At 72.2% G+C, this 56327-nt stretch carries 51 protein-coding genes and 2 riboswitches; of the genes, 25 read left to right on the top strand and 26 right to left on the bottom strand.

Going from position 1 to position 56327, the window contains the following annotated elements; all coding sequences use genetic code 11:
• Nucleotides 1-184 precede the first annotated feature (184 nt).
• The 4 genes from ACFXAM_RS11450 (at nt 185) to ACFXAM_RS11435 (ending at nt 3636) form a co-directional block, all read left to right on the top strand.
• The gene (locus ACFXAM_RS11450; protein WP_380289846.1) at nt 185-1117 is read left to right on the top strand and encodes an ABC transporter substrate-binding protein; all 933 of its coding nucleotides are present in this window, start codon (nt 185-187) and stop codon (nt 1115-1117) included.
• A 59-nt stretch (nt 1118-1176) separates the two neighbouring features.
• Nucleotides 1177-2127 carry an amino acid ABC transporter permease gene (locus tag ACFXAM_RS11445; protein WP_380289844.1) on the top strand — a complete coding sequence of 317 codons (951 nt, stop codon included), beginning with the start codon at nt 1177-1179 and terminating at the stop codon, nt 2125-2127.
• A complete protein-coding gene (locus ACFXAM_RS11440) occupies nt 2124-2924 on the top strand; it encodes an amino acid ABC transporter ATP-binding protein (RefSeq protein WP_380289842.1) in 801 nt (266 codons plus the stop codon). The genes ACFXAM_RS11445 and ACFXAM_RS11440 overlap by 4 nt, the downstream gene beginning before the upstream one ends.
• Before the next feature lie 121 nt (nt 2925-3045).
• The gene (locus ACFXAM_RS11435) at nt 3046-3636 is read left to right on the top strand and encodes a CGNR zinc finger domain-containing protein (protein WP_380289840.1); all 591 of its coding nucleotides are present in this window, start codon (nt 3046-3048) and stop codon (nt 3634-3636) included.
• Nucleotides 3637-3639: 3 nt separating this feature from the next.
• Here ACFXAM_RS11435 and sodX read toward each other — a convergent pair whose 3' ends face one another.
• Nucleotides 3640-4014 carry a nickel-type superoxide dismutase maturation protease gene (gene sodX / locus ACFXAM_RS11430; RefSeq protein ID WP_380289863.1) on the bottom strand — a complete coding sequence of 125 codons (375 nt, stop codon included), beginning with the start codon at nt 4012-4014 and terminating at the stop codon, nt 3640-3642.
• Nucleotides 4015-4291: 277 nt separating this feature from the next.
• Here sodX and sodN point away from each other — a divergent pair, with 277 nt between their 5' ends.
• The 8 genes from sodN to ACFXAM_RS11390 all read left to right on the top strand — a co-directional run bounded on the left by sodN (nt 4292) and on the right by ACFXAM_RS11390 (nt 10828).
• Nucleotides 4292-4687 (top strand): superoxide dismutase, Ni, encoded by a 396-nt coding sequence (sodN, locus tag ACFXAM_RS11425; RefSeq protein ID WP_355363948.1) that lies wholly within the window; start codon nt 4292-4294, stop codon nt 4685-4687.
• 130 nt (nt 4688-4817) lie between these two features.
• Nucleotides 4818-4892: riboswitch (cobalamin riboswitch) on the top strand.
• A gap of 114 nt (nt 4893-5006) precedes the next feature.
• Nucleotides 5007-6095, top strand: a complete 1089-nt coding sequence (locus tag ACFXAM_RS11420) for a FecCD family ABC transporter permease (protein ID WP_380289838.1) — start codon at nt 5007-5009, stop codon at nt 6093-6095.
• A gap of 29 nt (nt 6096-6124) precedes the next feature.
• Nucleotides 6125-6895, top strand: coding sequence for an ABC transporter ATP-binding protein (locus ACFXAM_RS11415; protein ID WP_380289861.1), 771 nt, complete (start codon nt 6125-6127; stop codon nt 6893-6895).
• 43 nt (nt 6896-6938) lie between these two features.
• Nucleotides 6939-7934 (top strand): ABC transporter substrate-binding protein, encoded by a 996-nt coding sequence (locus ACFXAM_RS11410; protein ID WP_380289836.1) that lies wholly within the window; start codon nt 6939-6941, stop codon nt 7932-7934.
• Between the two features lie 102 nt (nt 7935-8036).
• A complete protein-coding gene (locus tag ACFXAM_RS11405) occupies nt 8037-8420 on the top strand; it encodes a nuclear transport factor 2 family protein (RefSeq protein ID WP_380289834.1) in 384 nt (127 codons plus the stop codon).
• 10 nt (nt 8421-8430) lie between these two features.
• Complete coding sequence (locus ACFXAM_RS11400; protein WP_380289832.1) at nt 8431-8907, top strand: GNAT family N-acetyltransferase; 477 nt, start codon at nt 8431-8433, stop codon at nt 8905-8907.
• Between the two features lie 278 nt (nt 8908-9185).
• Nucleotides 9186-9596 (top strand): anti-sigma regulatory factor, encoded by a 411-nt coding sequence (locus tag ACFXAM_RS11395; protein WP_376092079.1) that lies wholly within the window; start codon nt 9186-9188, stop codon nt 9594-9596.
• 164 nt (nt 9597-9760) lie between these two features.
• Nucleotides 9761-10828: an RNA polymerase sigma factor SigF gene (locus ACFXAM_RS11390; protein WP_380289830.1), complete on the top strand. Its 1068-nt coding sequence runs from the start codon at nt 9761-9763 to the stop codon at nt 10826-10828.
• 35 nt (nt 10829-10863) lie between these two features.
• On the opposite strand, the gene ACFXAM_RS11385 is transcribed toward ACFXAM_RS11390, so the two are convergent.
• Complete coding sequence (locus ACFXAM_RS11385; protein ID WP_380289828.1) at nt 10864-11292, bottom strand: hypothetical protein; 429 nt, start codon at nt 11290-11292, stop codon at nt 10864-10866.
• Between the two features lie 50 nt (nt 11293-11342).
• On the opposite strand from ACFXAM_RS11385, the gene ACFXAM_RS11380 reads away from it, so the two are divergent.
• The gene (locus ACFXAM_RS11380) at nt 11343-12314 is read left to right on the top strand and encodes a diacylglycerol/lipid kinase family protein (protein ID WP_380289826.1); all 972 of its coding nucleotides are present in this window, start codon (nt 11343-11345) and stop codon (nt 12312-12314) included.
• Between the two features lie 369 nt (nt 12315-12683).
• Nucleotides 12684-12935, top strand: coding sequence for a WhiB family transcriptional regulator (locus ACFXAM_RS11375; RefSeq protein WP_014138019.1), 252 nt, complete (start codon nt 12684-12686; stop codon nt 12933-12935).
• 394 nt (nt 12936-13329) lie between these two features.
• On the opposite strand, the gene ACFXAM_RS11370 is transcribed toward ACFXAM_RS11375, so the two are convergent.
• The 7 genes from ACFXAM_RS11370 to ACFXAM_RS11340 all read right to left on the bottom strand — a co-directional run bounded on the left by ACFXAM_RS11370 (nt 13330) and on the right by ACFXAM_RS11340 (nt 23108).
• Nucleotides 13330-14850: a sensor histidine kinase gene (locus ACFXAM_RS11370; protein ID WP_380289824.1), complete on the bottom strand. Its 1521-nt coding sequence runs from the start codon at nt 14848-14850 to the stop codon at nt 13330-13332.
• A gap of 427 nt (nt 14851-15277) precedes the next feature.
• Complete coding sequence (locus ACFXAM_RS11365; protein WP_380289822.1) at nt 15278-16330, bottom strand: SIS domain-containing protein; 1053 nt, start codon at nt 16328-16330, stop codon at nt 15278-15280.
• Between the two features lie 239 nt (nt 16331-16569).
• On the bottom strand, nt 16570-17865 hold the full coding sequence (locus ACFXAM_RS11360; RefSeq protein ID WP_380289859.1) for an extracellular solute-binding protein: 1296 nt from the start codon (nt 17863-17865) through the stop codon (nt 16570-16572).
• A 447-nt stretch (nt 17866-18312) separates the two neighbouring features.
• Nucleotides 18313-19866 carry a glycoside hydrolase family 3 protein gene (locus tag ACFXAM_RS11355; RefSeq protein WP_380289820.1) on the bottom strand — a complete coding sequence of 518 codons (1554 nt, stop codon included), beginning with the start codon at nt 19864-19866 and terminating at the stop codon, nt 18313-18315.
• A 6-nt stretch (nt 19867-19872) separates the two neighbouring features.
• The gene (locus ACFXAM_RS11350) at nt 19873-20706 is read right to left on the bottom strand and encodes a carbohydrate ABC transporter permease (protein ID WP_380289818.1); all 834 of its coding nucleotides are present in this window, start codon (nt 20704-20706) and stop codon (nt 19873-19875) included.
• Nucleotides 20703-21728, bottom strand: a complete 1026-nt coding sequence (locus ACFXAM_RS11345; protein ID WP_380289816.1) for a carbohydrate ABC transporter permease — start codon at nt 21726-21728, stop codon at nt 20703-20705. Before ACFXAM_RS11345 ends, ACFXAM_RS11350 begins: the two co-directional genes overlap by 4 nt.
• A 90-nt stretch (nt 21729-21818) precedes the next feature.
• Nucleotides 21819-23108 carry an extracellular solute-binding protein gene (locus tag ACFXAM_RS11340; protein WP_380289814.1) on the bottom strand — a complete coding sequence of 430 codons (1290 nt, stop codon included), beginning with the start codon at nt 23106-23108 and terminating at the stop codon, nt 21819-21821.
• A 336-nt stretch (nt 23109-23444) separates the two neighbouring features.
• Here ACFXAM_RS11340 and ACFXAM_RS11335 point away from each other — a divergent pair, with 336 nt between their 5' ends.
• The 4 genes from ACFXAM_RS11335 to ACFXAM_RS11320 all read left to right on the top strand — a co-directional run bounded on the left by ACFXAM_RS11335 (nt 23445) and on the right by ACFXAM_RS11320 (nt 27416).
• Nucleotides 23445-24236 carry a GntR family transcriptional regulator gene (locus ACFXAM_RS11335; RefSeq protein ID WP_380289812.1) on the top strand — a complete coding sequence of 264 codons (792 nt, stop codon included), beginning with the start codon at nt 23445-23447 and terminating at the stop codon, nt 24234-24236.
• A gap of 293 nt (nt 24237-24529) precedes the next feature.
• On the top strand, nt 24530-24814 hold the full coding sequence (locus tag ACFXAM_RS11330; protein WP_380289810.1) for a DUF3311 domain-containing protein: 285 nt from the start codon (nt 24530-24532) through the stop codon (nt 24812-24814).
• 59 nt (nt 24815-24873) lie between these two features.
• Nucleotides 24874-26424, top strand: coding sequence for a monocarboxylate uptake permease MctP (gene mctP, locus ACFXAM_RS11325; RefSeq protein ID WP_380289858.1), 1551 nt, complete (start codon nt 24874-24876; stop codon nt 26422-26424).
• A 167-nt stretch (nt 26425-26591) separates the two neighbouring features.
• Nucleotides 26592-27416: a histidine phosphatase family protein gene (locus ACFXAM_RS11320; protein ID WP_380289808.1), complete on the top strand. Its 825-nt coding sequence runs from the start codon at nt 26592-26594 to the stop codon at nt 27414-27416.
• 37 nt (nt 27417-27453) lie between these two features.
• Here the strand turns inward: ACFXAM_RS11320 and ACFXAM_RS11315 are convergent, their stop codons facing one another.
• Nucleotides 27454-28425 (bottom strand): helix-turn-helix domain-containing protein, encoded by a 972-nt coding sequence (locus tag ACFXAM_RS11315; RefSeq protein ID WP_380289806.1) that lies wholly within the window; start codon nt 28423-28425, stop codon nt 27454-27456.
• A gap of 93 nt (nt 28426-28518) precedes the next feature.
• On the opposite strand from ACFXAM_RS11315, the gene ACFXAM_RS11310 reads away from it, so the two are divergent.
• Both ACFXAM_RS11310 and ACFXAM_RS11305 read left to right on the top strand, forming a co-directional pair.
• Nucleotides 28519-28944, top strand: coding sequence for a hypothetical protein (locus tag ACFXAM_RS11310; RefSeq protein ID WP_380289804.1), 426 nt, complete (start codon nt 28519-28521; stop codon nt 28942-28944).
• Nucleotides 28887-29381, top strand: a complete 495-nt coding sequence (locus ACFXAM_RS11305; protein WP_380289802.1) for a GNAT family N-acetyltransferase — start codon at nt 28887-28889, stop codon at nt 29379-29381. Before ACFXAM_RS11310 ends, ACFXAM_RS11305 begins: the two co-directional genes overlap by 58 nt.
• Nucleotides 29382-29385: 4 nt before the next feature.
• On the opposite strand, the gene ACFXAM_RS11300 is transcribed toward ACFXAM_RS11305, so the two are convergent.
• The 5 genes from ACFXAM_RS11300 to ACFXAM_RS11280 form a co-directional block, all read right to left on the bottom strand.
• On the bottom strand, nt 29386-31077 hold the full coding sequence (locus ACFXAM_RS11300; RefSeq protein WP_380289800.1) for a glycosyltransferase family 39 protein: 1692 nt from the start codon (nt 31075-31077) through the stop codon (nt 29386-29388).
• Between the two features lie 2 nt (nt 31078-31079).
• A complete protein-coding gene (locus ACFXAM_RS11295) occupies nt 31080-32939 on the bottom strand; it encodes an ArnT family glycosyltransferase (RefSeq protein ID WP_380289798.1) in 1860 nt (619 codons plus the stop codon).
• A complete protein-coding gene (locus ACFXAM_RS11290) occupies nt 32939-34039 on the bottom strand; it encodes a glycoside hydrolase family 26 protein (protein ID WP_380289796.1) in 1101 nt (366 codons plus the stop codon). Before ACFXAM_RS11290 ends, ACFXAM_RS11295 begins: the two co-directional genes overlap by 1 nt.
• On the bottom strand, nt 34036-35472 hold the full coding sequence (locus tag ACFXAM_RS11285; RefSeq protein WP_380289856.1) for a glycosyltransferase family 2 protein: 1437 nt from the start codon (nt 35470-35472) through the stop codon (nt 34036-34038). The genes ACFXAM_RS11290 and ACFXAM_RS11285 overlap by 4 nt, the downstream gene beginning before the upstream one ends.
• 293 nt (nt 35473-35765) lie before the next feature.
• Nucleotides 35766-36698, bottom strand: a complete 933-nt coding sequence (locus ACFXAM_RS11280) for a hypothetical protein (RefSeq protein ID WP_380289794.1) — start codon at nt 36696-36698, stop codon at nt 35766-35768.
• 327 nt (nt 36699-37025) lie between these two features.
• A riboswitch (cobalamin riboswitch) is annotated at nt 37026-37166 on the top strand.
• Between the two features lie 180 nt (nt 37167-37346).
• Here ACFXAM_RS11280 and ACFXAM_RS11275 point away from each other — a divergent pair.
• Both ACFXAM_RS11275 and ACFXAM_RS11270 read left to right on the top strand, forming a co-directional pair.
• Nucleotides 37347-39752, top strand: coding sequence for a ribonucleoside-diphosphate reductase subunit alpha (locus tag ACFXAM_RS11275; RefSeq protein ID WP_380289854.1), 2406 nt, complete (start codon nt 37347-37349; stop codon nt 39750-39752).
• On the top strand, nt 39752-40768 hold the full coding sequence (locus ACFXAM_RS11270; RefSeq protein ID WP_380289792.1) for a ribonucleotide-diphosphate reductase subunit beta: 1017 nt from the start codon (nt 39752-39754) through the stop codon (nt 40766-40768). The genes ACFXAM_RS11275 and ACFXAM_RS11270 overlap by 1 nt, the downstream gene beginning before the upstream one ends.
• Before the next feature lie 49 nt (nt 40769-40817).
• On the opposite strand, the gene ACFXAM_RS11265 is transcribed toward ACFXAM_RS11270, so the two are convergent.
• From ACFXAM_RS11265 to ACFXAM_RS11255, 3 genes are all read right to left on the bottom strand, one after another.
• On the bottom strand, nt 40818-41894 hold the full coding sequence (locus ACFXAM_RS11265) for a protein-L-isoaspartate O-methyltransferase (protein ID WP_380289790.1): 1077 nt from the start codon (nt 41892-41894) through the stop codon (nt 40818-40820).
• Nucleotides 41895-42164: 270 nt separating this feature from the next.
• Entirely contained in the window at nt 42165-42368 is a 204-nt protein-coding gene (locus ACFXAM_RS11260; RefSeq protein ID WP_380289788.1) for a DUF397 domain-containing protein, read from the bottom strand.
• A gap of 3 nt (nt 42369-42371) precedes the next feature.
• Nucleotides 42372-43283: a helix-turn-helix domain-containing protein gene (locus tag ACFXAM_RS11255; RefSeq protein ID WP_380289786.1), complete on the bottom strand. Its 912-nt coding sequence runs from the start codon at nt 43281-43283 to the stop codon at nt 42372-42374.
• 175 nt (nt 43284-43458) lie between these two features.
• Between ACFXAM_RS11255 and ACFXAM_RS11250 the strand changes: the two genes are divergently transcribed.
• Together ACFXAM_RS11250 and ACFXAM_RS11245 are read left to right on the top strand one after the other, a co-directional pair.
• Nucleotides 43459-43893 carry an ATP-binding protein gene (locus tag ACFXAM_RS11250; RefSeq protein WP_380289784.1) on the top strand — a complete coding sequence of 145 codons (435 nt, stop codon included), beginning with the start codon at nt 43459-43461 and terminating at the stop codon, nt 43891-43893.
• Nucleotides 43894-44039: 146 nt separating this feature from the next.
• Nucleotides 44040-45098: a ferritin-like protein gene (locus tag ACFXAM_RS11245; protein ID WP_380289782.1), complete on the top strand. Its 1059-nt coding sequence runs from the start codon at nt 44040-44042 to the stop codon at nt 45096-45098.
• A 30-nt stretch (nt 45099-45128) separates the two neighbouring features.
• Here the strand turns inward: ACFXAM_RS11245 and ACFXAM_RS11240 are convergent, their stop codons facing one another.
• The 5 genes from ACFXAM_RS11240 to ACFXAM_RS11220 all read right to left on the bottom strand — a co-directional run bounded on the left by ACFXAM_RS11240 (nt 45129) and on the right by ACFXAM_RS11220 (nt 52179).
• Nucleotides 45129-45989, bottom strand: a complete 861-nt coding sequence (locus ACFXAM_RS11240; protein WP_380289780.1) for a sugar ABC transporter permease — start codon at nt 45987-45989, stop codon at nt 45129-45131.
• A complete protein-coding gene (locus ACFXAM_RS11235; RefSeq protein WP_380289778.1) occupies nt 45986-47590 on the bottom strand; it encodes an ABC transporter permease subunit in 1605 nt (534 codons plus the stop codon). The genes ACFXAM_RS11240 and ACFXAM_RS11235 overlap by 4 nt, the downstream gene beginning before the upstream one ends.
• A 48-nt stretch (nt 47591-47638) precedes the next feature.
• Nucleotides 47639-48958 (bottom strand): extracellular solute-binding protein, encoded by a 1320-nt coding sequence (locus ACFXAM_RS11230; protein ID WP_380289776.1) that lies wholly within the window; start codon nt 48956-48958, stop codon nt 47639-47641.
• Between the two features lie 69 nt (nt 48959-49027).
• A complete protein-coding gene (locus ACFXAM_RS11225; protein WP_380289774.1) occupies nt 49028-50371 on the bottom strand; it encodes an alpha/beta hydrolase-fold protein in 1344 nt (447 codons plus the stop codon).
• On the bottom strand, nt 50368-52179 hold the full coding sequence (locus ACFXAM_RS11220) for a glycoside hydrolase family 13 protein (protein WP_380289772.1): 1812 nt from the start codon (nt 52177-52179) through the stop codon (nt 50368-50370). Before ACFXAM_RS11220 ends, ACFXAM_RS11225 begins: the two co-directional genes overlap by 4 nt.
• A 183-nt stretch (nt 52180-52362) precedes the next feature.
• Here ACFXAM_RS11220 and ACFXAM_RS11215 point away from each other — a divergent pair, with 183 nt between their 5' ends.
• On the top strand, nt 52363-53376 hold the full coding sequence (locus ACFXAM_RS11215) for a LacI family DNA-binding transcriptional regulator (RefSeq protein ID WP_380289770.1): 1014 nt from the start codon (nt 52363-52365) through the stop codon (nt 53374-53376).
• A gap of 65 nt (nt 53377-53441) precedes the next feature.
• Here the strand turns inward: ACFXAM_RS11215 and def are convergent, their stop codons facing one another.
• The 3 genes from def to ACFXAM_RS11200 all read right to left on the bottom strand — a co-directional run.
• On the bottom strand, nt 53442-54053 hold the full coding sequence (gene def, locus ACFXAM_RS11210) for a peptide deformylase (RefSeq protein ID WP_380289768.1): 612 nt from the start codon (nt 54051-54053) through the stop codon (nt 53442-53444).
• 51 nt (nt 54054-54104) lie between these two features.
• Nucleotides 54105-55094, bottom strand: coding sequence for a tetratricopeptide repeat protein (locus ACFXAM_RS11205; protein ID WP_380289766.1), 990 nt, complete (start codon nt 55092-55094; stop codon nt 54105-54107).
• Between the two features lie 283 nt (nt 55095-55377).
• The coding region (locus ACFXAM_RS11200) for an HD-GYP domain-containing protein (protein WP_380289764.1) at nt 55378-56327 on the bottom strand (950 nt) is incomplete at its 5' end.

Here is a 56327-nt window from a genome sequence, read left to right as displayed (position 1 = left end):
CCCTGGTCGAGGCGGCCCGGTCAACGCCCACCTCGGCGGACGGTGGCGGAGAGCAGTACCCGTACCACCCTGCGCGCAGTTCTCCCTGCCCCACCCGTACAGCGCCGTACGGCACTTGCCGCCCCGGTGCGCCGCTCCCCCGTGGCGCGCCCCGCCCGACCTCTCCCTCAGGAGGAGATCCCCCATGATCGCCCGTACCCAGCGCACCCGCCTCCTCGCCACCGCGGCGGTGCTCGCGTCCGCGTCGCTCGTGCTGACCGCCTGCGGCAGCAGCAAGTCCTCCTCCACCAGCGCCGGCGGCACCAACCCCTCCGCCGCCCTGCCGACCGTCAGCGCCGACGCCAAGCTCGCCGCGCTCGTCCCGGCCGACGTCAAGAGCGCCGGCAAGCTGATCGTCGCCGCCGACGCCTCCTACGCCCCGAACGAGTTCCAGGACGCCGCCGGCAAGGTCATCGGCATGGACGTCGACCTGGCCACGCTCATCGGCCAGAAGCTCGGCCTCGCCGTCGAGGTCCAGAACTCGCCCTTCACCGCGATCATCCCGGGCATCAGCGCCAACAAGTTCCAGCTCGGCATGAGCTCCTTCACCGACACCAAGGAGCGCGAGGCCACCGTCGACATGGTGACCTACTTCCTGGCCGGCACCAGCGCCGCGGTCAAGAAGGGCAACCCGGACAAGATCGACCTCAAGGACCTCTGCGGCAAGAAGATCGCCGTCCAGACCGGCACCACCCAGGCCGACACCATCAAGGACACGATCACCCCGGACTGCGTCAAGGCGGGCAAGGCCGGCGTGCCGAACGACGGCGACAAGTTCGACCTCCAGACCGACGTCACCACCGCCATGGTCTCCGGCCGCGACCAGGTCATGCTCGCCGACTCCCCGGTCGTCGACTACGCCATCAAGCAGACCAACGGCCAGCTGGAGCAGCTCGGCGACGTCGAGGGCAAGGCCCCGTACGGCGTCGTGCTCGCCAAGGGCTCCGCGCTCGCCCCGGCCGTGCAGGGCGCGATCCAGTCGCTGATGGACGACGGCAGCTACAAGAAGGTCCTGGAGAAGTGGGGCGTCCAGGCCGGCGCGATCGACAAGTCCGTCATCAACGGCGCCACCAGCTGATCCCTCGTCACTCCTCTTCACCCGAGGCCACTGTGAACCATTCCGACCAGGGGGAGAAGGTGTCCGGCCGGCCTGAGTCCTTCAAGGCCGTCCCGGTGCGCCACCCCGGACGGTGGGCCGGAGCCGTCGTCGTCGCGGTGCTCGCCGCGATGCTGCTCCACGCCCTGATCTTCAATCCCGCCTTCCAGTGGGACGTCGTCAACACCTACCTCTTCGACTCCAGCATCCTGCACGGCCTCGGCGTCACCCTGGAGCTGACCGCGCTCTCGATGGTGATGGGCGTGGTCGGCGGCATCATCCTCGCGGTGATGCGGCTGTCGCCCAACCCGCTGCTGTCCGGCACCGCGTGGTTCTACATCTGGATCTTCCGCGGCACCCCCGTGCTGGTCCAGCTGGTGTTCTGGAACTTCCTGGGCGCCCTGTGGCCGACGCTGTCGATCGGCGTCCCGTTCGGCCCGGAGTTCTGGTCCGGCTCGACCAACACCCTGATCCCGGTCTTCACCGCGGCGCTGCTCGGCCTCGGCCTCAACGAGGCCGCCTACATGGCGGAGATCGTCCGCGGCGGCATCCAGTCGGTCGACGAGGGGCAGACCGAGGCCTCGCACGCGCTCGGCATGAGCCGCTTCACGACCATGCGCCGGATCGTCCTGCCGCAGGCCATGCGCGTGATCATCCCGCCCACCGGCAACGAGACCATCTCGATGCTCAAGACCACCTCGCTGGTCTCGGTCATCGCGCTGGAGGAACTGTTCCGGGCCGGGCAGAACATCTACTCGCGCACCTTCCAGACCATCCCGCTGCTGATCACCGTCAGCCTCTGGTACCTGTTCCTGACCTCCATCCTCACCATCGGCCAGTACTACGTCGAACGGCACTACGCCCGGGGCACCACCCGGACGCTGCCGCCCACGCCGCTCCAGCGGCTGCGGCTGCTGTTCGGGGGCAGGCCCCCGGCCCCGAAGGCCCAGCACGACGTCGTTCCGGGGCTTGAGGGAGGCACCCACCAATGACCGACCTGAGCAAGACGCCGGCCGCCGCCGGCACCGGCCACCCGATGGTCAGGGCCGAGGGCGTCCGCAAGTCCTACGGCGCCGTCGAGGTGCTCAAGGGCATCGACCTGGAGGTCCGGCGCAACGAGGTGTTCTGCCTGATCGGCCCCTCCGGCTCCGGCAAGTCGACCTTCCTGCGGTGCATCAACCACCTGGAGAAGATCAACGGCGGCCTGCTGTCCGTCGACGGCGAGCTGGTCGGCTACCGGCAGCAGGGCACCAAGCTGTACGAGCTCAAGGACAGCGAGGTCGCGCTCAAGCGCCGTGACATCGGCATGGTGTTCCAGCGCTTCAACCTGTTCCCGCACATGACCGCCCTTGAGAACATCATCGAGGCTCCGGTGCAGGTCAAGGGCGAGAGCAAGGCCTCCGCCAAGGAGCGCGGCATGGCCCTGCTGGAGCGGGTCGGGCTGGCCGACAAGGCCGGGAACTACCCCTCCCAGCTCTCCGGCGGCCAGCAGCAGCGGGTGGCCATCGCCCGGGCGCTGGCCATGAAGCCCAAGCTGATGCTCTTCGACGAGCCGACCTCGGCGCTCGACCCGGAGCTGGTCGGCGACGTCCTGGACGTCATGCGCGGGCTCGCCGAGGAGGGGATGACCATGATCGTGGTGACCCACGAGATGGGCTTCGCCCGCGAGGTGGGCGACGCGCTGGTGTTCATGGACGGCGGCGTGGTCGTCGAGTCCGGCAACCCCCGCGAGGTCCTCACCAACCCCCAGCACGAGCGGACCCGCGCGTTCCTCTCCAAGGTGCTCTGAGCACGGCGCACCGCGGCGCCCGGCAGGCCGGTCCTGCCGGGCGCCGCCGCTTTCCCGCTTTCGCCCCACGGGTAATAGGCTGGAGGCAGTCAGCCCGTTACCGATCTCTGGAAGGACCACCGTGGAGCTCGCCTCGTACGCCGATCTGGCGGTCCGGCTGGTGAACACCGAGGAGCCCGAACGCGGCACCGACTCGCTGACCTCGGTGGACGCGGTGCGCGGCCTCTTCTCGGACGCCGCCCGGGCCCGCGACCTCGCCGACGAGTCCGACCTGCCCCGGCTGCGGGCCGTCCGCACCCGGCTGCGCGGGGTCTTCGAGGCCGCCGCCGAGGGCGAGGAGGTCCGCAGCGTCGACCTGCTGAACAGCCTGCTGATGGAGTTCCCGGTCAGCCCGCTGGTCTCCGGCCACGACTACCTGGACGAGGCCGGACGCCCCCGCTGGCACCTGCACCTCGCCGACAACTCCCCCACCGCCACCGCCCACTTCAGCGCCGTCGCCTGCATGGGCCTGGCCGTCCACCTGACCGAACTGGGCGCCGACCGGCTCGGCATCTGCCAGGCCGCGCCGTGCCGCAACGCCTACCTGGACACCTCCACCAACCGGTCCCGCCGCTACTGCTCGGACCGCTGCGCGACCCGCGCCAACGTCGCCGCCTACCGCGCCCGCAAGCGCCTGGAGGCCGCCGCGGCCGCCGGGAGCCCCGAGGGTTAGGGCTCAGTTCCGCAGGCCCTCCGGGCGGACCCACACGCCGAGCCGGCGGGCCAGCCCGGGGACCCTGGCCAGCGGGCCGGAGAGCAGCAGCCGCTCCAGCCGCCGGCCGGGCGCCAGCCAGGCCGGCCTCGGCCGCAGCCGCAGCAGCACCCGGCCGAGCACCAGTTCGTCCGGCACCGCGCCGTAGCTGCGGCTGTCGCTGTCCACCGGCCGGTTGTCGGAGAGCAGCCACCAGCCCTTCGGCCGCCGCCCGTCGGCCCGTTTGACGATCAGCAGGTCCTGCTGGAACGGGTGGCGGAAGACCACCACCGCACCGGGCCGGATCCGCGCGCCGTACCGCACCAGCAGCTGGTCGCCGTCGCGCAGGGTCGGCACCATCGAGTCCCCCGCCACGTCGATCAGCCCGAACGGCGCGCCGCCCGCCGGGGGCCCGTCCTCCGGTTCCGCGCTCCGTGCCACGACTCCTCCTCCCGGCCCGCGTCCCGCCGCGTCCCTCGGTCGCACACCAGTCTGCCCCACGGTGCGCCGCCCGCCGATGTCCGGATTCACCCGGTTCCGGCTCCGCCTTTTGCCCTAGGCCCGCCGCCCGGCCGAGAAACGGCGGGGTCCGAAGGGTAATCTCGGGCGCGGGAAGACGATCTAAGGAAGGACTCCCATGCTCTCTCGTCTGTTTGCACCGCGCGCCACCGCCCACGCCCACTGCGACCTGCCCTGCGGCGTGTACGACCCGGCCCAGGCCCGCATCGAGGCCGAGTCCGTGAAGGCCACCCAGGAGAAGTACCAGGCCAACGAGGACCCGCACTTCCGCGCCCGCGCCATCATCATCAAGGAGCAGCGCGCCGAGACGGTCAAGCACCACATCTCGGTGCTGTGGAGCGACTACTTCAAGGCCCCGCACTTCGAGAAGTACCCGCAGCTCCACCAGCTCATCAACGACACCCTGAAGGCCGCCTCGGCCGCCAAGGCGTCCACCGACCCGGCCACCGGCCAGGCGCTGCTCGACCTCATCGCCGAGGTCGACAAGATCTTCTGGGAGACCAAGCAGGGCTGATCCCCGCTCGCCCCTCCTTCGAGCGCCCCCGTCCGCACGCCGGACCGGGGGCGTTCGTGTGTTCCCGCCCACACCGGGCCGGGTAAGGGTTGCCTGGCCTGTGCGCTTGTTATGCTGCCAGGGCGTCCAGAGGGGGAAGCCGGTGCGAATCCGGCGCTGACCCGCAACGGTAAACGGTGCCCCGTGCCCGTGAGCCCGATCGCCCGAGGATGCCGACCTCCCGACAACTCGCCGTGGACTGCGAGGGGATGGCGCCCCGGCACACCCGCGCCCGGGCGGGCCTCCCCGCGCCGTGCGCGGCCCGAGGCAAGGCGCACCAGTGAGCAGCACCGCGACCGCACCGGCCACCGCCGCGGCCCCACCGGGCCCGCGCCGAACACCCGCCGTCCCGCTGGCCGCGGCCCTCGCCGTCGCACTGCTGGTCTCCCTGGTCTGCGCCGTCGCCGTCGGCTCCTCCGGACTCGGCTGGGGCCAGGTCCTGCGGCTGCTGCGCGCCGGGCTGACCGGCGGGCAGCTGGAGGCCGACGAGGCCGCCGCCTACGCGATCGTCTGGGAGATCCGGCTGCCGCGCGCCGTGCTGGCCGCCGTGGTCGGCGCCGGACTCGCCGCCACCGGGGTCGCCGTCCAGGCGATGGTCCGCAACGCGCTCGCCGACCCGTTCGTGCTCGGCATCTCCTCCGGCGCCTCGGTCGGCGCCAACGCCGTGCTGATGCTGGGCGCCTTCGCCTCGCTCGGCGTCTGGGCGATCTCCGTCTCCGCCTTCACCGCCGCCCTGCTGGCCATGGTGCTGGTCTACCTGACGGCCCGTACCGCCCACGGGCTGACCCCGCTGCGGCTGGTGCTCACCGGCACCGCGATGTCCTACGGCTTCTCCGCGCTGACGGCGCTGATGGTCTTCGCCGCCGCCCGCGGCGAGGCCGCGCGCTCCGCCATGATGTGGCTGCTCGGCAGCCTCGGCGGCGCCACCTGGGGTTCGGTGCCGATCGCCGCCGTCACCGTGCTGGCCGGCCTGGCCTACCTGGCCTGCGCCGCCGGGCGGCTGGACGCGCTGGCCATGGGCGACGAGACGGCCGCCTCGCTCGGCGTGGACCCGGACCGGCTGCGCCGCGAACTGTTCGTGGTCACCGCCGCCGTCACCGGCACCGTGGTCGCCGTCAGCGGGGCGATCGGCTTCGTCGGACTGATGGTCCCGCACCTGGTGCGGATGCTGGTCGGCGCCGGCCACCGCCGGGTGCTGCTGGTCGCGCCGCTCGCCGGGGCGCTGCTGCTGGTCTGGGTGGACATCGTCTCCCGCACCCTGCTGGCGCCCGCCGAACTGCCGGTCGGCGTGGTCACCGCGGCCGTCGGGGTGCCCTGCTTCCTGCTGCTGATGCGCCGCCGCGGCTACTCCTTCGGCGGTGGCCGGTGACCGCCCCCGCGCCCGCGGCCTCCCGCGCCCTGGACCTCGCCGTCGACGGGGTCTCGGTCGACCTGGCCGGCGTCCGGCTGGTCCACGACGTCACGCTGAACGCCGCCGCCGGCCAGGTGGTCGGCCTGATCGGCCCGAACGGCAGCGGCAAGTCCACCCTCCTGCGCTGCGTCTACCGGGCGCTGCGGCCCGCCGCCGGCGCCGTCCTGGTCGGCGGCGACGACCTGCACGCGCTCGCCCCGCGCGAGTCCGCCCGGCGGGTGGCGGCGCTGCCGCAGGAGCACTCCGCCGAGTTCGACTTCACCGTGGCCGAGGTGGTCGGCATGGGCCGGCTGCCGCACCGGCGCGGCGCCCTGGCCGGGCCGTCGGCCGGGGGCGAGGAACACTGCGCCGGGGCGCTGCGCCGGGTCGGCGCCGCCCACCTGGCCGCCCGGGGCTTCCTGAGCCTGTCCGGCGGCGAGAAGCAGCGGGTGCTGATCGCCCGGGCGCTGGTCCAGGAGCCCCGGGTGCTGGTCCTGGACGAACCCACCAACCACCTGGACATCGCCCACCAGTTGGAGGTGCTGGCGCTGGTCCGGGAGGCCGGGCCGACGGTGCTCACCGCGCTGCACGACCTCAACCTGGCCGCCGGGCACTGCGATCTGCTCCACGTGCTCGCGGGCGGCCGGATCGTCGCCTCCGGGCCGCCCGCCGAGGTGCTCGAACCCGACCTGCTGGCCGAGGTGTTCAAGGTCCGCGCGACGCCCGTGCGGCACCCGGTCACCGGCGCCGTCCAGCTGCTCCTCGACCGACTGCCGTAGCCCGCCCCCCGCCCCGCCGAACCGCTCTTCCCGAGGACCCCCCATGCGCACCAAGGCCGTTGCCGCCGCCTCCCTGCTCGCCCTCGCGCTCACCGGCTGCGGCGCCGAGATCGCCCCGCGCGGCGACGGCGCCGCCGCCTCCGCCCACTACCCGGTCACCGTCGAGAACTGCGGCACCGCGGTCACCTTCACGGAGAAGCCGGCCCGCACCGTCACCAACGACGTCGGCATCACCGAGCTGATGTTCGCGCTCGGCCTGGAGGACCGGATGGCCGGCTACGTCATGCCCGACGACAAGGGCCGGGTGGACAAGGTCGCCTGGAAGGACGCCTACCAGCGGGCGCCCTGGCTGTCCAAGGAGCGGATCACCAAGGAGACCGTGCTGGAGGCCAGGGCCGACCTGGTGGTCGACGGCTGGCACTACGGCTTCGACGAGGGCCGGGGCTTCACCCCGCAGACCCTCTCCGGCCTGGGCATCGCCTCCTACGTGCTCACCGAGTCCTGCCGCAGCGGCAAGGGCCCGGAGCGCGGGGTGATGTCCCCGCTCGACGCGCTCTACACCGACCTGACCAACCTGGGCGAGATCTTCGACGTCCGGGACCGGGCCGACGAGCTGGTCGCCGGCTTCAAGGAGCAGATCGCCGCCGTCCCCGAGCCCGCGCACCGCCCGGGCGTCTTCCTGTACGACAGCGGCGAGGACAAGCCGTACACCTCCGGCCGCTTCGCCGCCCCGGAGGAGATCATCGCCAGGGCCGGCGGCCGGAACGTGATGGGCGACGTCGCCGACTCCTGGACCACCGTGGGCTGGGAGGGCGTGGTCCAGCGCGACCCCGAGGTGATCGTGATCAACGACTACGGCACCCCGGACGCCGAGGCGAAGCGGAAGTTCCTGAAGTCCTTCCCGCCGCTGGCCGGCGTCTCCGCGGTGCGCAACGACCGGATCTTCGTCCTGGACTACGCCGACCTGGTCGAGAGCCCGCGCAACCCGGCCGCGATCACCGCCCTGGCGGAGTACCTGAGGACCGTCCCGGCCCGCTGAGCGGAGGCCCTCCCGGCCGCCGTCCGGCCCGCCCTGCGGCCGGTTCCGACGGGCGTACGCTCAAGAGTACGAGCCGACGGAACCGACCGGAGGAGCGAGAACATGACCACCATGGCCGCACCGTCCGCCTTCGACGTCCGGGCCCTGCGCGAGGGGATCGAACGCGCCGACGCCGGGGCCCTGCTGGCGCTCTACGCGGACGACGCCGAACTGCGCGTGGTCGACCGCAAGACCCAGCCCAGCCACCCGCTGGTGATGCACGGCCGGGCCGAGATCGGCGCGATGCTCGACGACCTCTACGCCCGCGAGATGAGCCACACCCTGGAACAGGTGGTGGTCCAGGAGGACCGCCTCGCGTTCCTGGAGTCCTGCCGCTACCCGGACGGCGTCCGGGTGCTGGTCAGCTCCACCGCCGAGCTGCGCGACGGACGGATCGCCGACCAGACGTCCGTGCAGGTCTGGGACGAGAACGAACCGGCCAAGTAGGCTCGGAGCCATGATCCGCACCGCCCTCCCCTCCGACGTCCCCGTCGTCCACGCCATGATCCGCGAACTCGCGGACTACGAGAAGGCCGTCCACGAGATGGTCGCCGCCGAGGAGCAGCTGCACGGCGCCCTGTTCGGCACCGACCCGGCGCTGTTCGGCCTGGTCGCCGAGGACGACACCACCGGCGAGCCGGTCGGCTTCGCGCTCTGGTTCCTCAACTACTCGACCTGGCGCGGTACCCACGGGATCTACCTGGAGGACCTCTACGTCCGCCCGCAGGCCCGCGGCGGCGGCCACGGCAAGGCGCTGCTGCTGGAGCTGGCCCGGATCGCCGTCGAGCGCGGCTACTCCCGGATGGAGTGGTCGGTGCTGGACTGGAACACCCCCTCGATCAACTTCTACAAGTCGCTCGGCGCCGTGCCGATGGACGGCTGGAGCGTCTACCGGCTCACCGGGGACGCGCTCACCGCCGCCGGCGCCCGCTGAGACCGGCGCGCGGACGGCGCGCGCCGGAGGCGTGCGCAGGACCGGTGCAGACCACTGCCACCCTGCGTCGCGATGCCTTACCATGAGTGACTCCCGCACCGGGGCAGGAACGCGGTAACGTCTCGGGCGGACGGCGGCGTCCGGCCACCCCCCGAAGGGTATGACCGGTACGTACCGCACCACCCCTCTGGACAGTTGGGGCGAAGCAGTTGAGCCAAGCAACAGACAGTGCCGCGGCCACCGGCCCGGAAGCACAGCGCGTCACCCAGGAGGTGAGGGTGTCCCAGATCGACGGCGAGCCCGGAGTGCAGGACTTCGTGGAGGTCCGGCTGCCCGCGGCCGGGGCCTACCTCTCGGTCCTGCGCACGGCCACGGCGGGCCTCGCGGCCCGGCTGGACTTCACGCTGGACGAGATCGAGGACCTGCGCATCGCGGTCGACGAGGCCTGCGCCATCCTCCTCCAGCAGGCCGTGCCCGGCTCGGTCCTCTCCTGCGAGTTCCGGCTGGTCGGGGACTCCCTGAAGGTGATCGTCTCGGCACCCACCACCGACGGCCGGGCGCCCGAACGGGACACCTTCGCCTGGACGGTGCTCTCCGCGCTCGCGGGCGAGGTCGAGTCGGCGGTCGCCGAGGACAGGACCGTGTCGATCAGCCTGCACAAGAAGCGCGGCGGCCCCGCCGCCCACTAGGTCCGCCGCGGCAGCGCGGCAGCAGCACCGAACAAGGGCCGTCCGCCCGGCACCACCGGGCCGGACGGACGGCTCCCGGTACCGCCACCACCCGGCGGTACGACCAACGAGACGAACCGGGGCCGGCGGTCCCGGTGCTCCCGGAACGGAACGGGGGAATGGCCGTGAGTGATCTGGACCGTACCGGCCTCGCGACGGCGGGCCCTGCCGTACCGACCCAGGCGAGCGTTCCCGGCCTCGCCGCCAACGACGAAGCGCACCCGAAGGACGCCCACCGGATGAGCCAGCCGACCGAGCCGACGCCCCAGTCGTCGTCGCCCGATCAGTCGCCCCCGCCCGTGCCGTCGGCCGCGGACCTCCCGGACACCGGCCACCCGGGCCACGGACCGGACGCCGAGGGCTCCGAGGAGGCCGCCGAGGAGGCGGCGGAGGCGCTGCGCGCGGCGGTGCCCGCCCAGGGCCCGCAGCGCTCCGGCGCACCCGACCGCGAGGCGGCCCGGGCCCTGTTCGTGCGGCTCTCGGCGCTGCCCGAGGGCTCCCCGGAGCGCGTCGAACTGCGCAACCAGCTGGTGCGGATGCACATCCCGCTGGTCGAGCACCTGGCCCGGCGGTTCCGCAACCGCGGCGAGCCGCTGGACGACCTGACCCAGGTCGCCACCATCGGGCTGATCAAGTCGGTGGACCGGTTCGACCACGAGCGCGGGGTCGAGTTCTCCACCTACGCGACGCCGACCATCGTCGGCGAGATCAAGCGGCACTTCCGGGACAAGGGCTGGGCGGTCCGGGTGCCGCGCCGGCTCCAGGAGCTGCGGCTGTCGCTGACCACCGCGACCAGCGAGCTCTCCCAGCGGCACGGCCGCTCCCCCACGGTGCACGAGCTGGCCGAACACCTGGGGATCTCCGAGGAGGACGTCCTGGAGGGCCTGGAGTCCGCCAACGCGTACTCCACGCTGTCCCTGGACGTGCCGGACAGCGACGACGAGTCGCCGGCCGTCGCGGACACCCTGGGCGCCACCGACGAGGCGCTGGAGGGCGTCGAGTACCGCGAGTCGCTCAAGCCGCTGCTGGCCCAACTGCCGCCGCGCGAGCAGAAGATCCTGGTGCTGCGGTTCTTCCGGAACATGACGCAGTCCCAGATCGCCGCCGAGGTGGGCATCTCGCAGATGCACGTCTCCCGGCTGCTCGCCCGCACGCTGGCGCAGCTGCGGGAGAAGCTCCTCGTGGAGGAGTAGGAACGCGAACGGTGGAAGGCGGCGGCCCTCCGCGCTCAGCCCTCGTGCGGAGCGTAGAGGGCCGCCGTCGCCTTCGGGCTGAGCAGCGCGCCGATGCCGACCAGACCGAGCAGGCCGATGCCCGTGCCGACCGCGACCATCGCCCCGCCGCTCTGCCACATGTAGTACGCCACCGGCAGGCAGATCGAGTTGGTCAGCACGGCCGGGCTGCGGCCCCAGCGGCGCAGCCTCAGCAGCGCCCTGGCGGCCAGCACCGGCGCCACGCCGAGCAGCACGATCACCAGGCCGCCGAACTCGTTCAGGGCGAGCTGCTTGGACTCGCCGGACAGCGCGGCGACCATGTCCCAGACGCCGACGACGACCAGCGCGGCGCCCTCCACGGCGGTGATGGCGGCGCCCAGGGTGAGGGCGGAGGGCCGGCCGGCGACGGGCGCGGGTACGGGTGCGGAGGATTCTGCGGTCACTCCAGCAGGGTAGCCGCCGGTTGGTCCGTACCGCCCCGTAGGCTGGGCCCATGCGCGCTCTCCTGGTCGTCAATCCGAAAGCGACCACCACCAGCGGTCGGACCAGGGACGTCCTGATCCACGCCCTGCGCAGTGACCTCAAGCTGGAGGTGGCGCAGACCGAGTACCGCGGTCACGCCCGCGATCTGGCCCGGGAGGCGGTGGAGGACGGCGCGGTCGACCTGGTGGTCGCGCTCGGCGGCGACGGCACCGTCAACGAGGTGGTCAACGGGCTGCTCTCGCACGGTCCGGGCGAGCGGGTGCCGCGGCTGGCGGTGGTCCCCGGCGGTTCGACCAATGTGTTCGCCCGCGCGCTGGGCCTGCCCAACGACCCGGTGGAGGCCACCGGCGTGCTGCTGGACGCGCTGGAGCACCGGCGCGAGCGCGGGATCGGGCTGGGCAAGGCGATGACCGAGGGGCTGCCGGACCGCTGGTTCACCTTCACCGCCGGCCTGGGCTTCGACGCCGGGGTGGTCGGCCGGGTCGAGGAGCAGCGCCGGGCGGGGCGCAAGTCCACCCACGCGCTCTACGTCACCCAGGCGCTCCGCCACTTCGTCACCCAACGTGAGCAGCGCAGATCAGGCCCGGTCTCGCTGGCGCTCGCGGGCCGCGAGCCGGTGCCGGGCCTGGTGCTGGCGATAGTCAGCAACACCTCGCCGTGGACGTTCCTGGGCAACCGCCCCGTCTACCCCTCCCCCCGCGCCTCCTTCGACTCCGATCTCGACGTCTTCGGCATCACCCGGATGACGGCGTTCGGCACGGCTCGAACGGTCCGTCAGATCCTGCGGTCGCACGGTCCTTCGAGCCCCGGCGACGCACCGTCCGGCCCTTCCGGGAAGCACGTCGTCTCCTATCACGACGTCCGCCACTTCACCTTGGTTTCGGAGGAACCGGTCCCGTTCCAGGTCGACGGGGACCACCTTGGATCCAGGAGTCGCGTCAGTTTCACAGGCGTACGGCGGGCACTGCGTGTGATTGTGTGACTAGAAGGGCCCTTCTCCCTTCTTCTCGAACGCACAAGCCCCCTTCACTCCATAGAAGTACCGGCTGTGAGCTAGGCGACACCGAAGAATCCAAAATTCCTTCCTGAAGGGGGTTGTATCCGGGCCCGAGGTTTGCGAACCTCTACATGGCGATCGGGACACATCGCAGCGACGGCAACCCTCGAAACCTGGGGGGCCGACCGCGGGGTGTCCCTCGAATCGCCGAATCCCTCCCCAGCACAGACCTCCCGGGCCCGATGGGCCTTTGGTCTCTTTTGCTGTTGCGGGATTCGTGAAAGCGTTCACATTCACAAGGACCATCGATGTGCCGACCGGGCAACCCCCGCCGGCAGGAGGAGTTGGACGACCATGGACTGGCGCCACCGCGCTGTCTGCCGCGAAGAGGACCCGGAGCTGTTCTTCCCGATCGGGAACACCGGTCCTGCTCTGCTGCAGATCGAGGAAGCCAAGGCCGTGTGCCGCCGCTGTCCGGTCATGGAGCAGTGCCTCCAGTGGGCCCTCGAGACCGGCCAGGACGCCGGCGTCTGGGGCGGCATGAGCGAGGACGAGCGCCGCGCCATGAAGCGCCGTGCCGCCCGCAACCGCGCCCGCACCGCCTGATTACACGCCGTAGTACCAGCAGTAACCGCAACACCGATCAACACATGATCACAGGCTTCGCCTGCACCTCCTGGTGAAGCCTTCCGCACCAAGGGCCTTGCTCGACGAGGCCCCGCGACACCGGCCCGCTCAGCCACTTGATACTGTTCACTTAGAGCAATATTGTGGAGCTGTGGCGCTCACCGTGTGCAACGCACCGGCTGGTGTCGCACCACCCAGAGCCCCCGTTCCGGCCGACTCCCCCCGACGGCCGGAACGGGTTGAGAGGCCCTGTCGACCCACCCCCCCCGGTCGACAGGGCCTCGTTTCTGCTTCTTGCGCCAGTTCTTCCGCCGGGCGCCCGGCGCGCAGCCCGGACGCACGCCCCCGGCGTACCTCGTCACCTCGTCACGCCTCAGCGCACCGGGATCTCCAGGACCACCTTGGTGCCGCCGTTCGGCCCGGCCACCATGTCGAAGGTGCCGCCCAGCTCCCCGGTGGCCAGCGTCCGGACGATCTGCAGCCCGAGGTTGCCCGCCTGCTGCGGGTCGAAGCCCTCCGGCATGCCCCGGCCGTCGTCCTGCACCGTGATCAGCAGGTACTCCTCCGGCCGGGCCCCGCCGTTCCAGCTGTCCGACCAGCCCATGCCGGTGGCCGGCGCCCGTCCGCGCAGCGCGCTGACCTCCAGGTTGCCGGAGGCGCTCGGGCCGAACGCGTGTTCGAGGGCATTCTGCAGCAACTCGGTCAGCACCATCGCGAGCGGGGTGGCCACCTCCGCGGAGAGGATGCCGAAGCTGCCGCTGCGGCGGGTCGCCACCCGGCCGTCCTGGGACAGCTCCATCACCATCGCCAGCACCCGGTCGGCGATCTCGTCGAAGGCCACCTGCTCGTCCAGCGCCTGGGAGAGCGTCTCGTGCACGATCGCGATCGAGCCGACCCGGCGCACCGCCTCGTCGAGCGCGGCCCGGCCGGACTCCGACTCCATCCGGCGGGACTGCAGGCGCAGCAGCGCGGCGACGGTCTGCAGGTTGTTCTTCACCCGGTGGTGGATCTCCCGGATGGTGGCGTCCTTGGTCATCAGCTCCCGGTCGCGCCGGCGCAGCTCGGTGACGTCCCGGCAGAGAACCAGGGAGCCGGTCAGGGTGCCCTTGGGCTTGAGCGGGATGGCCCGCAGGGTCACCACGCCGCCCTGGGCCTCGATCTCGGTCTGCCGGGGGGCCCAGCCGCTGGCCAGCTTCACCAGGGCCTCGTGCACGGCGGCCCGGGAGGGCGGGGCGAGGTCGGCGGTGGCGCGGCCGAGGTGGCTGCCGACCAGGTCGGTGGTGAGGCCGAGCCGGTGGTAGGCGGAGAGCGCGTTGGGGCTGGCGTAGGTGACGATGCCGTCGGCGTCGAGGCGGATCAGGCCGTCGCCCACGCGCGGGGCCGCGTCCATGTCGGCCTGCTCGACCCCGGGGAAGGGGAAGGCGCCGGCCGCGATCATCTGGGCGAGGTCGGAGGCGCTCTGCAGATAGGTGAGCTCCAGCCGGCTCGGGGTGCGCACGGTCAGCAGGTTGGTGTTGCGGGCGATCACGCCGAGCACCTTGCCCTCGCGCCGCACCGGGATGGACTCGACCCGGACCGGCACCTCCTCGCGCCACTCCGGGTCGCCCTCGCGCACGATCCGCCCCTCGTCGAAGGCGGCGTCCAGCAGCGGGCGCCGGCCGCGCGGGACGAGGTGGCCGACCATGTCGTCCTGGTAGGACGTGGGGCCGGTGTTGGGGCGCATCTGGGCGACCGAGACGTACCGGATGCCGTCCCAGGTGGGGATCCAGAGCACGAGGTCGGCGAAGGACAGGTCGGAGAGCAGCTGCCACTCCGAGACCAGCATGTGCAGCCACTCCACATCGGCACCGGTCAGGGTGGTGTGGCGGCGGACGAGTTCGTTCAGCGAGGGCACAGGGCGAGCGTAGCTCCAGGGGGGCGCGGAGGGCCCGCGCGCACCCCCGCCGGCGTGCGCCGCGCACCATTCCCCCCAGGTTGTCCAGACCAATTTCCGGCAAGGCCTGGACAACCCAGATTGGTCTAGTCCACAATGAAAGGGCACCAAGGAGAGGCAACCGCGCAACTGCCCTGACCGCGCGATGCCGCTCCTCGGTCGGTCGCCGCCGAACGAGGACCCCGCACAGTTCTCGATCGTCACCGGCGCCCGACGACAGCTCCGGGCCGCGGAGCCGCATGGGTTGAGGGTCCCGTGTCGGCGCCGTGGCCCGTAGTGTTTCCCGGACTCCCCCGCCCGTCGCGGGCCCCCGGGACGCAGGAACGCCGGAGCCCCCGTCCACAGGCTGTGGACGGGGGCTCCGGCGTACGGCGGGCCGGGCGGCGCGTCAGTGGGTCTCGGTGACCTTGGCGAGCGCGCGCGGGGCGTCCGGGTCCTGGCCGCGGGCGATGGTGACCTCGTAGGCCAGCAGCTGCAGCGGCAGGATCTCCAGGATCGGCTGCACCTCCTCGGGCACACCGGCCGGCAGCGCGAAGCCCGCCGAGGCGGCCTCGACCTGCGCCTGCTGGCCGACCACGACCAGGTCGGCACCGCGGCCGCGCAGCCGGTCCAGGACGGGCTGCAGCGCCTCGCCGCCCTTGCCGTCCGGGACGATCGCGATGACCGGGGAGACGTTGTCGACCATGGCCAGCGGGCCGTGCAGCAGGTCGGCGCCGGAGAACGGGGAGGCCGGGATGTAGGTGGTCTCCATCAGCTTCAGCGCCGCCTCGCGGGCGGTCGGGTAGCCGTAGCCGCGCGAGGTGATGACCAGGCGCTGGGCGAAGCGGTAGCGCTCGGCCAGGGCCTTGACCTCGTCCTGGCGGGCCAGGATGCCGGCCGCCAGCTCGGGCAGGGCCTTGGCGGCCGCGCCGTCGCCGCCGCGCAGGCCCTCGATCAGCAGGTAGAGGGCGAGCAGCTCGGCGGTGTAGGTCTTGGTGGCGGGCAGCGCCTTCTCCGGGCCGGCCAGCACGTCGATGTGGAACTCGGAGACCTCGGCCAGCGGCGAACCGGCGTTGTTGGTGACCGCCAGGGTGATGGCACCGGCCTCGCGGGCCGCCTTGGTGGAGGCGACGAGGTCCGGCGAGCCGCCCGACTGGCTGACGGTGATCACCAGCACGTCGGTCAGGTCCGGCTTGGCACCGTAGGCGGTGGTGGTGGACATCGAGGTCAGGCCGGCCGGCTTGCCCAGCAGGATCTCGATCAGGTACTTCGCGTACAGCGCCGCGTTGTCCGAGGTGCCGCGCGCGGTCAGGAGGACGAACCGCGGGTTGCGGGCGGCGATCCGGGACGCGATCTCGAAGATCCTGGGGGCGCCCTCGTCGAGGATGCGCTGCAGGACGGCCGGCTGCTCGGCCATCTCCGCCGCCATGATCCGGCCAGGGACGGTCTGCGTGTCGGACATCGTGGGTGGGCCTCCGATGAGATGGTTCCACCCCGACCGGGCGGGAATGCCCGGCGGGGACCTCTACGGCGGCGAGTCCGCACACTCGCTGCGGTGAATGCTGCGGCAATCCTACGGGGGCCGCCCGCCCGGGGCACATCCGAGGAGGCGGTCACGGCAGGTCCGGCGGCCTGCGGCGCGCGCGGAGCCCCTCCCGGCGGTGCGGGGAGGGGCTCCGGCGTCCCGGGCCGGCCGGCGGCTCAGCCGGCCTTGTTGATCAGCTGGTCGATGGCGGCGTCGGCCTCCTTGGTGGCCTGGTCCACCGACTTGCCGCGCAGGATGGCGGTCAGCATGTCGGGCAGGATCTTCTGCTTCTCCACCAGGCCCCAGCCGGGGGCCAGCGGGGTGAACCAGGCGTCCGGCACCGCGTTGGCCGCGGCGGCGGTGGCCGGCTTGCTCTTCAGCGGGGCCAGCTGCGTGAGGTTGTTCGGCAGGATGTCCTTGTCGGCCAGCGCCTGCTCGGACTTGGCGCTGGTGAACATCCGGACCCAGTCGGTGGCCAGCGCCGCCGTGGGCGACTTCGCGGTGACCGCCAGGGCCGAGCCGCCGATGAAGGTCGGCAGCGGCTTGCCGCCCGGGCCGGGCATGGTGGCGACCTTCACCGAGTCCTTGAGGTTCGGGTCGCCGGTGACCGGCGCGGCCACGCTGGCCGCCTCGAAGCCGTTGCCGTAGAAGGCCGCCGCGTGGCCGCGGGCCATCGCCTCGTACTGGTTCTGCTCGTTGACCGCCTGGTCGCCCTTGTTGTACTTGCGCACCAGGTCGACGAAGTGGGTGATGCCCTGCTGGGACTTGGGGTCGCTCAGGGTGCCGTGCCAGGTGCCGCCGCTGTCGAAGCGGGCGATGGCACCGCCGTACGCGGAGACGTAGCTCATCGCGGCGTACCAGTACGGGCCGGGCAGGTACATCGGGGAGAACGTCCGGTCGGCCTTGTTCTTGTCCGCGATCTTGTCGAGCGCCGCACGCAGCTCGTCCTCGGTCTTGGGGAACTCGGCGTTGCCGGTGGCCTGCTGGAAGGCGGTGGAGTTGTAGATGGCGACCCGGGCGCCGGCGTAGTACGGCACGCACCAGAGCTTGTCCTGGTAGGTGCAGGTGTTGGCGAGCGCCGTGATCCAGGTGTCCGAGTTGTCGAAGGTGGTGCGCTCCACCGGTGCCAGCGCGCCGGAGAGCACGTACTTCATGGTCTCGGTGTTGCCGAGTTCCACCACGTCCGGGGCGTTGCCGTCGGTGATCGCCTGGTCGAGCTTGGCCACCTTGTCGGCCCAGCCCTGGTAGGCGAGCTTCAGGGTGACGTTCGGGTACTTGGCGGCGAAGTCGTCGTTGACCCGCTGGACGAGGTCGGGCCAGCTCTTCTGGGCGTCGTCCATCAGCCAGACCGTGACGGTACCGGTCGCGGCCTTCGGGTCCGCCGAGGCGGCCTTGGCGTCTCCCGACGCCGGGCCGCCCGAGGAACACGCCGTCAGTCCGGCGGCCAGCGCCATGATGCCGACCGCCGCCATGAACCGACGCTTTCTCACGCCATCCTCCGAGGGTGTTAGTGCTTTGTGCCCGCCGGCGGCGCGCCGGCGCCCGACGGGACGGTGTCCGGGGAGGGGCGGCGAAGAGCTTCGGGGTGGGCCAATACCACATCCGGCGAAATTGAAATTCGAACCGGATGAAGTGGAGCCTGGCCTAGACCACAGTTGGTGTCAACGCCAAATGGCCTGGCGGTCAAGGCCGTTGCAGACCTGTTGTACCGCGTGGCGATCAGTCGCGCAGCGATCACCCTAGGTAGAACTTAAGGCTCCCTTAAGGGCGATTTGAGGGAACATCGTCAGGTCGCGAAATCGCAGGTCACACGGCATGCCCCGGGCGGAGAACGCAGCGGGCCCGCCATGCGACATGCGCATGACGGGCCCGCTGGGACGGATGCCTCGGGGCACCCGGCGCGACGGTCCGACGGGGACTCAGCCGATCGCCCCCGGCTGTCCGGTGAGCACCTCGACGGCGGCCAGCCCGCAGACCCGGGCGGCGCCGTGGGTGGCGATGTACAGCGCGCCGGACGGCTCGGACTGCGGCAGGCCCATCTCGACCACCGCGGCGTCCGGGCGGGCCGCCACCAGGCGGGCCAGCGCGGCCGACATCCACGCGTGGCGGTGGGCGTCGCGGACCACCAGCACCAGACGGCGGCCGGCGGCCTCGGCCAGCACCTCGGAGACCACCGTGTCCAGCACCGCGGCCTCGGCGGCCTCCGAGCCGACCTCGCGGGTCCGGGTGCCCGGGAAGCGGTCGGCCAGCATGCCGGCCACGCCCCACGGGGTGACGTCGCCGACGGCGATGTTGGGCTCCGAGGAGAACGACGCCACGTACGGGCGCTCGGTCACCGGCAGGACCTCCCGGCCCGGCGCGCGGACCACCCGCAGCGCCCGGCGGGCCGCCCGCAGGCCGACCGCGAGGTCCGCCTCCGGCCGCTCGCCCTGCGCCGCGATCCGGGCCCAGCTGCCGAGCGCGCGCACCCGGGCGGCCGCGTCGGCGAGCCGCTCCTCCGGGAGCCGGCCGGACTGCACGCCCGCCACGATGGCGTCACGCAGCATCAGCACGGTGTCCTCGTCGGCCAGTCCGCCGCCCACGCAGATCGCGTCCGCGCCGGCCGCCAGGGCCAGCACGGTGCCGTCGCCCATGCCGAAGGTGTCGGCGATGGCGCCCATCTCGATCGCGTCGCTGACGATCAGGCCCTGGTAGCCCAGGCCGCCGTCCTCGGGGGCCGCGCGCAGCAGGTCGCGCAGCACGGCCGGGCTGAGCGTGGCGGGCAGCTTGGGGTCGAGCGCCGGGACCATGATGTGGGCCGTCATCACGGCCTTGGTGCCGGCGGCGATCGCGGCCTGGAACGGGATCAGGTCGCGCGAGCGCAGCACGTCCAGGTCGACGTCGATGACCGGCAGGCCGTGGTGCGAGTCGACGGCGGTGTCACCGTGGCCGGGGAAGTGCTTGGAGCAGGCCGCGACACCGGCCGACTGCAGGCCCTCCACCCAGGCGGCGGTGTGCCGGGCGCACAGCTCCGGGTCGGCACCGAAGGAGCGCACGCCGATGACCGGGTTGCGCGGGTTGGAGTTGACGTCAGCGGTCGGCGCCCAGTTGTAGTTGACGCCGGCGGCGGCCAGCGCGCGGCCCAGCTCGCGGGCGACGTCACGGGTCAGCGCCGGGTCGTCGATGGCGCCGAGGGCGAGGTTGCCCGGCCAGGACGAGCCGGAGCCCGCCTCCAGCCGGGTGACGTCGCCGGACTCCTCGTCGATGGCGATCAGCAGGTCGGGGTTCTCGGCCCGCAGCGCGGCGGTGAGCGCGGCGAGCTGGGCGAGGTCGGCCACGTTGCGGTCGAACAGCGCGACCGAGCCCAGACCGGCCGCCAGGTGGCGGCGCAGCCACTCCGGCGGCTCGGTGCCGACGAAGCCGGGCTGCAGGACGGTCAGGGCGTCACGGTGCAGCTGGTCCGAGGCCGGGAGGGTGGGAACGAGGATGCTCACGGGGGATCAGCCCTTCACGGCGCCGTCGGTGAGGCCACCGACCGCCTTGCGCTGCAGGAAGACGAACAGGATCAGCACCGGGATGGCGAACATCGTGGACGCGGCCATGGTGGCACCCCAGTCGTTGCCGAAGGCGGTCTTGAAGGAGGACAGCCACAGCGGGAGGGTCTGCCCGTGTCCCTCCTCCTTGTTGAGGATCAGGACGAGGGGGAACTCGTTCCACGCGGTGATGAAGCCGAACAGCGAGGTCGACATCAGGCCGGGGGCCAGCAGCGGGAAGATCACCTTCACGAAGGCCTGGGTGCGGGTGCAGCCGTCCACCATGGCCGACTCCTCCAGCTCCTTGGGCACCGCGGCGATGAAGCTGCGCAGCGTCCAGATCGTGAAGGGCAGGACCATCATCATGTAGAAGAGGGTCAGCGGCAGCAGGCTGTTCAGCATGTCGTTGTCGCGCGAGATCATGTAGACCGCGATGGTCATGACCTCCCAGGGCGCCATCTGCGCGGCCATCACGACCAGGACGAAGCCCTTGCGGCCGCGGAACTTCATCCGGGCGATGGCGAAGGACGCGAGCGTCGCGATCACCAGGGAGGCCAGGACGGCGCCGATGGTGACGACGAAGCTGTTGGTGACGTACGTCCAGAAGTGCTTGGCGTTGATCGCGGTGACGTAGTGGTCCATGGTCCCCTTGAAGGGGATGAAGACCGGCGTCTTGCTGATGATGTCGCCGTCCTTCTTGAAGGACGTCGCGACCATCCAGTAGACGGGGAAGATGAAGAAGACGAACAGGACGCCCGCGAGCACGTTCGGCCAGCTACGTCCGATGAGTGAGCGCCTCACAGCTCGTCCTCCTGCTTGAGCATGATGCGGAAGTAGTACGCCATGAGCACACCCAGCATCAGGATGGTAAGCACGGCGATCGCGGAGCCGATGCCGTAATGCTGGCCCGAGGACCCCTCCAGGTAGGCGTGCACGGGCAGGTTCCGGGTCAGGTTCTCGGGACCGCCGCCGTTGATCGCGTAGACCTGGGTGAAGGCCTTGAAGACCCAGATGACCTCAAGGAAGCTCGTGGCCAGGAAGAAGGGCTTCAGGCTGGGGAAGACCACCGAGCCGAAGATCTTGAAGGCGCCGGCGCCGTCCATCCGGGCGGCCTCGTACAGCTCCTTCGGGATGGTGGTGAGACCCGCGTACATGTTGAACGCGACGAAGGGGATCGACTGCCAGACGATCAGCAGGATGATCACGAAGAACGTCGAGTACTGGTCGCTCATCCAGTTGTAGTCGGCCATCGAGTGCCAGCCGAGCTTGTCGAGGAACCAGTTGACGACGCCCCACTGCTGGTCGAACAGCCAGGTGTAGACGGTGGTCGCGGCGACCACCGGCATCGCCCAGGCCATCAGCAGACCGACCGACAGCACCAGGCGCATCTTCTTGCCGAGGCGGTTGAGCAGCAGGCCGACCAGGGTGCCGCCGACCATGATCAGCACGACGTTCACCAGGGTGAAGGCGACCGTGCGCCCGGTGACCGACCAGAAGTCCGGGTCGGTCAGCTGCTCCTTGTAGTTGTCGAAGCCGTTCCACTCCGTCACGTGCGTGACGAGCTGACGCCTGTTGAGGTTCTGGAACGACAGCAGCACCGTCTTCACGAGCGGCCAGCCCAGCAGGGCGATCGTCGCCACGGTGGCCGGCAGCAGCAGCAGGTAGGGGGCGGCCTTGGCGCCGAAGCTCCGGCCGTCCGCCGATCTGCCCCTCTTCGGGGTGCCCTTGGCGCCGCCACCCGCGGCGCTCGTCTCGATACTGGCCACAGCAGCCTTCCCTGAATCCGGAGACTGTGTGTGCACCCGCCCGGAATGCACAGCCATCGTTCTCACTTCCTCATAACCCGACCACGACGGACAGGCGCCGCCCACCGGCCCCCCGCCGGGAGCCGGTGAGCGACGCCGCTCGATTGCTTACTGCTTCTGGTTGAGCCGCTTCGCGATCTCGTCGTCGTACTTCTTCGCGGTGGCCGTGTAGTCGCCACCCTGGAGGGCCGCGGTCAGGAACTCCTTGATCGGGTTCGGCTTGTCCTCGACGCTGGCCCAGTTCGGGGTGTTCGGGGTGATCGCACCCTGCTCGGCGGCCGGCACGGCGGCCTTCGCGAAGTCACCGGTGACCTGGCTGCTCAGCGACTTCTTGTTCGGGATGTTGCCGGCGGCCGCGACCAGACCCTCGTTCTTGTCGTTGAGGGCGACCTTCAGGAAGTCCTTGGCCATGTCGGTGTTCTTGCTGTTCTGGGCGATCGCCAGGTTCGAGCCACCGAGGAAGACGCCGGAGGGCTTGTCAGCGGTCTTGCCCGGCAGCGGGAAGAAGCCGATCTTGCTCGCCGACAGCTCCTCCTCCTTCGGGAGCTCCCAGCCGAGGCCGATCATGGCGCCGACGTCACCCTTGGCGAAGACGTCCTTCTGCTGCGGGGTGGCCTCGTCCTTGTCCTTCGGGGCCTTCGAGTAGCTCTGCAGCTTCTGGTAGGTCTCGAAGGCCTTCTTCGCCTCGGGCGAGGACAGGCCGCCGACCCACTTGTCGCCGTCCTTCTTGGCGATCTGGCCACCCTCGCTGTGGAGGAGGCCGAAGTAGACGTACCACTCCTGGCCCGGCATGTAGATCGCGTCGTTGACGCCGGGGGTGGCCTTCAGCTTCTCAAGGTCGGTGTAGAACTCGTCGAGGGTCTTCGGCGCGTCCTTCAGGCCGGCCGCGGCCCAGAGGTCCTTGTTGTAGGCGACCACGCGGTTGGAGACCCACCACGGGGCGGCGTACTGCTTGCCGTCGAGGATGGCGGCCTCGTTCTGGTTGTCGGCCCAGTCGCTGCCGCCGAGGTACGCCTTGTCCTTGGTGATGTCGAGCAGGCCGCCCGAGGCCGCGTAGCCCGCGGTCTGGGTGTTACCGACCTCGACGACGTCGACCGAACCCTCGGAGAGCGCCGCGGTGATCTTCTGGCCGATGCCGTCCCACTGCTGCTCCTGGAACTCGAGCTTCGAGCCGGGGTAGGTGGTCTCGAACTCGGTCTTGACCGAGTCGGTCCAGCCCTTCGGGGCCGAGCCGCTCATGAGCCACACCTTGAGCGTCTTGCCGTTGTAGTCCTTCTTGCCCGAGGCGGCGGTCGACGTGCCCGAGTCGCCGCCCTCCTTCTTGGCGTCCGAGCCACAGGCCGCGAGACCAACAACCATGGCCGCGACGCCGACCGCCGCGATGAGCTGACGCTTCACGCCATCCTCCTGAGGGATGCCTGGTTACCCCCGTCGGGTGGCAGCGGCATACCCACGCGAAGTGGGAGGAATGGTGCCGCGGACTCCAGCGAACGGGTGGGGGGATTCATAGTGACCGGCCTAGTGGTGTAGACCAGATGCCTGGAGCTTGGCCTAGACCAATGGGCCTGTCAACGGCTGTTCGACCGATCCGGACCACCCGTTATCAAGCCGACACCGCACATCGTTCATCGCGTGATGAGGTATTCGTTCCGTAGCCATACATGCAACGATGTGAGCCGTTAATCATGTGGTGGGGCTTCGCGAGAGCTCTGCGAGAAGCGGGAGACAGGTCCGATGAGCAGCGACGGGGGCAGCACGGCCCAGGTCAACGACCCCCAGGTGAAGAATCCCGTCACCCAGGGCGGCGGGGACCCGACCGCCCGGGTGCCGAAGTACTACGGCCTGAAGCGCCACCTGCTGCAGCTTACCGAGACCCAGCCCGCCGGCACCCCGGTTCCTCCCGAACGGGCACTGGCGGCGCAGTTCGACACCTCCCGCACCACCGTCCGGCAGGCCCTGCAGGAGCTGGTCGTCGAGGGCCGGCTGGAGCGCATCCAGGGCAAGGGCACCTTCGTCGCCAAGCCCAAGGTGGCCCAGGCCCTCCAGCTCACCTCCTACACCGAGGACATGCGGGCCCAGGGCCTGGAGCCCACCTCCCGGCTGATCGAGATCGGCTACATCTCCGCCGACGAGCGGCTGGCCCCCCTGCTGGACATCAAGCCCGGCGGCCGGGTGCTGCGGATCGAGCGCCTGCGGCTGGCCAACGGCGACCCGATGGCCATCGAGGTGGCCCACCTGTCCGCCAAGCGCTTCCCCGCCCTGCGCCGCAACCTGGCCAAGCACAACTCGCTCTACACCGCCCTGCGCGAGGTCTACGGGGTGACCGTGGCCGAGGCCGAGGAGACCATCGAGACCACCCTCGCCAACCCCCGCGAGGCCGGGCTGCTCGGCTCCGACCTCGGGCTGCCGATGCTCCAGCTCTCCCGGCACTCCTTCGACCCGGACGGCGACCCCGTCGAGTGGGTGCGCTCCATCTACCGCGGCGACCGCTACAAGTTCATCACCCGGCTCAAGCGGCCGGAGTAGCCCGGCCCGGCACGGACACGCTCCGGGGCCCCGGCGCGCGAGGAGCGCGCGCCGGGGCCCGTTGCACGCTCCCGGCGCGCGGAGGATCCGGATGGCGGGAAGTTGCCCCGGATCCAGTGACACGGATCACGCGATGCTCTAGATTCCGCAACCGTACTGACTGCCGATCACCAGTGGTGCTGCTCGGCGGACCCACGGGGGCGCCCGGTGCACCCGGGGGTTGCGGCGCCGGCGAGGTGAACCCTCCGAAGCGGAGCCGAACCATGTCGTCAGACCTCACCGACCGACCTGTCATGCCCGAGCCAGAAGAGCCCGGACCCCCCGGCCCCCCGGCGGTCACCCCCGAGCGGGTGCTGGCCGCGCTCGCCCTGCTGGTGCCGATCGTCGCGATGCTCTGGGTGGGCTCGTACGACAAGCCCGAGCCCGAGGCGGGCGGCGTCCCCTTCTTCTACTGGTACCAGTTGCTCTGGGTCCCGGTGTCGGCCGTCTTCACGGTCAGCGCCTACCTGCTGATCGACCGGGACGAGAAGGCCCGCCGGGCCGCCCGCGCGGCGCGGAAGGCGGGTGGCGCCCGGTGAACGGCGTCAACGTGCCCGCGCTGGTGGTGTTCGTCCTCTTCTTCCTGCTGGTCACCGTGATGGGCTTCCTGGCCTCCCGGTGGCGGCGCGCCGACAACGCGCTCCACCTGGACGAGTGGGGCCTCGGCGGGCGCAGCTTCGGGACCTGGATCACCTGGTTCCTGCTCGGCGGCGACCTCTACACCGCCTACACCTTCATCGCCGTCCCCGCCGCCGTCTACGCGACCGGCGCCGCGGGCTTCTTCGCCGTCCCCTACACGATCGTCGCCTACCCGCTGGTCTTCCTCTTCCTCCCCCGGCTCTGGTCGGTCTCCCGGGTGCACGGCTACGTCACCCCGGCCGACTTCGTGCGCGGGCGCTACGGCTCCCGGCCGCTGTCGCTGGTGGTCGCGCTGACCGGCATCCTCGCCACCATGCCGTACATCGCGCTCCAGCTGGTCGGCATCCAGGCGGTGCTGGACGTGCTGGGCGTCGGCGGGGGCGCGAGCTCCAACTGGTTCGTCAAGGACCTGCCGCTGTTCATCGCCTTCGGCGTGCTCGCCGCGTACACCTACTCCTCGGGGCTGCGCGCGCCGGCCCTGATCGCCTTCGTCAAGGACACCCTCGTCTACCTGGTGATCATCGTCGCGGTGATCTACATCCCGATCCGGCTCGGCGGCTACGGCCACATCTTCGACGCGGTCGGCGAGCGGTTCGGCGGCCCCGGGTCGGGCGGCTCGCTCACCCTGCCGGAGAACAAGCAGTGGACGTACGCGACGCTGGCGCTCGGCTCCGCGATGGCGCTGTTCCTGTACCCGCACTCGGTGACCGGCGTGCTCGCCTCCAGGTCCCGCAACACCGTGCGCCGGAACATGGCGATCATGCCCGCGTACTCGCTGATGCTGGGGCTGCTGGCGCTGCTCGGCTTCATGGCGATCGCGGCCGGGATCGGCAAGGGCGACAAGGGCTTCAACACCCAGCTCTCGGTGCCGCAGCTGTTCGAGGACATGTTCCCCGACTGGTTCACCGGGGTCGCCTTCGCGGCCATCGGCATCGGCGCGCTCGTCCCGGCGGCGATCATGTCCATCGCGGCGGCGAACCTGTTCACCCGCAACGTCTACAAGGAGTTCCTGAAGCCCTCCGCCACCCCGGCCGACGAGACCCGGATCGCCAAGCTGGTCTCGCTGCTGGTCAAGGTCGGCGCGCTGGTCTTCGTGCTCGGCATGGACAAGCAGGCGGCGATCAACCTCCAGCTGCTCGGCGGCCTGTGGATCCTGCAGACCTTCGTCCCGATCGTCGGCGGCCTGTTCACCCGCTGGTTCCACCACTGGGCGCTGCTCGCGGGCTGGGCGGCCGGCATGGTCTACGGCACCTGGAAGGCCTACGGGATCGCCAGCCCCAAGACCAAGCACTTCGGGGGGAACGCCGCCGAGATCCCCGGCATCGGCGAGACCGGCTACATCGGGCTCACCGCCTTCGTCCTCAACCTGCTGGTGTCGGTGGCGCTCACGCTGGTCCTGCGCGCCGTCAAGGCGCCGGACGGGCCCGACGAGACCCGGCCGGGTGACTACAGCGCCGAGGGTGGCGGGGAGGAGCCGGAGAACGCGCCGGAGCCCGTGGCGGCGCACTGATACGCCTTGCGCGCCCTGTGGTCGCGCCGTCTCCCCGGTCAACACTGGAGGGGGCGGCGCGATCATATGTATGAACAGCCGGGTGCATGGGGCACCACACGCAGGGCACCAACCAGACCGGACCGGCAACCGGCCGGCAACTGATCGACCCACGGGGAGCGGCGGCAATGGCAGAACTCGGCACCACCCTCAACGGCCAGCACCACACCGACGGACGGCACCGGTCGGCCGCCCCGCACCGGAGCGCGGGCACCGTCGCGGGCACCGCGGCCACCGCGGCCACCGGGCTGCCCCCCGTCCCCTCCGTCCTGATCGCCACCCGCCACGGCGAGTCCACCGCCAACGTCGAGTTCCAGCTCGCCGATGCGGCCGGCGCGCTCACCGTGCCGATCAGCAGCCGGGACGCCGACATCCCGCTCTCCCTGCACGGCCAGCAGCAGGCGCACGCCCTCGGCCGTTGGTGGGCGGCGCTGCCCGGCGCCGACCGGCCGCGCAGCGTCTGGTGCTCGCCCTACGTGCGCACCGCCGAGACCGCCCGGATCGCGCTCGCCCAGGCCGCCGGACTCGGCGCCGTCCCGGTCTCGCTCGCCGTCCGCTACGACGAGCGGCTGCGCGACCGCGAGCTCGGCGTCCTGGAGATGCTGCCGAAGGCCGCCATCGAGACCGACCACCCCGGGGAGGCGGCCCGGCGGCGGAAGATGGGCGAGCTGTACTACCGGCCGCCCGGCGGCGAGTCCTGGGCCGACGTGGCCCTGCGGGTGCGCAGCGTGCTGCGCGACATCTGTGCGGAGGAGGCCGGCCGGCCGGTCCTGGTGGTCGCGCACGACTGCACGGTGCTCATGCTCCGCTACGTGCTGGACCGGCTCACCGAGGAGCAGCTGACCGCCCTGGAGCCGGTGCGCAACTGTTCCGCGAGCGTCTGGCGGGCCGAGGCCGGCCGGCTGCGGCCGGACCGCTGGAACCAGACCGGCCACCTGGAGGACGCGGGCTGACCCGCGGGTCCCGGGGGCGCGCCGCGGGCTCCAGACCCTAGACGCGGTCGGCGACCGCCGCGGCGGGCTCGGCGAAGCAGCGGCGGTAGGCCAGCGGGGTGGTGCCCAGCCGGCGGCCGAAGTGGTGGCGCAGGGTGGCCGCGTTGCCGAAGCCGCAGCGGGCGGCGATGGCGTCCACCGGCTCGGTGGTCGACTCCAGCAGCCGCTGGGCGAGCAGCAGCCGCTGCCCGATCAGCCAGCGGTGCGGAGTGGTGCCGGTCTCCTGCTGGAAGCGCCGGGCGAAGGTGCGCGGCGACATGTGGACCCGGGCGGCCAGCTGCTCGACGGTCGACTCCTCGTCCAGGTGGTGGCGCATCCAGTCGAGCAGCGGGGCCAGCGACTCGCCGTCGCCCTCCGGCAGCGGCCGGTGCACGAACTGGGCCTGCCCGCCCTCCCGGTGCGGCGCCACCACCATCCGGCGGGCGATCCCCCGGGCCACCTCGGCGCCCTGCAGCTTGCGCACCAGGTGCAGACAGGCGTCGATGCCGGCTGCCGTCCCGGCGGAGGTGATCACCGGGTCGTCGTCCACGTAGAGGACGTCCGGCTCGACGGTGGTCCTCGGATGGCGGGCGGCCAGTTCGGCGGTGTACCGCCAGTGCGTGGTGGCCCGGCGGCCCTCCAGCAGCCCGGCGGCGCCGAGCGCGAAGGCGCCGCTGCAGATGGACAGCGCCCGGGCACCGCCCTCGACGGCCGCCCGCAGCGCGTCCAGCAGCGGCGCCGGGTACTCACCGCGCAGCGAGCTGGCGGTGACCACCACCAGGTCCGCGGCGGCGAGGCGTTCGGGCCCGTGCGGGACGTCGACGGCGAAGCCGGCGTGGGTGCGGTGCGGGCCCGGGCGGGCGCCGGCGATCGCGAAGTCGTAGGCGGGAAGCCCGTCGTCGCTGCGGTCCAGACCGAACACCTCGCAGGCGACGCCGAGTTCGAAGGGGTGGACATCCTCCATGACGACGGCCACGACGTTCTTCAGCATGCCGCCAGGGTAACCCGCCGGCTGGCAGTTTTTCGATGTGATCGGGCATTCCTGCCACTCGCCCCGGAGTCGCGCCGGGGCGAAGGTGGAGCCATGGATTCCGACACGCTCGCCAGCGCACTCGCCCTGCTCGGGGCCGTCGGCGGCTTCGGCCTGCTCGGCGGCCTGATCGGGCGCGAGGTGGCACAGCAGAGGGCCACCGGGCGCGACAACTGGCACCGCCCCGGCGGCTACCCCGCCGACCCCGCCCTGCCCGACCGGCTCCACGGCACCATGCCCGCCGCCTCGCTCCGCCCGTCCGCCGACCCCGCCACCGCCCACGTCCCCGTCCGCACGGCCACCACCACCGCCACCACCGCCGTCGCCACCGCCGTCGCCGGCACCGCCACCGGCGTCGTCGCCGAAGCGGAGGCCCGTACCCCGCTCAGTGCCGTCCCGCGGGATTCCGGCACACTGGCCGGATGGACATCGTCATCCGCCGGGCCCGCGCCGAGGAGTTCGAGGAAGCCGGCCGCATAACCGCCGAGGCCTTCGTCGGCGACGGCTTCACCTCCCCCGAGGGTCCGTACGTGCACCGGCTGCGCGACGCGGCCACCCGGGCCGCCGAGGCCGAGCTGATGGTCGCGGTGGACGCGGCCGACGGGACGCTGCTCGGCACCGTCACCTTCGCGGTCGGCGGCACCCCGTGGGCGGACATCGCCACCCCCGAGGAGGGCGAGATCCGGATGCTCGCCACCGCCCCGGCCGCCCGCGGGCGCGGCGCCGGCGAGGCCCTGGTGCGCGCCGCGCTCGCCCGCAGCCGCGAGCTCGGACTGACCGGCATGGCGTTCTCCACCCAGCCGGAGATGACCACCGCGCACCGGATCTACGAGCGGGTCGGCTTCCGCCGCGACCCGGGGCGCGACTGGTCGCCGGTCCCGGGCGTCGACCTGATGGTCTACAGCACGACCTTCTGACCGGTCACCCGGTCCGGCGCTCCAGCAGCACCAGCCGCAGGTGCGGCAGGTTCTCGGTGCGGACCGTGCGGAACCCGTTCAGCTCCTTCGCCACCTTGTCCGGGACGGCACCGAACGGCCGGCGGTCCGCGCCGGACACCAGCAGCCAGATCCGCCGGGTGCCGGCCAGGCAGCGGGCCGGCTCCTCGCACTCCAGCGCGCCGAAGCTGCCGGCCTGCTCCGCGGACACCCGCTGGAGCACGTCCGCGGGCGCCGGCCGCCCGCGCAGCTCGTAGGCCAGCGACCGGCGCAGCGAGCTGCCCGGCTCGTACACCACGCCGTCGCCGGGGCGCACCCCCTCGCCGATCAGCCGGGCGGCGGCCCGGGCGTCCGCCTCGCCGGGCAGGTCGTCGCGCACGGTGGCCTGGGCGGGCCAGGCGAGCGCGACGGCCAGCGCGACGGCCGCGGCCAGCGGGGCCGGCCCGGCCACCCAGCGCGGCGGGGTGCGGGAGGCGGTGAACCGGGCGACCAGGCCGGGCAGCCGCCCGACCGCCTCGGCGACCAGCAGGGTCCAGGCGGGCACCGTGAAGAGCAGGTAGCGGGCGAGGAACAGGTGCAGCCAGTGCGCCGTCCCCAGGGTCAGCAGCACCGGCAGCAGCGCCCAGCAGATCAGCAGGCCGGCGCCCTGCTGGCGCAGCACCAGCAGGCTCACCGCGCCCACCACGCCGACCACCAGCAGGGTCCAGCCGAGCGCGGCGGACCCGGCCAGGTCGGTGACCAGCGCGCCGAGGTCGTCCCAGTCGCGCTCGTTCCAGGCGATCTGCCCGCTCTGCCCGGCGCCGAGCAGCAGCAACGGGCTGAGCAGCAGCACCGCGCCCGCCGAGGCCAGCGCCCAGCGGCCGGGCAGCACCCAGCGGGTGCCGTCGTCGGCGGCGGCCGGCGTGCGGCGGAACTCGCGGACCACCAGCAGCAGGTGGCCGGGCAGCACCATCAGCGTCACCACGTGGGTCAGCCCCATGGCGACCACGGTGAGCCCGTAGCCCGCCCAGGCGAGCAGCGCGGCGCGCGGCGCGGCCGGCACCGCCCCCGGACGGTCCTGGACCAGCCGGGTGAGCAGCAGGGTGCTGCCGACGGCCGCCAGCACCGCGAAGGCGTACGGGCGGGCGTCCTGGCCGTACCAGGTGATCGCCGGGCAGAGGGCGAACAGCAGGCCGCCGAGCAGCCCGGCCCGGGGCGAGAGCAGCCGCCGGCCGAGCAGGGCCAGGCAGCCGGCGGCGGCGGCCGTGGCGAGCGCCGAGGGCAGCCGCAGGGCGGCCTCGGAGTCCCCCGCGACGGCGATCCACAGATGCAGCAGCACGTAGTAGGGCGCCAGCACCAGGTCCATGTTCCCGAGCAGCGCGCCGAGGTCGGACCAGGACAGCGTGGCCGCCCACCAGGAGGCGTGCTCGTCCCGCCAGAGCTGGCGGTCCCCGAGGCCGTAGAGGCAGAGCGCCAGGGCCAGCAGCACCGGCGGCAGGGCGACGGCGAGCGCGGCGCGCCACTGCGGGGCCCGCTCGTCGGCGTCCGGCACGGCGGGGCCGCGCGGCACGGCGGCGCGCGGCGGCGCCCCCGGAACGGGCGGCGCGGGCGGCGCGGGCGGGAACGCGGGCATCGGCGGGTGGCTCGGTTCCGGCGGCAGGTTCGCCGAGCCGTCCGTCGCCTGTATCGGGGTGGTCATCGCTACTGTTTGACCCAGATCCGGTAGTACCCGGTTCCACCGACGTGTGTGAAGGGAATGCGTCCGAGCAGCCGGTAGTGCGGGCTCCGGGCGATCGCGTCGGCCACCACCCGGTCGGTGTCCGGGGTGGCGACGCCGTCGAGCACCACGAGGTCGAACCAGCCGTCGGCGATGGCGCTGCGGTAGCCGTCGTCACCGGTGTGCAGCGCGCCCGCCTGGTCGACGTACCCGATGCCGTAGGTCGAGGTCCACTGACTCTGCAGCGTCAGGTCGCTGGTGTAGTAGACCGGGACGTTGTCGGCCGAGGCCAGGTAGCGGCCGGTGCTGGTGACGTGCTGGCGCACCACCTCGGTCATCCGGCTGGAGTCGGGCCAGGTGTCGAACCGCCAGGTCGACTGGCTCAGCCCGAGGGCGAGCGTCACCACCCAGAGCAGGATGCCCAGTTGCGGGTGCCGGAAGTGCGGGCCGACCAGCCGGGCCAGGCCGATGCCGGCCATCGGCGCGGCGAACAGCAGGCCGAAGCCGAGGTGCTTGTACAGCGCGACCGAGGTGTTGAGGTGCATCTGGTAGGCCGGGGCGAGCAGCGCGGTGCCGGTCAGCAGCAGGCCGAGCAGGATCCGGCGGCGGCGGCCGGGGCCGGTCATGGTGCGCACCAGCGGCGACTCGTTCATCCGCCCGCGCAGCGCGTACGCGACCGCGCCGCCGACCGCGGTGACGAACATCAGGCCGCCGAACTCCACGCACTGGCGAGCCAGTTCGGTCCAGGGCTCGGCGCCGTGGGCGCGCTGGGTGGTGGTCGCCCGGACACCCGAGAGGACGTCGGTGAAGGTCATCCCCAGCCAGAGCAGCCCGCCCGCGCCGCCCGCCAGCAGCACGCCGCGCAGCAGCGGCTGGCGGTTCTTGTCCCGTCGCCCGGTGAGCACCGCCAGCAGCACCAGGCTGGGCAGGTAGAGCGCCGAGGCGTACTTCAGCCCGACCGCCAGCACCGCGAACGGCGCGGCGAGCAGCACGGCGGGCGCGGGCGCCCGGTCGGTGCGCACCACGATCCAGATCGCCAGGGCGAGCAGCAGCACCGCCGGGGCGTCGTAGGTGGCGAAGAAGCCGAGCACCACGGTCGACTGGGTCACCGCGAACATCGCCGCGGCGCCGAGCGCGACCCGCTCGTTGAACAGGCGCCGGCTGAAGCCGTAGAGCAGCGCGGTGGAGCCCAGCATGCAGAGCAGGCTGAACAGCCGGACGCCGAGCATGCCGAAGTGGTTCTCCAGCACCGCGGCCGCGATCGGGTACAGGGTCGGCGCGCCGGAGAAGTAGGTGTTGTAGTCCTTCGGCAGGGGGGTGTCGTAGAGCCAGTGCGAGAGCTGCGCGTGCCCGGCGTACATGTAGAGCGCCTCGTCCTGGAACGCGGTGTTCGACAGCCGGACGGACATCGCGGTCTGGATCAGCAGGATGACCAGCAGCAGCGCCCGGCTGATCCAGGAGCGGCGGCGGCCCGAGTCGAGCGTCCAGCTGGCCTCGGGCACCGGCGGCAGGGTGTAGCCGGGGCCCTCGGGCCGGTCCGGGTCGCGGCCGGGGTCGCGGCCGGTGCCGTCCGGGCCGGACGGCTCGCCGCCGGCCGGGTCACCGGCGGCCGGGCCGGCCTCGGACGGCCCGCCCTCGTACGGCTCGTCCTCGTACGGCTCGTCCTCGTCCGGGTCGTCGTCGTCCGGGCGGTCGGTGAACCGCACACCGGCGTCGGTCCGTTCCTCGTGCGGCGGGAGCGGCGCCGACGGGTGGCGGCTCTCGAACCACGAGCCGCCGGTGTCGGGCACCCGGACCGGCGCGTCCTCGGCGAGGGGGTTGCGGGGCGTGGGGATGGACGTCATCAGGGGCTCTTCACATCGAAGCTGTAGCGGCCGTCGGACACCGCCTGCTTGAAGGCGTTCTGGGACTGCGGGTCGCCCTCGATCCGCCAGTCGACCTCCTTGTTGAGGTTGAACCAGATGAAGCCCAGGCAGTCGGGGCGCTTGATCACGTTCGCGGCGAGGTTGTAGATGTCGGACACCTTGCGGGTGCCCGGCTCGGAGCCGGTCTCGGCGATGATCCACGGCTTGTCGGTGAAGGTGCGGATCTGGTTGAGGGTGGGCGTGTAGAGGGTGTCGAAGGTGCCCGCTTCGAGGTGGGTGTAGTACGCGACGATGCCCACCCAGTCGACGTAGGTGTCCCCGGGGTAGTACGGCTTGAGCGCCACGGTCGGCACCGGGTTGATGCTGTTCGGGCTCCAGACCCAGATCACCTGGCCGACGCCGAGCTGGGTGAAGACGTCGTGCAGGTGCTGGTAGGCGGCCACGAAGTCGGCCGCCGTGGTGGTCTTGGTGCCCCAGTCGTACCAGGTGCCGTTGAACTCGTGGGCGAAGCTGATCGCGACCGGCACGTTGGTGTTGCGCACGGCCGCCGCGTAGCGCTTGACGTAGTCGTCGTGCTTGCCCGCCGCGATGTCGGCCAGCGGCGTCTTGTAGGGCTCCCAGGCGATGAACGGCAGCGCGCCGCCCTGCCAGGCGTTGGTCACGCCCTTGACGTCGTACTCGTCGCCCCAGCCCGAGTAGTACTCGACGATGTTCGGCCGCTTGCCGATCCGGCCGGCGAACTCGTCGACGCCGGCCATCGACGCCGGGGCGCCGTCGACGGCCACGCCCAGGTACTTCTTCGCCGGCTTGAGCAGCGGGCGGACGTCGTACGGCAGCGCCGCGTCGGGGGTGGCCGTCCTGGTCGGCGTGGCCGCGGCGGTGGCGCTCGCGCCGCCCGCGGCGGCCGTGCTCCCCGCGGACGCCGCGGCGGTGGGGCCGGCCGCCGCCGCGGGGCCCAGCGGCTCCTGGCCGAGCAGGTCGCAGGCGGCCAGCGGCAGCACCAGCAGGGCCGCCGCGAGGGCGCGGAACAGTGCGGCACGCGCCCGGCGGGCGCCGGGGGTGCGGGTGGGGAGGCTCATGCCACGGAGTCCTGGGATCGGGGCTGGATGAGGATGCGGCCGACCGTCACCGCGTAGAACAGGCCCGAGGAGAGCACCAGGGCGAAGTCCAGCGGGTACAGCGTGAACATCCGGTACACCGCCGCGACCACCCAGACCAGCGCGGTGCCCCCGCCCCAGACCACGATGCCGGTCCAGAAGCGCCGCTGCCGGTTCTTGGCCTTGCTGGACCCGGTCGGCTGCCAGCCGCGCTGACGGCCCCGGACGAGGTCCCAGACCGCGAAGAAGTGCGCCCAGCCGTACATCATCCGCCCGGCCCAGGCCTCCAGCCGGTACGGCGCCCGGTGCCAGAGCGGGAAGATCACGGTCGCGTACACCAGGCTGGGCAGGACCAGCACCAGGTGCTGGACCTGCAGCAGGTCCGGCCGCCAGAGCAGCAGCATGATCGGCAGCATCGGCAGCGCGAAGGTCAGCAGCGCGGTGTGGATGTAGTAGAGGAACCCGGAGACGTAGCAGAGCCGGGTGGTGAAGTCGAGCTTGGTGTGCCAGAACTTGCGGCTGGTCATCAGCGACATCGAGCCCATGCACCAGCGGTACTGCTGGTTCTGGAACGCCCCGGCGTTGTCCGGGCAGACGCCGGTGGACAGGGCCACGGGCACGTACTGCAGGTCCCAGCCCAGGGCCCGCAGGTCGAAGCCGGTGTGCACGTCCTCGGAGTGGGCGATCAGCGTGGTGCCGCCGTTCTCCACCAGCGCGGCCCGCCGGTAGACCGCGCAGCTGCCGACGCAGATCGCGCCGTCGTTGCGCTGCCGGGCGACCTGCACCGAGCGGTAGAACAGCTCCTGGATGGCGCCGGCGCCGCGCTCGATCCAGTTCTGCGAGTCCAGCACCCGGAAGAACTGCGGCGACTGGACGATGCCGAGCTTCGGGTCGCGCTGCAGGTAGGGCAGCACCTCGTGCAGCAGGTCGTGCCGGGGCGCGAAGTCGGCGTCCAGGATGAGGATGAACTCGCCGTCCGAGCGGCCGAAGCCGTAGTGCAGGTTGCCGGCCTTCTTGAACCAGCCGCGGTTCTCCCGCACCCCGTACCGGAAGCCGAAGTCCGCGGCCATCGCCTCGACCTCCGGGCTCGCCGCGTCGTCCAGGACGTACGGCATGACCAGGCCCGGGTAGTGCTCGGCCATCTTCCGCACGTACGTCCAGGTGTTGTGCAGCACCTCGATCGGCTCGCCGCAGACCGGCAGGAAGACGTCCACCGTCGGGTACTCGGCGGGGTTCCACTGCCGCACCAGCCGGCGGTGCTCCTTGACGTCGAAGTTGGGCGTGAAGCTGTTCACGCGCAGCGAGACCACGTAGTAGACGACCGTGAAGAACAGGAACGGCACGCAGAGCCAGAACCACGACCCGAGGGAGTACAGCTCGGCCTGACTGACCACCAGGCACCCGAAGCTCACCATCGAACAGAGGGTCAGCACCCACTGGTGGCGGATGGTGTAGCTGTACTTCTCCTGCGAAGTGGGCGGCGCCGGCAGCAGCATCGCGGGGACGGGCTCGCCCGTTCCGCGTCGGCGGCCCGCCGCCCTGCGCCGTCTGCTGGTCGCATTGACGGCAGCGCTCACCGCGCGGTACCTCCTGCTCGCTGATTCCCCGTCGGGGCGGCCACGGGGGGACGCATCCCTCCCCCGAGGGCGGTCATCCTATCCGACCGCCCCGGGCCGCCCTCCGCGGGCCGTCCCCTCCCCGCCGGGGGTCAGCCGGCGTGGGATCCCCGGGCCAGCAGGACGTCCTTCGTACGCTCCGCCAGCGCTCCGGCGGCGGCCGTCGCGAGCTGGTCGCTCTGGTCCGTCCCCTGCTTCAGCGAACCGGCCACCGTGAAGTAGCCGAAGCGCCCGATCGACGCGTGGGTCTCGGTGCAGCCGGACTTGTCGGTCACGCAGAACATCGGGACACCGGTGCCGGACAGACCCTGGATCAGGCCCGCGTGGCGGCCGATCGCCCGGTCCGCGCCCGCCTTGTTGTCGAAGACCGCGACCCCGACCGTGACGGCGCTCTCGCCACTGACGTAGGTCGCGCGGACCAGCGAGCGGCAGGTGTCGTCGCCGAGCGCGAGGCCGAGTCCGCCGGTGGTGGCCTTGGAGCAGGGAGCGGTCGAACCGGTCACCTGACGGGTCCACACCTTGCCGTCGATGGTCCGGGTCTGATCGGGGAACAGCGTCGCCGCGTCGACCGGCAGCTTGTCGGTGGCGGCGTCGGAGATCACCGCCACCGCCTGCTCGGTGGGCGTGGCCGTGGCGGACGGGGTACCGGTGGTGGTCCCGCTCGCGGCCGGCTTCGGGTCGTCGCCCTTGTCACGGCCGTTGATCCACACCCCGGCCCCGACGATCCCGCCGACCAGCACGGCGGCGACGACCACCGCGCCGATCCACAGCCGCTTGCGGCGGCGCGACTCGTCGGCGTGCCGGTCCGCCATCGCGTTCCAGTCCGGCTCGTTCGGGGGCGACGGCTGCGGCGGCTGGGCGCCCTGCTGCGGCCACCCGGCGAACGGGGGCGCGGGCTGCGGTCCCGGCTGCGGTCCGGCCGGCGGCTGCGGCGGCTGGGCACCCTGCGGGGGCCCCGGCTGCGGGTACGGCACCGCGCCGGACGGCACGTGCGGCGCCACCGGCGGCTGGGCCTGCGGCGGCACCCCCGCCCCCGGTTGCACGTACGGCGTCGCAGGCGGCCCGAACCCGCCGGGCGGCGGCACCGGCGGCCGCCCCGGCTGCGGCACCTGACCCGGCACACCAGGCTGCTGACCCTGCCCCGGCGGCACGGCCCTACCGGCCCAGTCCCCCGGAGCGCCCGTTCCCTCGCTCATGTGCCGAGATCGTAGGGCATGCACCGGACGAGGGACCGTCCCGGTGACCAATCCGTTTCGCAACGGACCCCGCGCGGGCGCCCCAAGGCCCCTCCCCGGTACCACCGGTCATCGGAGCAACACGCCACGCTGCACAACATGTGGTGTCGCATCCAGCGAGCACCACTAGATGTATGCTCGTCCCTGCTGTCGACGCAGGGGAACCCGGTGCGAGTCCGGGACTGCCCCGCAGCGGTGTGCGGCCGCCCCCGAAGGGCGCCGCGAGTCCGAGTACCTGCCGACGGCGTGCCGACGCCTCCCCGCAGGGGCCATGGCACCAGCACCACCTTCCGGGCCTCGCGGGCGGGCCGGGGACGACACGCGTGCGACGCCTCCGGGCCGCACGGCGATCTCCCCTGCCCCGAACGGCCCGGCCCGAGCCACCGCCGTCGACCGCCGCCAGGAGAGAGCGCCTTGACCACCGCTGCCTCAGCCACCCTGCCCGCCCAGGGTTCCAGCTCCGCCCCCGCCGACCCGACGGTCTCCGACCCCGGCGGTGCGCTCCTGCGCCTCCTGACCGACCGCAGCACCGACCTCCCCCAGGTCGACCCCGGCCATGTCGCCGCCGCCGCGCTCCGCGGCCGCCACGCCGGCTCGGACTTCGCCGAGCTGCGCGGGCTGGCCGTCGACGCCGCCGCGTCGATGATCGCCGAGGACCCGCAGTACTCCAAGCTCGCGGCCCGCCTGCTCGCGCTGGAGATCGTGGACGAGGCGGCGAGCCAGGGCGTGGTCTCGTTCTCCACCTCGATCGCGGTCGGCCACGCCGAGGGCCTGATCGGCGACACCACCGCCGACTTCGTCGCCAAGCACACCGCCGCCCTGGACGCCCTGGTCGACCCCCGGGGCGACGACCGCTTCGAGTACTTCGGCCTGCGCACCGTGCAGTCCCGCTACCTGCTGCGCCACCCGATCACCCGCAAGGTCGTCGAGACCCCGCAGCACTTCCTGCTCCGCGTCGCCTGTGGCCTGGCGGTCGGCGACACCGAGCAGTCGGTCGCCGAGGTCGCCGAGCTGTACCGCCTGATGAGCCGGCTGGAGTACCTGACCTCCTCGCCGACCCTCTTCAACTCCGGCACCCGCCACCCCCAGATGTCCAGCTGCTACCTGCTGGACTCCCCGCTGGACAACCTGGACTCGATCTACTCGCGCTACGCGCAGATCGCCCGGCTGTCCAAGCACGCCGGCGGCATCGGCCTGTCCTACTCCCGGATCCGCTCGCGCGGCTCGCTGATCCGCGGCACCAACGGCAAGTCCAACGGCATCGTGCCGTTCCTGCGCACCCTCGACTCCTCGGTCGCCGCCGTCAACCAGGGCGGCCGCCGCAAGGGCGCGGCCTGCGTCTACCTGGAGACCTGGCATGCCGACATCGAGGAGTTCCTGGAGCTCCGCGACAACACCGGTGAGGAGGCGCGCCGCACCCACAACCTGAACCTGGCGCACTGGATCCCGGACGAGTTCATGCGCCGGGTCAACGCCAACGCCGACTGGTCGCTGTTCTCCCCCGCCGACGTCCCCGAGCTGGTCGACCTGTGGGGCGAGGAGTTCGACGAGGCCTACCGCAAGGCCGAACTGGCCGGCAAGGCCGTGCGCACCATCCCCGCGCAGACCCTCTACGCCCGGATGATGCGCACCCTCGCGCAGACCGGCAACGGCTGGATGACCTTCAAGGACGCCTCCAACCGCGCCGCCAACCAGACCGCGCTGCCGGGCCGCACCGTCCACTCCTCCAACCTCTGCACGGAGATCCTGGAGGTCACCGACGACTCCGAGACCGCCGTCTGCAACCTCGGCTCGGTCAACCTCGGCGCCCACGTCGCCGCCGGCGCGTCGGCCGGCGACCTGCTGGGCGCGATGGACTGGGAGCGGCTGGACGCCACCGTGCGCACCGCCGTCACCTTCCTCGACCGCGTGGTGGACATCAACTTCTACCCGACCCCCGAGGCCGGCGCCTCCAACTCCCGCTGGCGGCCGGTGGGCCTCGGCGTGATGGGCCTCCAGGACGTCTTCTTCCAGCTGCGGATCGACTTCGACTCCGCCGAGGCCAGGACGCTCTCCACGCTCATCGCCGAGCGCATCATGCTCACCGCCTACGAGCGCTCCGCCGACCTGGCCGAGCAGCTGGGCCGCCACGAGGCGTACGGCGAGACCCGCGCCGCCCGCGGCGAGCTGCACATCGACCACTTCGGCTCGGCCACCCCCGAGTGGGCCGATCGCTGGACCGCGCTGCGCGAGCGGATCGCCGTCACCGGCCTGCGCAACTCGCTGCTGCTCGCGATCGCGCCGACCGCGACCATCGCGTCCATCGCCGGTGTGTACGAGTGCATCGAGCCGCAGGTGTCCAACCTGTTCAAGCGCGAGACGCTCTCCGGCGAGTTCCTCCAGGTCAACCCGTACCTGGTGCGCGACCTCAAGGAGCTCGGCGTCTGGGACCAGCAGACCCGCGACGCGCTGCGCGACGCCAACGGCTCGGTCCAGGAGCTCGGCTGGCTGCCCGCGGAGATCCGCTCGCTGTACCGCACCGCCTGGGAGCTGCCGCAGCGCGCGCTGATCGACCTGGCCGCGGCCCGCATGCCGTACATCGACCAGAGCCAGTCGCTGAACCTCTTCATGGCCGCGCCGACCATCGGCAAGCTCAGCTCGATGTACGCGTACGCCTGGAAGGTCGGTCTGAAGACCACCTACTACCTGCGCTCGCGCCCGGCCACCCGGATCGCCCAGGCCGCGTCCGGCACCGCCCGCACCGCCGCCCCGGTGCCCGTGAACACCCCGACCCTCACCCCGGAGGAAGAGGCCGCGCTGGCCTGCTCCCTGGAGAACCCCGAGTCCTGCGAGGCCTGCCAGTAATGAGCTCCGAAGACCGCAAGATGCTGCTCGACCCCGGCTTCGAGCTGACGCTGCGCCCGATGCGTTACCCGTCGTTCTACGACCGGTACCGCGACGCCATCAAGAACACCTGGACGGTGGAGGAGGTGGACCTTCACTCGGACGTCGCCGACCTGGCGAAGCTGAGCGAGGGCGAGCGTCACATGATCGGCCGGCTGGTCGCGTTCTTCGCGACCGGTGACTCGATCGTCGCGAACAACGTGGTGCTGAGCCTCTACAAGCACATCAACTCCCCGGAGGCACGGCTGTACCTGAGCCGTCAGCTGTTCGAGGAGGCCGTGCACGTCCAGTTCTATCTGACGCTGCTGGACACCTACCTTCCGGACCCGGAGGACCGCAACGCGGCCTTCGCCGCGGTGGAGAACATCCCCTCCATCCACCAGAAGGCCCAGTTCTGCTTCAAGTACATGAACGCGGTCGACCACATCGACTCGCTGCAGACCAAGGAGGACCGGCGGGCCTTCCTGCTGAACCTGATCTGCTTCGCGGCCTGCGTCGAGGGTCTCTTCTTCTACGGCGCGTTCGCGTACGTGTACTGGTTCCGCAGCCGGGGCCTGCTGCACGGCCTGGCGACCGGCACCAACTGGGTGTTCCGCGACGAGTCCATGCACATGGACTTCGCCATGTCGGTGGTCGACACCGTCCGCGAGGAGGAGCCCGACCTCTTCGACGACGAGATGGCCAAGCAGGTCACCGAGATGCTGGAGGAGGCCGTCGAGGCCGAGCTCCAGTTCGCCCGCGACCTCTGCGGTGACGGCCTGCCCGGCATGAACACCGAGTCGATGCGCGAGTACCTCCAGGCCGTGGCCGACCAGCGCCTGGCGCGTCTGGGCCTGCCGATCCGCTACGGCTCCACGAACCCGTTCGGCTTCATGGAGCTGCAGAACGTCCAGGAGCTGACCAACTTCTTCGAGCGCCGGGTCTCCGCGTACCAGGTCGCCGTCGAGGGCTCGGTCTCCTTCGACGACGACTTCTAAGCACCGAGGTTCGGAGGGGGGAGCGCCGCTCGGCGCTCCCCCCTCTGCTTCATGAAGTGGGCCGCACCCACTGGCGTTCCGATGTGACGGTGACCCGGTAGTCGTACGGTGTCGGACGGCCGTGTTCCTCCCACTGCGACCAGGCGGTCAGCACCTCGTCACCGATCCGGCGCGGGCCGCCTTGGAACAGCAGGGCACCGCCCGCGGAGACTGCCGCCCATGACGCTCTGCCGTCGTGGATCCAGGCGTTGACGCCGTCCTCGTCCCGGCCGGTGACGATCACGGCGTCCGGGACGGCGACGCGCACGGCGAAGCGCAGGTCCCAGTCGTCGGCGAGCGGGGCGAGGTCGCGTTCGACGATCCGCTTGGTGGCAGCCTCGCCAGTACCTCGTACCTTCGCGTAACTGACCGTCGGCGCCGGAGCCGAGCGGTCCGCCATGAACTGCCCGAGGCCCTGCACCCAGCCGCTCGCGCTACGGCCGTCGGCGGCCACCGTGAGCGCGACGTGCCCGAGCCGGCCCCACGGGTAGACGATCCGGCCGCCCGGCTTGGCGGCCTCGATCCATGTGTAGGGGACGGACTCCACGGCGTAGGTCGCATGGATGCGGTCGAACGGGCCGCCGGGCGGGACGCGGCTGGTGCCGTTGCCGACGAACACCTCGACGGCGGCGAGCCGTTTGCGGGCGAGCAGGGCGAGGCTTTCGTCCACCTCCGTGGAGACGACCCGGTTGGGCCCGGCCCGCCAGGCGGCGAGCGCGCAGCTCCAGCCCTGGCCGGTGCCGATGTCCCACACGGTGTGGCCTGGCTCCAGCATCAGGCTGTCCAGCATGTCCGCCACCACGGCGGGCGCGGAGAGGCTGGAGGAAGGGAGCCCATCGGTGACCTGGGTGACCGCCGCCGCATCAGGCCCGGAGTAGAGCTCGTCCGCCCACGCGGTGGGGGAGGTCGGACGGTCGAGTGACGTGTAGGCGTGACCGTCCCACCGCCACAGCCGATCCGGCGCGAAGGTGTCACGAGGCAGCGCGCGCATAGCCTCACGCACCCACGGCGAGCCGGCCGGCCAGGCCCCGCGCGCCTCCATCAGGGCATCCATCCGCGTGCGGCGGCCGGCCAGATCACCGGTCATCGCTTCTTGTGCTTCCCGTCGCCCGGCGGCGGAGGCGGTACCTGCCCGTCGGCGTTCCCCGGCGGCGGCTCTCCCTGCCCCGGGTCCGGCGGCGGCTTCTCGTGCTCACCCATGCTGCGCTCCCTTCGCTCGGGCCCCATCCTCTGGGAACGCCAATGCGCCACACCAGACGCGCAGAGGCGCACCCGCAGCGCGCACGTCCGAGGTACACGCCGCCAGTGATGACGATGCCCCGCACGGCCACAGCCCGTGCGGGGCATCCATGTCGTCTCAGCCTGTCGAGAACTCCCCGCCCTTGACCCCTGCCAGGAACGAATCCCAAGCCTCAGCCGCGAAGAGCAGTTCCGGCCCGTCTGGGTCTTTCGAGTCCCTCACTGGCACGACGCCGGACAGCCCAGCAGCCACCTCGACACACTCGCTCTGCGCACCTGAATACGAAGACTTGCGCCACTCATCTGGCGAGAACTCGCTCACGATCTAGACCTTCTCACTCGCGATGCGCTCGATGAGCGCGATCGATTCCTTGTGGGGCAGTGACTCCGCCAGAGCACGACGGAACACGTTCGCGTACTTGAAGACTTCGCCCGGCTCCTCGATGTACAGCGTGCTGAGGAGGCTGTCGACGTACGCCACGTCCGTCTCCGCCACCTCTGGAAAGCTCAGGATGGTGACTGGCCCGAAGAGCGCGGCATGGATCTCCGACGCCTCCGGCAGGATCTGGACGTTGACGTTGGGGCTCTCGGCCGACTCCGCGAGGGATCGAAGTTGTTCGCGCATCACCGACCGACCACCGACCTGATGTCGGAGCGCTGATTCCGAGAGTACGGCCCAGACCCTCATGGGGACCTCTCTTGCCAGCACCGAGCGTCGCTCCTGGCGGACCTTCGTCAGGATCTCGATCTGATCCGGCGTCGCGTCTTCTATCTGCGCCTTCACTACAGCCCTGGTGTAGTCCTCGGTCTGCAAGATCCCTGGCACCAGAAGAGTTTGGATGCTGTACATGTCCGACGCATCGGATTCCAGCGCAATGTAGTCGGCGTACAGGGGCGACAAGGTCTCCGAGTAGCGGTCCCACCATCCGCGCAGGCGGCCTTCACGCGACAGGGTCTCCATCCGGCCCCTGGACTCCGGGTCCGTCACCCCGTACAGGTCGAGCAGCAGCCGGAGATCCACCAATCGAATCCCCGACTGTGCAGCCTCAATGCGACTGATCTTGCTTTCGGCACACGCAAGATGCCGAGCCGACTGGGCGAGCGTCAGATTGGCATCTACCCGCAGCTCCTTGAGCGTTCGGGCCAGCCTCCGCTGTCGAACCGTCGGGTTCCTGTTCACGGGCACCGTCGCGGCCTCCCCACTTCTGTGAGCTGTCAGTCTGCCTCTCCTCTGCATCGACAACAATCTTTAGCCGCTTCCAAAGTAGGGACTTGCACTTTAGGAGCCGCCAGGAGCATGCTACTCAACGTAGCCCTCTAGTCGACGAACTGTGATGACAGTGGGCCACTCACCGGGCATTCCCACGCCTTCTTCAGCTGCTGTCACCCGACCGACCAGAGGTGGCTCCGCCATGCCTGAAACCGTCTCCCCCACCCCCATCGAGCGGACCTGCTGGCTGCCCCGGCACCGCAAGTCGCCCCGCCTCGCCCGCCAGGAGCTCCGCTCCTTCCTCCTCCCCTTCCCCTCCGGCGAACTCCTCCTCCCCAGCGGCGAGCTGCTGGTCAGTGAGCTCGTCACCAACGCCGTCCAGCACGCCCACGCCCCGCGCGACCGGCTGATCTTCATCCTCTTCCGCCTCGCCCCCGACCTCACCCTCCGGATCGAGGTCCACGACGCGGACAGCGAGAAGCCCGCCCTCCGCGCCGCCTCCGACTCCGACGAGGCCGGCCGAGGCCTGCTCCTCGTCCACGAGTTGGCCACCCAGTGGGGCTGTTGCCCGCGCATCGGCGGCGTCGGCAAGTTCGTCTGGTGCCACATCTCCCCCGACACCACCGCCGCCGCATGACCACCGCCCCCGCCCGGCGTGCACGCCGGGCGGGGGCGGGGCGGAGCCGTCCGGATGAAGTCGTGGGGGCGCACCGGAGGCATGTGGTCGCATGTGATCGGTTCCCGAATACGGTCCGGCCACGACCGGCCGGAAGGGGACACACCATGACCACCAGGGTTCTGGACTACGAGAGCGACGCGATCGTCCAGCTCATGAGCGTCGCGGAGGAGGACTGGACCGAGCAGGAGCTCAAGGACGCGCTGCAGCGGGCGATCATGCTGGAGCTCTCCACCATCCCGCCGTACGCCACCGCGCTCTGGTCGATCACCGATCCGGACAACAGCAAGCCGGTCCGGCACACCATCCGCGAGATCCTCTTCGACGAGATGTCGCACTTCGGGCTGGTCTGCAACATGCTCACCAGCATCGGCGGCAAGGTCACCCTCACCGACCCGCTCACCGTGCCGAAGTACCCCGGCGAGCTGCCCGGGGGCGTCAACCCCGGGCTGGAGGTGTACCTCAGCGGGCTGAGCCGGGACTCCGCCGCGCTGTTCGCCGCCATCGAGAAGCCGGAGTTCCCGCTCGGCTTCGCGGCGGACGGCAACACCATCGGCGCCTTCTACCAGCGGATCGCCGACGTCTTCCCCCGGTTCGCGCACCTGCTCACCGGCCGGCAGCAGGTGAGCTTCCCGCTCGGGTCCGGCCACGGGGCCGGCAACGACATCGTCCCGATGAACGCCCTCGACGACGTCCTGAGCGCCATCCACGTCATCCAGGCCCAGGGCGAGGGCACCACCGCCTCCCCGGAGAACCCCTTCCCCGGCGCCCCGGGCGAACTCGCCCACTACTACGCGTTCAAGGAGATCGCCGTCGGCAGGAAGTTCGTCCGCGACGAGCAGACGGGGAAGTTCGACTTCGTCGGCCCCGACGTTCCGCTGCCGGCCACCTCCCCGGTCGGCCGCGTCCCGCAGGGCGGCTGGGCCAACTCCCCCGGCAACGAGCCGGACGCGGCCACCGCCGGACACCTGCACACCTTCAACCAGCAGTACAGCGCCCTGCTGAAGGCCCTGGAGGACGCCTGGAGCCCCTCCGCGGCGGACCTCGGCCCGGCCATCCACCTCATGGGCGACCTGCGCCGCACCGCCCAGACGATCAACACCATCGAACTCCCCGCCAACCCCCACTTCACCTACGGCCCGGAGTGGCTGTTCGTCACCGGCTGACGCCCCCGGCGCGGCGGGCCCGCCGCCGGCTCAGCCCTTGACCGAGCCGGCGGTGAGCCCCTGGGCGAGGTAGCGCTGGAGGAACTGGTAGACCACGATCACCGGCAGCGAGGTGACCAGCGCCCCGGCCGCGAAGAGGCCGTAGTTCTGGTCCTGCTGGCCGGAGATGATCCCGTAGAGGCCGACCGCCACCGTCTTGGACTCGTTGGAGGTCAGGAAGATGCCGGCCAGGATGACGTCGTTGAGCGCGGTGGTCAGCGAGAGGATCGCGACCACCACCAGCATCGGCGCGGCCAGCGGGAGGATGATCCGGAAGAAGACCTGCGCGTGCCCGGCCCCGTCCACCTTGGCGGCCTCGTCGATCTCCTTCGGGATGGTGTCCAGGTACCCCTTCATCAGCCAGGTGTTCACCCCCATCGCCCCGCCGAGGTAGACCAGGAGCAGACCCCAGGGCGTGTCCAGGCCGATCGCCGGCAGCACGTCGCCGACCTCGGCGAACAGCAGGTAGAGCGAGACGACCGCGAGGAACTGCGGGAACATCTGCGCCAGCAGGACGGTGAGCAGCCCCACCCGCCGCCCCCGGAAGCGGAACCGGGAGAACGCGTACGCCGAGCAGACCCCGAGCAGCACGTTGAGCACGGCGAAACTGCCGCAGATCAGCGCCGTGTTGAGCAGCCAGCGCCCGAACGGGTACTGCTCGTCGGTGAACAGCGCGGTGAAGTTGGCGAACGAGGCGTGCTCGGGCAGCAGTGTGGAGGACTGCAGGGTGCCCAGCGGGTTGAGCGCGGCGGAGAACACGAACAGCAGCGGCAGGAGCGCGAAGCAGACGGCGAGGACGGCGACCAGGTGCCGCCAGCCGAAGCGGCGCAGCCATCGGACGGTGGCGGTCATGCGTTGAGCTCCTCAAGGGCCCGGGTGCGGCGGTAGCCGACCAGGGTGATCAGGCCGACCAGCAGGAAGATGAAGATCGACAGGGCGGCGGCGAAGCCGTACTGGGCGCCCTGTCCGCCGAAGGCCACCCGGTAGGTGTAGCTGATCAGGATGTCGGTGGCGCCGGCCGTCCCGCCCGCGCCGTCGAACGGGCCTCCCCCGGTGAGCAGTTGGACGGCGTTGAAGTTGTTGAAGTTGAAGGCGAAGGAGGAGATCAGCACCGGCGAGGCGGCCACCAGCAGCAGCGGGAAGGTGACCGCCCGGAAGGCCGTCCACGGCCCGGCGCCGTCGATCCGCGCCGACTCGTTCAGCTCGGCGGGCATGGACTGCAGCACCCCGGTGCAGATCAGCAGCATGTTGGGGAAGCCGAGCCACAGGCTGGTCAGGACGACCGCGAGGCGCGCGCTCCAGGTGTCGCCGAGCCAGTCGATCCGGGTATGCAGGAGCTGGTTGAGCAGCCCGAAGTCCCGGTTGTACATGCTCTGCCAGATCAGGATGCCGATGAACGCGGGCATCGCGTACGGCAGCAGGAGCAGTGAGCGGTAGAGCCGCTGTCCGCGCAGCCGCGGGTGGTGCAGGGTGAAGGCGAGCCCGAGGCCGAGCGCGAAGGAGGCGCCGGTGGAGAGCGCCGCGAAGCCGAACGTCCAGGCGAGCACGCCGAGGAAGGGGCCGCGGACGGCCGGGCTGGTGAGCACGGCGGTGAAGTTGGCGAAGCCGACGGTGCGGTGCCAGCCGGTCGGCAGGGTCCGTCCGGAGCCGTCGGTGGCGGTGAACCGGCCGTCCTCCGCGCGGTAGACGGTGCCGGTGCGGGTGTCGGTGAGGGTGTCGGCCCGGCCGTCGTGCACCAGCGTGGGCCGGGCGGTGGTGGCCGAGGAGAGTCCCTGGCCGACCACGAAGCCGCCGTCCACCGGGACCCGCAGCTCCTTCAGCTCCTGGGCGCGGCCGTTGACCTGGCCCGGGGTGAGGATCCGCAGGCCGGGTGCGGCGGTCACCCGGCCGTCGGGCGCGGTCACCGTGCCGGCCGGGGCGGGAGCCAGGCCGCGCGCGGTGCCGGCCTCGGTCCGGCCGGTCGCCGGGTCGGTGAGCAGCAGGACGAGCGGGCCGCCGGCCGGCTCGGTGGCGACGGTGAGCGTGTACGAGGCGCCGTCGGGGACGGGCTCCACGGAGTTGTCGACCAGCGTGCGGACGGCCTGCTCCTTGCCGAGCAGGTGCCCGTCGCCGTAGTCGGTGAAGGAGACCGCGACGATGTGGAGCACGGGGTAGACCACGAAGGCCAGGAAGAGCACGGTGGCCGGCAGCAGGTACTTGGCGGCGAGCCGGCGCGGCGAGAGGTAGATCCAGAAGGTCGCCCCCGCCCCCGTGGCGAGGACGCCGAGGGCGGCCCAGTGGCCGGCCTGGTAGAGCTTGGGCGTCGCGAAGAGGGCGAGCGCGGCGACCCCGGACAGCAGGATGATCTTCACCAGCTGCGCGGTCACGGCACCGGCCCGGCGGGGCGGGCGTCGCGGGGGCCCGGCGGCGGGGGCGGCCGGGCGCCTGCTGTCCTGAAGGGTGGGGGAGGTCATGGGGGTGGTCCCTGGTCCGTCCGGGAGGGGCGCGGGGCGCCGGGGGTGTCAGTGGCCGCCGGCCAGGGCGGCGCGGATGGCCTCGCCCGCCTGGCGCATGGTCTCGGCCGGGTCGGCGCCGGCCACGATGCTCGCCTCGGCCTGGCCGAGCGGGCCCCAGATCGCGTTCATCGCGGGAACGGTCGGCAGCGGCTGCCCGGCCTCGCCGGCGGCGGCGAAGGCGCCGATGTCCGGGTCCCCGGCGGTGGCCCTGGTGAGGGCCGAGGTCAGCGCGGGCGGCTCGGGCGAGGCCTGGTAGAGCGCCAGCTGTCCCTCCTCCGAACCGATCGCACGCAGCAGGAACTCCTGGGCGAGCGGCTGGTTCCTCGCCTTGGCGGAGAGGTAGAACGCCTGCACCCCGACGAAGGGGCGGGCCGGCCCCTTGCCCGCCCAGCCGGGCACCGGGGAGATCGCGTACGGCAGACCGGCCTGCTTGACCTGTCCGAGCGCCCACGGCCCGGCCACCAGGTACGGGGACTTGCGCCCGGTGAACAGCGAGATGGCGTTGGTGTCCACCGAGCGGTTGAACAGTCCGGCGCCCTTCTCCCCGTACTGCTTGAACAGTTCGCCGGCCGCGATCGAGCCCGGGCCGCCGACCCCGAGGTCCGCGGTGTCCCAGCCGCCGTCCGGCTTGCTGCCGAACAGGTAGCCGCCGGCCGAGGCGAACAGCGGCTGCAGGGCGTAGGCGTTGCCCTGCTGGCCGACCGGCAGCGCCAGCGGGACCTCGGCCTTCCCGGCCCGGACGGCGTCCTGGGCGGTGCCGGCCAGGTCCTCGAAGGTGGCGGGCGCGGCCGGGGCCAGTTCGGTGTTGCGGAACAGCACCAGGGTCTCGGTCGCGTACGGCAGGCCGTACTGCTGGCCGCCCTGGGCCACCGCCTCCAGGGCGGCGGGCTGGAACAGCGCCTTCTGCTGCGCGGTCAGCGGGACGGGGGCGACCGTGCCGTTCTGCACCAGGTTGCCGAGCCAGTCGGAAGCGCCGACCACCAGGTCGGGGCCCTTGCCCGCGTTGGTGGCCGTGACGTACGCCTGCTGGGTGTTGACGGACTGCGGGGCGACGGTGACCTTGACGCCGTGCTCCTTGCCGAAGCGGTCGGCGAGCGGCTGGAGGGCGGCGGCCTGCTGGGTCTGGGCCCAGATCACCAGGTCGCCCCCGTCGGCGGCGGCCGGCGGGGCGGTCGTCGGCCCGTCCGCGGCGGCGGTGCCGCCGGCGGGCGCGGGACCGGCGGAGGGGGAGGTGCCGCCGCAGGCCGTGACCAGCAGGGCGAGCAGGCCGAGCGCGGCGGTTCTGCGGTGGCGGGTGATCCGGTGGCGGATGGTCCGGTGGCGCATGGTCCGAGACTCCTTCGTCCGGGAGGGGTGCGGGGGTTGGGTCGCGGGGGCGGGGCCGCGGCCGGCGGGTCAGATGCCGTCCGCCGGCCGGTGCCAGCGCTCGACGGTGAGGTCGAGCCGGGTGTCGCGGTCGACCCGCAGCGGGTGCAGCACCCGCCGGCCGTCCGCGTCGACGGCGTCCAGGCCCCAGCCGCGCGAGACGCCGCCGTCGAAGCCGGTGCCGCGCGGCACCGCGATCCGGCCGTGGAACCGGCCCGGTCCGGCCGGGGCGCAGGGCAGCGGGCCGAACATCACCGGGGCGTCGTCGGGGGTGCCGGGCGGGACGGTCACGGTCACCTCCAGCACCGGGTGGGCCGGCAGCTGCGGGTCGACCGCGACCTCGGTGTGCGCGGCCAGCCCGTGGGCCCGGACGGTGACCGCCGTCCGCCCCGGGGCCAGCGGGCGCAGCCCGCCGTGCGGCGAGACGGCCGCGACCCCGGGGTGCTCGACCCGGTAGCCGGCCTCCAGCGCGGTGTAGCGCACGCCGTCGGCACGGACCGCGACCGGGTTGACGGCGCTCCAGGTCTCGCCGGGCGCGAGCAGGATCTCCGGCTCGACGGTGAGCGAGCGCACCGGCGAGGGCGCGCCGAACAGGTGCAGCAGCGCGTGCCGGGCGCGCGGGCGCCAGGCGTTCTCGTGGTGCGGGGCGGCCGGGTCCTCGTAGTAGAGCAGGTCGGCGCCGGAGGTGTAGCCGGCCTCGTCGACCAGCCGGCCGGCCAGCTCACGGGCCGGGCGGGCCATGATCAGCCCCTCCCGGCCGCCGATGTCCAGCCAGATCCGCCGCGGCCCGCGCCGCCGGTAGCGCTCGTGCACCACGCGTTCGCCGAGGCCTTCCGGGTCGACGTGGGTGAGGAACGGGGAGAGGACGGCGGCCAGGCCGAAGACCTCGGGGCGGCGGAAGGCGATGTGGTAGGTGACCAGGCCGCCCATCGAGGAGCCCATCAGCGCGGTGTGCTCCGGACCGGTCCTGGTCCGGTAGCGGGCGTCGACGAACGGCTTGACCTCGTCGGTCAGGAAGGCCTCGTAGCGGTGGCCCTTCAGCGGGGTGCCGGGGGTGCGCCAGTACTCGGCGACGTGGGAGTACTCGACGCCGCGGTCGGCGCCGGCGTTGGGCACGGCGACCGCGATCAGCTCGGGGATCAGGCCCTCGGCGTACAGCGCCTCCAGCGTCCGGTCCACCGCCCAGGTGGGCTGCTGCCCCTGGTCGAAGACCTGCTGGCCGTCGTGCAGGTAGAGCACCGGGTAGTCGGCGTCCGGCCGGTCGTCGTAGCCGGGCGGCAGGTGGACCAGCAGGTCCCGTTCGTTGCCGAGCGGTTCGGAGCGGAAACCGGGGATCCGCTCGATCCGGCCCCGGCGCACGGTGGTCGCGCTCATCGGGCCACCGACCAGACGTGCACGGCCGGGCCCTCGGCGGGCAGGTCGCGGCCCGGGACCAGCTGCGGCCCGCCGAGCAGGTGGGTGGCGTGCCACTCCCCCGCCACCGGCGGGTGGTCGGCCCGGCTGATCTGCACCAGGACCGTCTCCCGTTCGTCCTCCCGCTCGAACAGCAGGACGTCGCCCTCGGCGACCAGCCAGCGCAGACCGCCGCCGGTGAGCGCGCTGTGGCTGCGGCGCAGCCGGACCAGGTCGCGGTAGGTGCGCCAGGTGTGCTGGTCCCAGGCGGACTCGTCCCAGGGGAACGGCTTGCGCCCCTCCTCCAGGCCCTCGCCCAGCACCCCGACCTCGTCGCCGGAGAACACCATGGGGATGCCCGGCAGGGTGAACAGCAGGGCCGCGCCGAGCAGTTGGCGCTCCGGACCGGCGAAGGTGCGGAACCGGGCGGTGTCGTGCGAGTCCAGCAGGGTCAGGTTGTGGGCGCGGCTGCGCCAGGGCAGCGCGGCACCGAAGGCCGTCATGGTGGCGCGCACCCGGGCGGCGTCGTAGTCGGGAACCGGCCCGGGGACGGCCCAGAAGTCCTTCTGGTCGTGCTTCTCGACGAGCCAGCTCCAGACCGGCCGGGTGAAGCCGGCGTAGCTCATGGTGCCCTGCCAGCCGTCGCCGGCCAGGGCGAGCGAGGCGTCGTGCTGGTGCTCGGCGAGCAGGACGGCGCCGGGGTTGGCGGCCCGGACGGTGGCCGCGGTGGTGGTGGCGACCAGGTGGTTGAGCTCGACGTCGCCGCGCCGGCCGGCCATCTGTGCCACGTCGACCCGCCAGCCGTCCAGGTGGAACGGCGCGCCGAGGTACTTGGCGATCACCGAGTCGGGGCCCTCGTAGAGGCGGCGGCGCAGTTCGGCCGAGCGGTGGTCGAAGGTCGGCAGGGTGCGCACGCCCAGGAAGGTCGCGTAGTCCTCCGGTCCGCCGTCGCCGAAGAAGTAGAAGCCGGCCTCGGGGCTCCGCGGGTCGGACTGCGCGGTGCGGAACCAGTCGTGCCCGTCGCCGGAGTGGTTGAGGGTGATGTCGCCGATCACCTTGATGCCGCGCCGGTGCGCCTCGGTGGTGAGGGCGATCAGCGCCTCGTCGCCGCCGAGCGCCGGGTCGACCCGGTCGAAGGAGACGGCGTCGTAGCGGTGGTTGGAGCGGCCCTCGAAGAACGGGGTCAGGTAGATCGCGGTGGCGCCGAGCCGCTGGATGTGGTCGATCTTGCGCACCACGCCCCAGAGGTCCCCGCCGTACATCTGCTGGAGGGCCTCGGCGTCGCCGGTGCGCAGCGGGGTGTCCCAGTCGGCCGGGCGGGCCCAGGAGGCGAGCGGGGCCTCGCCGGAGCGGTGGTAGCGGTCCGGGAAGATCTGGTAGACCACCGCGTCGCCGGCCCAGGCGGGCGGGGCGGGGTGGGTGGTGAGGCGGAAGTCGGTGGCGTCGGGCAGGTCGTGGTCGTGCAGGCCCGCGGCGGTGAGCCAGCGCCCGCCCTCCGGGGTGTGCAGCCAGAACCGGTAGTTCATCTCCGGGTTGACCATCTCCAGGACGGCCCGCCACCAGGTGGTCCCGCTGCCGTCGACGCGGTCGACGACGGCGGCCGTGAAGTGCGGTTCGCCGTCCGGGACGGAGCGCAGGAAGACCCGCTCGACGTCCTGCCCGGCGGGCACCCTGACCAGCAGGTCGACGCGCTGCCCGAGATGCGGGGCGAGGTCGCCGACGTACCGCGCGGACCCGTCGTGGTGCGGCTGGTGGCGGGCGGCGAGGCGGTGGCTGCTGGCCGTGTCCATGGGGCTCCTCGGGGCGGGTGGGCAGGTTGACGGAAGCCGGCATTCCGCTTTTCCGGGCCGACGAGGGAACCGTAACGGCGATGAAACTGTTGCGCAATATGTTGCTAAGATTGTTTCATCCCGGTGCGCGGCCTGCCGCGCCGGGCTTTGTAAGATGCAGGCCGGACCAGACCGGAGGACCAATTGAGCGGCCCGTCACTGCGCGACATCGCCGCCCGGGCGGGCGTCAGCGCCGCCTCGGTGAGCAGGGTGATCAACGACCGGCCGGGCGTCTCCGACGACACCAAGGTCAGGGTCGCCGAGGCCATGCGGGAGCTCGGCTGGCAGCCCGACCAGGGCTACGACCCGCACCAGGGCGCGCTGATCGGCATCGTCGTCCCCGAACTCGACAACCCGGTCTTCCCGCTGCTCGCCTCCGCGATCGAGGTGCAGCTCGCCAAGCACGGCCTCACCGCCGTGGTCGGCACCTCCACCCGCCAGGGCACCGCCGAACTCGGCTACATCGACGTCCTGCTGCGCAAGGGCGTCTCCGGCCTGGTCCTGGTCTCCGGCCGGCACGCCAACCCCGACGCCGACCACGGCTTCTACCGGCTGCTGCACGAACGCGGCATCCCGATGGTGCTGGTCAGCGGCCGGGTGGAGGGCCTGGCCGTCCCCACCGTCGCCACCGACGAGGCGCTCGGCGCCCGGATCGCCGTCGCCCACCTGCGCGAACTCGGCCACCGCCGGATCGGGCTGGCCGGCGGCCAGGGCTACCTGCGGCCCTCGCTCAACCGCCTGGACGGCTACCGGCGCGCGATGCGCGAGCTGCTCGGCGAGGAACCCCCCGCGGACTGGTACGCCGAGTCCGCCTACTCGATCGCCGGCGGCGCGGCCGCCGCCCGCCAGCTGCTCGACGCGGACGTCACCGCCGTGATCGCCGGCAGCGACCTGATGGCCCTCGGCGTGGTCCAGGCCGCCCGCGAGGCCGGCCGCACCGTCCCCGGCGACCTCTCGGTGATCGGCTACGACGACTGCTACCTCGCCGCCCACAGCAACCCGCCGCTCACCACCGTCCGCCAGCCGATCGACGAGATGGGCGCCGCCGTCGCCGACGCCCTCTGGCGCCGGCTGGAGGGCCACGGCGGCCGGGCCCGGGACTACCTGTTCACCCCCGTCCTGGTCGCCCGCGACTCCACCGCCCGCGCCCGGGACTGAGACCGCGCACACGCCGGAGGGCCGGCGGCTGCCGCCCCCGGCCCTCCGTCAACTCCCGGGCGGTGTCAGTCGTTCGGGACGGTCGCGTAGCGCGCGGTGCCCTCCGCCATCTGCCGCAGCGCGTCCTTGCGGTCCCGCTTCGACAGCTTGTCGATGTAGAGGAAGCCGTACAGGTGGTCGGTCTCGTGCTGCAGGCAGCGCGCGAAGAAGCCGGTGCCCTCGACGCGGATCGGGTTGCCGTCCTTGTCCCGGCCGGTCACCGCCGCGTAGTCCGGGCGGGGCAGCTCGGCGTAGGCGGTCGGGACCGACAGGCAGCCCTCGTTGCCGTCGTCCAGCACCCGCTTGCGGTCCTTGGGGAACTCCTCCAGCACCGGGTTGATCACGTGGCCGATGTGGCGCACGCCCTCGTCGTCCGGGCAGTCGTAGACGAAGACCTTCAGGTCCACGCCGATCTGGTTGGCGGCCAGGCCCACGCCCTCCGCCGCGTACATCGACTGGAACATGTCGTCGATCAGCGCGGACAGCTCGCCGTCGAAGGCCGTCACGTCCTTCACCTCGCGGTGCAGCACGGGGTTGCCGTAGACGGTGATCGGGCGCGCCGTGCCCTTGGAGAGGTCCGGCTCCTCGCCGACCACCTTCGGGGTCTCGTCGTGCTCGTGCTGGTCCTGCTCCGCCATGTCTTCCGCTTCCCTAGGCCTACGCGTACCGGACCAGGGTACTCAGGGCGCTCAGCAGACCTCTTCGAGATCCCGGTAGGCCCGGGTTCCCGGCGACGCCGCGGCCCAGCGGTCCAGCAGCACCCGCACCAGGTGCGCCGGGGCGGCGATCCCGCACTCGCGCTCGGCCAGCCAGGACATCCCGCCCGCGCCGGGGCTCAGGTGGCTGAGGTGGCCGGGGTGCGCGGCGTCCCCGTCGTCGTGCGGGTCGTGGTGGGCGGTGTGGCCGTCGTCCGAGGCCATCCGGCTCTCCGAGCAGGCCCGGCAGAGCAGCCGCACCGAGGACGTCCAGTCCTCCGCCGCGTAGCCGGCGTCCGCGACCAGCCGCTCCAGCGCGTCCCGGTCCGCCTCGGTGGCCGCCTGCAGCAGCACCACGTACGTCGGCACCGGGGACGGCGCCCACAGCTCGATCTCGTCGAACACCGGGTAGGCGACGCCGTCGGTGACCCGCTCGCCGTGCGGGGCGCCGTCGTGCAGCACCACCTCGCCCCAGCGTCTTCCGGAGGACGGCAGCGGGATCGACAGCACCTCGATCCGGGCCGGGTCCAGTCTGCGGCCCCAGACCACCTCGGACTCGCCGTCCGGGGAGAGCCGCACCGGGGTCGTCCCCAGGTCCAGGCTGACCGGCCCGTCCTCCCGCGCGTTCGGGCCGCCGGGCAGCTTCAGCCCGTACGCCTGCCAGGCCCGGCGGGCCAGCGGCCAGTCCTGCAGCGCGGTCGCGGTGATGCCGAGGTTCCACCAGTCCGGGGCGCCCTGCTCGCGGTCCAGCAGCGCCACCGCCCGCAGCCCGGCCGCCCGGGCCTGCTCCCAGTCGCGGCGGAACTTGTGCAGCAGGGCCAGGTTGAACCAGGAGTCGGACAGCCACGGCTCCAGGTCGGCCGCCATCACCAGCAGGGCGCCGGCGTCCTCGTAGCGGCCGTCACCGATCAACGTGAAAGCCCGGTCGGTCGTCTGCCGCCAGGTGGCGGACGGCCGGTGCCGTGCCCGGTGGAAGATCCTCACGTTCGTCCCTGCCGTCGTCGTCCGCTCAAGTCCCGCAACCGCTCCCGCGTCACGGGCCCGGTGCTCCGGGTCGGTTTTCCACGCTACGACCGCATCCAACCACGACGGCCGCCGCCCGCGCTCCCCACCGCCGGGGTTGCCCGGTTCCGTCCCGGCCCGTTTCCGGCCCCTCCCCCAGCCTGCCCGCCCGGCCCCGCCGCCTCAACCCCGGACGACCCCTGCCGGACCCCGGACCCGGCCGTCCGGCCGCCCCCGGGCGCCCCGGCCGCGCCGCCGGACGCGGTCAGCCGCGCACCCGCACCAGCGCGTCCACCACCCGGGCGTCGTACACCCGGCCCCGCTCCAGCCGCAGCGCCTCCAGCACCTCCAGCCGGCCCACCGCCTCCCCCACCCCGCGCTCCCGGGCCGCCGTCAGCAGGTCGTCGTGCGCGTTCGCCACCCGGATGATCCGCGCCGCCAGCGGCACCGCCCGCCCGCCGCCGTCCGGCCCGGGGAACGGGTCGGCCAGCCGGGCGACCTGCTCGGCCACCCGCCGCGGCACCCCGGTGCGCCGGATCACCTCGCTGCCCAGCCGGGCGATCCGCTGCTGCTCCTCGTCCGGCAGCAGGGCCGTCGCCCCGCCCGGCACCGGCTCCACCAGCGACAGCTGCCCGACGTCGTGCATCAGCGCCGCGTACTCCAGCAGCGCCAGCTCCCGGGTGCCGAGGCCGAGCTCGCGGCCGACCGCGCACGCGGTGTCGGCGACCCGGCGGGCGTGCCCCGGCGGCGTGTACCCGGCGACCTCGGTGGCCTTGGCCAGGCTGGCGATGGTCTGCCCGGTGGTGGCCCGCACCGCCGCCGCCCGCCGGAAGGACACCTGCGCCAGCAGCAGCGGCGCGCAGAACAGCGGCAGCGCCCAGAGCCCGACCTCCCCGGCGGCCAGGCTGACCAGCATGCCGGTGGCGGCGATCGCGGTGCCGATCCCGAACAGCGAGCGCAGCTCGTCCTCCAGCGCCGCCGGGAACCGCAGCCCGCTGCGGGCCCGCCGCAGCAGCGCCGCCAGCACCGCGTCGCAGAGCGCGGCCAGCGCGGCCACCGCCGTCAGGAACGCGCCGTACGCGGGGCCGTCGGCGGAGAACCGGTCCACCACCCCGCTGTTGTAGAGCGGCTGGAACACGGCGGCCGCGAAGCCCGCGCCGAGCAGCCGCCGCGCCGCGCCGTCCCGCCGGGCCCGCTCGCGCCAGGGGGCCGGCC

The organism is Kitasatospora sp. NPDC059462 (assembly GCF_042749955.1).
GTDB lineage: Bacteria > Actinomycetota > Actinomycetes > Streptomycetales > Streptomycetaceae > Kitasatospora.
Note: the sequence above shows the minus strand (reverse complement) of the source record. Positions and strands in the feature narration are given on the sequence as shown.

Coding starts and splice junctions, on each gene's coding strand:
- ACFXAM_RS11220 (WP_380289772.1), bottom strand. CDS start 52,179: ATGGACACGGCCAGCAGCCACCGCCTCGCCGCCCGCCACCAGCCGCAC.
- ACFXAM_RS11450 (WP_380289846.1), top strand. CDS start 185: ATGATCGCCCGTACCCAGCGCACCCGCCTCCTCGCCACCGCGGCGGTG.
- sodX (WP_380289863.1), bottom strand. CDS start 4,014: ATGGTGCCGACCCTGCGCGACGGCGACCAGCTGCTGGTGCGGTACGGC.
- ACFXAM_RS11285 (WP_380289856.1), bottom strand. CDS start 35,472: ATGGTGAGCTTCGGGTGCCTGGTGGTCAGTCAGGCCGAGCTGTACTCC.
- ACFXAM_RS11360 (WP_380289859.1), bottom strand. CDS start 17,865: ATGGCGGCGGTCGGCATCATGGCGCTGGCCGCCGGACTGACGGCGTGT.
- ACFXAM_RS11310 (WP_380289804.1), top strand. CDS start 28,519: ATGGATTCCGACACGCTCGCCAGCGCACTCGCCCTGCTCGGGGCCGTC.
- sodN (WP_355363948.1), top strand. CDS start 4,292: ATGCTCTCTCGTCTGTTTGCACCGCGCGCCACCGCCCACGCCCACTGC.
- ACFXAM_RS11240 (WP_380289780.1), bottom strand. CDS start 45,989: ATGACCGCCACCGTCCGATGGCTGCGCCGCTTCGGCTGGCGGCACCTG.
- ACFXAM_RS11315 (WP_380289806.1), bottom strand. CDS start 28,425: ATGCTGAAGAACGTCGTGGCCGTCGTCATGGAGGATGTCCACCCCTTC.
- ACFXAM_RS11345 (WP_380289816.1), bottom strand. CDS start 21,728: ATGGCTGTGCATTCCGGGCGGGTGCACACACAGTCTCCGGATTCAGGG.
- ACFXAM_RS11295 (WP_380289798.1), bottom strand. CDS start 32,939: ATGACGTCCATCCCCACGCCCCGCAACCCCCTCGCCGAGGACGCGCCG.
- ACFXAM_RS11375 (WP_014138019.1), top strand. CDS start 12,684: ATGGACTGGCGCCACCGCGCTGTCTGCCGCGAAGAGGACCCGGAGCTG.
- ACFXAM_RS11380 (WP_380289826.1), top strand. CDS start 11,343: ATGCGCGCTCTCCTGGTCGTCAATCCGAAAGCGACCACCACCAGCGGT.
- ACFXAM_RS11255 (WP_380289786.1), bottom strand. CDS start 43,283: ATGCAGAGGAGAGGCAGACTGACAGCTCACAGAAGTGGGGAGGCCGCG.
- ACFXAM_RS11305 (WP_380289802.1), top strand. CDS start 28,887: ATGGACATCGTCATCCGCCGGGCCCGCGCCGAGGAGTTCGAGGAAGCC.
- ACFXAM_RS11410 (WP_380289836.1), top strand. CDS start 6,939: ATGCGCACCAAGGCCGTTGCCGCCGCCTCCCTGCTCGCCCTCGCGCTC.
- ACFXAM_RS11265 (WP_380289790.1), bottom strand. CDS start 41,894: ATGACCGGTGATCTGGCCGGCCGCCGCACGCGGATGGATGCCCTGATG.
- ACFXAM_RS11235 (WP_380289778.1), bottom strand. CDS start 47,590: ATGACCTCCCCCACCCTTCAGGACAGCAGGCGCCCGGCCGCCCCCGCC.
- ACFXAM_RS11440 (WP_380289842.1), top strand. CDS start 2,124: ATGACCGACCTGAGCAAGACGCCGGCCGCCGCCGGCACCGGCCACCCG.
- ACFXAM_RS11230 (WP_380289776.1), bottom strand. CDS start 48,958: ATGCGCCACCGGACCATCCGCCACCGGATCACCCGCCACCGCAGAACC.
- def (WP_380289768.1), bottom strand. CDS start 54,053: ATGGCGGAGCAGGACCAGCACGAGCACGACGAGACCCCGAAGGTGGTC.
- ACFXAM_RS11405 (WP_380289834.1), top strand. CDS start 8,037: ATGACCACCATGGCCGCACCGTCCGCCTTCGACGTCCGGGCCCTGCGC.
- ACFXAM_RS11250 (WP_380289784.1), top strand. CDS start 43,459: ATGCCTGAAACCGTCTCCCCCACCCCCATCGAGCGGACCTGCTGGCTG.
- ACFXAM_RS11290 (WP_380289796.1), bottom strand. CDS start 34,039: ATGAGCCTCCCCACCCGCACCCCCGGCGCCCGCCGGGCGCGTGCCGCA.
- ACFXAM_RS11330 (WP_380289810.1), top strand. CDS start 24,530: ATGCCCGAGCCAGAAGAGCCCGGACCCCCCGGCCCCCCGGCGGTCACC.
- ACFXAM_RS11320 (WP_380289808.1), top strand. CDS start 26,592: ATGGCAGAACTCGGCACCACCCTCAACGGCCAGCACCACACCGACGGA.
- ACFXAM_RS11365 (WP_380289822.1), bottom strand. CDS start 16,330: ATGTCCGACACGCAGACCGTCCCTGGCCGGATCATGGCGGCGGAGATG.
- ACFXAM_RS11270 (WP_380289792.1), top strand. CDS start 39,752: ATGAGCTCCGAAGACCGCAAGATGCTGCTCGACCCCGGCTTCGAGCTG.
- ACFXAM_RS11335 (WP_380289812.1), top strand. CDS start 23,445: ATGAGCAGCGACGGGGGCAGCACGGCCCAGGTCAACGACCCCCAGGTG.
- mctP (WP_380289858.1), top strand. CDS start 24,874: ATGGGCTTCCTGGCCTCCCGGTGGCGGCGCGCCGACAACGCGCTCCAC.
- ACFXAM_RS11225 (WP_380289774.1), bottom strand. CDS start 50,371: ATGAGCGCGACCACCGTGCGCCGGGGCCGGATCGAGCGGATCCCCGGT.
- ACFXAM_RS11300 (WP_380289800.1), bottom strand. CDS start 31,077: ATGACCACCCCGATACAGGCGACGGACGGCTCGGCGAACCTGCCGCCG.
- ACFXAM_RS11245 (WP_380289782.1), top strand. CDS start 44,040: ATGACCACCAGGGTTCTGGACTACGAGAGCGACGCGATCGTCCAGCTC.
- ACFXAM_RS11400 (WP_380289832.1), top strand. CDS start 8,431: ATGATCCGCACCGCCCTCCCCTCCGACGTCCCCGTCGTCCACGCCATG.